Consider the following 57671-nt stretch of genomic DNA (forward strand, 5'->3'; position numbering starts at 1 on the left):
GCGAGCCGTTCCGCCGCCCGGGCGGGCCGCTCCGGCCCTGGGGCCGCCCCAGCCCGGCCCTCCCACCCCCCCCCCCCCCCCCCACGCGCGCGCCTCGGCTCGGCGCGCGTACGCCGTACGCCGGGCGAGCCGAGCCCGGCGCTTCCATCCCCCTTCCCCCACCCCCACGCGCGCGCCTCGGCTCGGCGCGCGTACGCTCGGCGCGCGTACCCGGGCCTTGTCTCACTGCCCGCGAACCAGGCGGAAACCAAACGCTGAAGAACGTGTGTTGGGGCTGGCAACGTGCCGGTTCGCTGAACGGCACTCCTTGGCCGTGTTGGAGTAACAACCGCTCCGCGTCGCCCGGGACAACCCCGACGACGGCCCCCGGTAGTCCTCCGCCCACTCGACAGGGTAAACCGCAAGCCAGTCCCAGCACCACTCGTAGACGTTGCCATGCAAATCTTTAATATTCCATGCGTTAGGCTCCTTCAGCCCCACCGGGGACGTCGTGCCCTGGGTGTTCCCGCACCACCACGCGACCGTGCTCAGGGACGTCAGCGAGGGGTTGGGTGATAAGTTGTCGCAATTCCCGACGATGTAATTCGGTTCGTCCACGCAGAAAGGCCCCGTCGTCCCCGCCCGGCAGAAGTACTCCCACTCTCCTTCCGTCGGCAGGCGGTAGCCGTTCGCTTCCCAATGACAGAACACCGCGTCCGTCTCGTAGTTGAGCGAGGTGATCGGGGAGGTAAAAGCGGCATCGGCATAATAGCACCGGGTCAGACCGCGCTCCACCGACAGCAGGTTGGCGAACAGCACCGCGGCATACCAGGTGACGGTCTGTACCGGGTTCGACATCCCGGGGCTTCGCTGCACGTCGGACGGGTCGTCCGGCAGCGACGGCTGGACCGACTTCAGGTCCGCCCACATCTTCCGCGTCACCTCCGTTTCCATCACGGCCAGGCTCCGCGTCAGGGTGTGGGTGAATTGGGTTTCCATGTAGGAGTTCCTGCAGGGTTCTCCCACCGGGGAACCCTGCACGGCGTACTTCTTCGCCGGGACGAAGCGCAGGTTCCCCACCAGGGCGTCGGTCTCCAGGAGATCCCCGGCGGCGTACCGGGCCACCGGGATCCCCCTGTAGCTGCCCAGGCGGGTCAGGTCCGTCGACACCATGAAGAGGTCGCCGGCCAGTTCACCCGTCCCTTCCACCGAGAGCCAGGCGACTTCGTAGAACGGCGAGGGCAGCATCGCCTCCGGCGTGCTGTCCAGCCGGGCGCCGGGCGTCAGGGACACGGTGTACAGGCCCGCCGACTCGCCGGTCGGGTCGTAACCCCTCACTTTGACGGTAACAGGCTCCGCGGTGACGTTGAGCACCCGCAGGTTCGAGGTCCACGCCGATCCGCGTTTCACGAGAGGGAATAGCAGGTTCCGGGACCCCTTCGACGAGGCGCCGATCCCGTCGAAACGGAAGATGTTCCCGCCGGAACGACTCAGGTACAGCTCGAACCCCGCCAGCGGGGCGGCCGCCGTCGCATGCAAAGAAACAGCGTCGGGACGAGGCACCCCGTCGAAGACGTCCCAGATCTCCCGCGTCACCTGGGCGTTGGGCGGCAGGTAGATTTCCCCCTGGGCGACGGGGTCACCGGACGCGTTCAGCAGTTTCACCGAGGCGGGGACGCCGTCGGCACCCAGGTTGGAGAAGGTCACGCCGGTATAGAAGAGGGCATTGTCGGGAATTTCGTTGAAAAAGAGCTCGTGATCCGCCGCGGGGATTGTTCCCGGCAACGATTCGCCGGACCCCGTTCCGGGGCTGTCTGCTTGGGATGCTGCGGCCGGCCTGCCGTCGAAGGCCGTGAGCCCAGCCAGGCCGGGGTTTACCATGTTGCCGAAAAGCTCGAAGGCGACCAGGGGCTGCGTGGACGTCACCTTCACAAAACGGATCTGGGTCGGGTCGGACACTGCCGGGAAAACCTGGTTCACCAGGCGAACGTACTTGGCCCCGGAAGCGAGAACCCCATCGACGGTGCCGATGTGGCCGCCGTCTTCCCGGTAGGCATCCAGACGAAGCTGGGCCGGGGCGTCCCCGATGTTGACCAGGGTGATGCCGGTGTACCATTCACCCATGACCACGACGTACGGAAAGATCAGATCGATGAAACCCGCCGTTTCCATGGGCATGGCCACGTAGGCCAGGGAGTCCCGCGTCCCGAACTCCAGGACCCCCTGCAGCGGCGACAGGCTGTCCGCCGTCAGCCACATGTCCGGGGAAAGCGCTGCCGGGGAAAAGAGGGACGCCAGGTCCGCCGCGAAAAGCGACCCGGCCGGAAGGGACGCGAGGATCCTGGTTTCGAGCAAGGCCCCTTCGGCGTCGTAAAGTTTCAGGTTCACCGGGTGATTGGCGGCCCCGGCGTTGAGCAGGTTCACCCGGGTCCACCAGAGGTCGGAATGCGCCGCGTGCGCCGCGTAAAGGCCGTAGCGGACCGTCACCGTCGCCGGGGGGCTGTCCGTCACGCCGCAGGCACTGGATACCCGCACCCAGTAGGAGGCATCGGCGGTGAGGACCGGCGTGGTGTAAACCGGTGCGTCCATCGCCCCGGGAGCGGGTACCCGGGTATCCAGGCTGATACCCTGGTACCACTGGTAGTGGAGCGGTTCTGCGCCGCTCACCGTCACCGTCAACGAGGCGGTCTGCCCCTGCAGGATGGTTTTCCCGGCCGGTGGCGAGGTGATGACCGGGGCATCGGGCTCGGGGCAGGATCGCCAGAGGGCGAGGTGCCCGGAGTCCGCCGACCCGGCCCGGATGAACCACCCGCCGACGAAAAGGTCGTACCCCTTTGCGGCGAGGGCCTCCACATCGTGGTTTACCCCTTCTCGCAGAAGGGTCCACGAGTTGCCGTCCCAGTTGGCGATCCGGTTCACCGCGATCCCCCCCGCTTTCTGGACAGTGCCGCCCACATAGAGTCCCTTCGCGCTCCAGGCCAGGGCCCGCACGCGGCCGACGATTCCGGTTCCCAGGGCAGACCAGGCGCTGCCGTTCCATTTCGCGACCGCTGTCGTGATCTTTCCGCCCGCGGCGACGAAGAACCCTCCCGCGTAGACGTCGCTCCCGTTCACGGCGAGGGCCTCGACCCCGTTGTCCACCCCGCCGCCCAAGGCCGACCAGGCAGTCCCGTCCCACTTGGCGATTCGGCTCGCGGGCACCCCCCCGGCCTGGCTGAAATATCCCCCGACATAGACGGCGCCCCCGCCGGCGACGACGGTTTTCACGGAGTTGTTGGTCCCGCTGCCCAGGGCCGACCAGGCGGCGCCGTCCCACCGGGCGACGTGGTTCGCGCCGGCGCCGCCGGCCTCGGTGAACCACCCGCCCACGAAGAGGTCGCCCCCGCTCACGGCGAGGGCCAGCACGGTGTCGTTCACCCCACTGCCCAGGGGTGACCAGGCCGAACCATCCCATTTTGCGACGCGGTTCGCCTCGATACCGCCGGCCCGGGTGAAATCTCCACCGACGTAAACGGTGGTGCCGACCACGGCGATGGCGTAGACGGTACCATCCACCCCCTCCCCCAGGGCCGACCAGGCACTGCCGTCCCACCGGGCGACGCCCCCGGCGATCACCCCGCCGGCCCTCGTGAATCGGCCCCCGGCATAGACGTCGGTCCCGTCCGTAACCACCGCGTAGACGGTGGAGTTCACCCCCTGACCGGTGTTTTCCGGGCCCATGGGATGAAAGGTGGTCCCGTCGTACCGGGTGAGACTCTCCACCCCGACCCCCCCGGCCAGGGAGAACAACCCTCCGGCGTACAGGCTGCCCCCGCCGGCGGTCAGGGTCCACACCGGGGCGTTCATCCCGGTCCCCAGCGGTGACCAGGCGCCGCCGTCCCACTTCGCGATATAGCGGGCGTCAGCGCCCCCGGCGGTGTGAAACGTTCCCCCCGCAAAGACGTCGCTCCCGATGACCGCGATGGCGGTCACGTCCCCGTCCAGACCGGCCCCCAGGGGTGACCAGGCGCTCCCGTCCCACTTCGCGACCCGCGAGGCGCCACTCCCCCCGGCCGTCGTGAACAACCCGCCGGCATAGAGGTCGCCCCCGCTCACGGCGAGGGCTCTCACGCTCTTGTTCGCCCCTTTCCCCAAGGCCGACCACGAGCTCCCGTCCCACTTCGCGATGTGATTCACGCTTGTCCAGCTGGAGGAGGTGAAATCCCCCCCGGCGTACAGGTCGCCCCCGCTCACGGCGAGGGCGTACACGTCGGAACCCAACCCGCTCTTCAGGGTCGACCAGGCGGTTCCGTTCCACTTCGCGACATGATGCGCCGCCACGTAGCCGGCCTGGATGAATTCCCCACCGACATAGAGGTCGTTCCCACTCACGGCGAGAGCGTTCACCCGCCCGGTCACGCCGTTCGCCAGGGCTGACCAGCTCGTGCCGTCCCATTTCGCGACGCGGTTCACCGTGATGTCGCCGGCCGTCGTGAAATCCCCCCCGGCGTAGACGGTTCCCCCGCTCACCGCAATCGCCCGAACACTCCCGTTGAACCCGCTTCCCAATGCCGTCCACGTGCTGCCGTCCCATTTCGCGATCCCGTTCACCGTCAACCCGCCCAGGGCCGAGAAGTCCCCCCCGACGAAAATTTCGGTCCCGCTCACCACGACCACACTCACGTTGCAGAACGCGTTCCAGGCGAAGCCCCCGTCCCAGGATCCCGCGTCCGACGGGGCGAAGGCAACGGTTGCCGGGGCCCTCTCCGGGAAAGGACCGGGGTGTACCCCCCTGTGCGTGTGCGGGGCGACGACGGGGGGAAGCTCCGGAGCGGGAGATTCCCGCCCGGGGCTCGCTGGAGAGGGGCAGCTCCCCACGACGACAACGCCGAGGACGACCCACGCGAAGAAACTGCTTTTTCCCATGATTCAACCGCCCCTGTAGAGAATCTCCCGGAGACGTTCTTCCGACGGCTGCCCGTTTTCAACCGGGAAGGGATGAGACATCCATGCATTCCCCATGCCGGGCCCGCACGAAGACTCATAAATTCACTATATCACATTTTTTCGGTGTATCCGCCAAACGAGGCGCCGGGGCCCCGCGCACCCTGCGTCAGGCCGGGGCTTTCTCGTCCGGGAGCTGCTCCTCGGGGATGTGCACGGTCTCGGTGGTGACGTGGGTGTCGGTCCCGAGCCCGAAGTAGAGGTGGGCCGGGACCGAGTTGCGGAGCATGAAGCGGAAGAACCACAGCCGCAGGTTCCGGAGCCGGTCGATGGAGCTGACGATGAGGTTCTCCTGGCCGATCAGGACCAGCCACCGCCTCGGGTCCCCCGGCACCTTCACCTGGTGCAGCGCCTTGGCGGCGATGAGGGTTTGCCGCACGTCGAGGTTTTCCATGTACCCGTAACTGGCCTGAATGGCCGTCACCGACCCGCAAACCGGGTCGAAGAGGAAATTCCGGGCCTCGAAATGCTCCCGGTTCTTGACCCGCAGGAAGGGCACGTTTTCCTGGACCACGGTGAGGAAGATCACGTGCTTGGGGATGGCCCCGAGGCGGACCCAGAAAAGGTGGAGCACCGGCGGGATGCTGTCCTCCGGTGAGCTGATGGGCCGGGACGACATGACCACGATGGAACGGGGGATCTGCTGGATGGCGGGGTTTTTCTTCAGCTCGATCAACCGGGCCACGGACTCGCAGGCGGGGGCGATGGAAGCGTAGCGGCGGGCGATGTACTTCCGCCCCCAGTACCAGGTGGACATGATCAGGTAGATGATGGCGCCGACCTTGAGAGGGACCCAACCGCCATGGAGGACCTTCAGGCTCGCCGAGCTGAAGAAGAGCAGTTCGAGGAGGGCGAAGGCCCCGAAGACCGCGAGGGCCCTCCAGAGCCGCCACCCCCAGAGAAGGTGGGCGATGGCCGTCATGGAAACGGAGGTGACGAGCATGACCCCCGAGACGGCGAAACCGTAGGCCGCGGCCAGGTTGGAACTCGTCTGGAAGATCACCACCAGGAGCGACGAGGCCACCATCAGGGCCCAGTTGATGCCGCCGATGTAGATCTGCCCCTCGTGGGTGGCGCTGGTGTGGACAATGCGCAGGCGGGGGAAGAGGCCCATGGCGATGGCCTGCTGGGTCAGGGAGAAGGCGCCGGAGATCAGGGCCTGGGAGGCGATGATGGTGGCGAAGGTCGCCAGGGCCACCATGGGGACGAGCCCCCAGGACGGCACCAGGGCGTAGAAGATGTGCCCCGCCGGCGCCTCCCGCCCGCTCAGGACGTAGGCGCCCTGCCCCAGGTAGTTGAGCATGAGGGCGGGGTAGACGAGGGTGGTCCAGGTGATGCGGATGGGTCGCCGTCCGAAGTGGCCCATGTCCGCGAAGAGGGCCTCGCAGCCCGTCACCGCCAGCAGGACCGAGCCGAGGACCAGCATGGCGTGATGGAACCCGCCGTTCACGAGGAAATCCACGGCGTACAGGGGGTTGAAGGCCGCCAGGATGCCGGGGTGCTGGAGGACCTGGTTGATCCCCAGGAGGGACAGCGCGGCGAACCACACCAGCAGGACCGGGCCGAAGATCCGGCCCACCTGGGCGGTGCCTCGCCGCTGGATGGCGAACAGGCCCACCAGGATGCCCACCGTGATGGGCACGATGTAGGGCTGGAAGGCGCCGGTCACGATCTTCAGCCCCTCCACCGCCGACAGCACCGAGATGGCGGGGGTGATGATCCCCTCGCCGTACAGGAGCCCGGCGGCCAGGATCAGGGCGGGCGAGAGGTACTTCAGCAGGCGGCTCCCCCCCTGGCGCAACAGGCCTAGCAGGGCGAAGGTGCCGCCCTCCCCCTGGTTGTCGGCGCGCAGGACCAGGAGGATGTACTTCACCCCCACGGACAGGGTCAGGATCCAGAGGATGAGGCTGGTGGCCCCCAGCGCACTGGCGGCGTCGACGGCGGACGCCTTCTGACCGTGGAACACCTCGGAGACCGTGTAGAGCGGGCTCGTGCCGATGTCGCCGTAGACCACCCCCAGGGCGGAGAGGCAGAGGGCGAACAAGCCGGCCTTCCGGGCCTCCGAGAGCGTGGCCGGCGCACCCGGCGGCGGGGGCCCGGGGGGGGGCGCCGGTCCCGCGGTTGATCGTTCTTGCGAGTGGGGTGAAGTTGCTGCCAAAGCGGTTTCCTCACTCATGATCGGCGCGCGTGCCCGGAGAGGGTGTTTTCATGCCGGCACCGCCGGTTCCACGGTCTTCTCGTCGAGATACACCCCGTGCGCGCGCCGGTAGCGGTAGATGTCACAGACGGAACAGGGGACGTCATCCCGGGGGTTCGCCTTTCCGAGGACCATCTGTTTCGCGTACACATAGTCTTCGTTCGCCAGCGCCTTTTCCAGTCCCGATTCGAAGACGTTTACCGCGAAGAAGTCGCAATTGCAAGGACAACCCAGGAGCCTTCCGTCCCAGTTGATCTGAGGTTCGTTCCACAGGTTCTCGCACACCGCGAGGTGCCGCTTCCCGTAGTCGCGTTGGGCCTCCTCCCATTCCGCCACCGAGGAATAACCCATCTCCCGGATGCCCCACCCCACACAGACCGGGCAGCGCAGCTGGCAGATCGAGGAAGCACAGAGCCTCACCTTGGAAACGGACACCTGATGTCTCCTTTTTCCCCTTCCTCCGTCCGCCCCTCCCACGGACAAACGCTTTCTACCCCATTTCGAGGGAAACATCAACCCAAACAAAGGGAGGTGGATTCCCGAGCGCTCTTGTGGAATAATCCGGTCGCGGCGGCGGGGCGCGTCGGGCCCCCGGGCGGGCCCCCGGCGGCCCGGGCGGAGGGCGGCGCGGAAATCCCGGCCGCGGAGGTGTCTTGAGATGTCCAAGCCTTACATCATCCTGCAGGACCTCAGCGTGCGGCGCCTCGAGGACAAGGTCTGCGAGGCCGTCGGGAAAGGGTACCGCCCCCTGGGCGGGGTCGCCGCCATCGAGGCGAAGCTGCGCGACTCCACGGGCATCGAGGAACCCAAGGCCGTCGTCTTCCTCCAGGCCATGGTCTTCGCGCCCGCGCGGGAGTGACCCGCCGACGGGCGAGCCTCGCCATCGCCTCCGCGGCGGGCGTGGAGGGGGCCGGCGCAGCGCCATTGCCTGCGCGGCTGCACCCCACGGATGCGCGACGGGGCGTCAGCCCTCCGCCTGAGCGTCGCAGAGGGCCAGGCCACCGGCGGAGGTCTCCCGGTAGAGGCTGGGGATGTCCCGGCCGGTGCGCCGGAGGGTCTCCACCACCTCGTCGAAACTGATGCGGTGCCGGCCGTCGGAGAGGATGGCGTAGACGTTGTGGTCCAGGGCCCGGGCGGCGGCGAAGGCGTTGCGCTCGATGCAGGGGATCTGCACCAGCCCGGCCACCGGGTCGCAGGTGAGCCCCAGGTGGTGCTCCAGGCCCATCTCGGCGGAATACTCGATCTGGAAGACCGTGCCGCCGAAGAGTTGGGTGGTGGCGGCGGACGCCATGGCGCACGCGGTGCCCACCTCCCCCTGGCACCCCACCTCGGCCCCGGAGATGGAGGCGTTCCGCTTGACCACGTTCCCGATGAGCCCCGCCGTGGCCAGGGCCCGCAGGATCTTTTCGTCCCCGAAGCCGTGCTCGGTGCTCAGGTAGTGCAGGACCGCCGGCAGCACGCCGCACGACCCGCAGGTGGGGGCCGTGACGATCCGCCCGCCCCCGGCGTTCTCCTCGCTCACGGCCAGGGCGTAGGAGAACAGGAGGGCCCGGTTGCGCAGGGTCCCCGAGAACCCTGAGGCGCGTACGTGGTAGCTGGACGCTTTCCGCGGCAGGTTCAGGACCCCGGGCAGGACGCCCTCGTTGTCGATGCCCCGCTGCACCGATTCCCGCATGGCCTGCCAGACCGCCGCCAGGTGGTCCCACAGGTCCGGCGCCTCGAACTCCCGCACGCACTCCCAGAAGGAGCGCCCGTGGGCGTTGCACCAGTGCAGGACCTCCCCCAGGTCGGCGAAGGGGTACACCCGGTCGCTCTCGGCGGGGCCGCGGTCGTCCGTCACGGCGCCGCCCCCCACGCTGTAGGCGGTCCACTCGCCCAAGGGGGCGCCGTCCGTCCCGAAGGCGGAGAACGTCAGGGCGTTGGGGTGGCGGGGGAGGACGGTGTCCGGCTTCCACTCGATCCCGAAGTCCTTCCCGCGGAAGACGTCGTTGAGGACCCGGTCCGTGAGGTGTCCCTTCCCGGTGGCGGCCAGGCTGCCGTAGAGGACCACCCGGTAGCGCTCCGCCGCGGGGACGCGCGCCAGGAACTGCTCCGCCGCGGCGCGGGGGCCCATGGTGTGGCTGCTGGACGGCCCGTATCCGATGCGGTACAGCTCGCGGAGGCTCTCCATCCCGGGAGGGGGTTGTGCGGGGTTCGGGGTTTGACTCATGGGCCAACCATAACCGCATTCCGGCGCGATGTAAAGGGTTTTCCCCTCCGGATCCCGTCCGCGGTTCGGCGACGGACGCCCGGGGTGAACCGGCGACCCCTCCGGGGTCGTGCCCCCGGCACGGTTCGTCGATCGTACCGATGCCCGATATCGAACCCGCTGATATTCAAGGAGCCCAGAGGATGTTCAACGGAACCGCCCAGAGCCGGTCTCCGAAAGGGCCAGGTATCGGGTCAGAGAAGTGTGAGGGAGGCCCGTGTCGCGACCCACATCGGCCATATTCAGCAGGCCGGAGGTCCGGGCGGCCAGGATACCCAGGAGGTTGGGCAGGCTGCGAAGAGCGTCCACGCGGGCCAGGTCCCGAACATCCCGTTGCAGGATGGTGGAGAGACAGGATGCAAACCAGGCAGCGCGCCGGTTCTCATCCCGGCGTCGGACGGCTTCCGGGTAACCGCCGCGGGTCAGACGAGCCGTCAGGTTCTCCTCAACGCGAAGGGGTTCCACAGGATCGAGAGTGCCGCGGAAAAGTCGGGGAATGAAACCTTCGACCACGCCGTCGAGTTCGCCGGCCGAAAAGGGGTAAAGGGGCAGTATCTCCATCCTGCCGACCAGGAATTCGGCGAGCCGGGGGAGTGTCATGACGTTGGCGGAACCGGTGAGCAGGAAGCGGCCCGGCCGGCGGTCCTGATCCACGGCGAGCTTGATGGCGGTGAAGAGGTCGGGGGCCTTCTGGACTTCATCCAGGACCCCAGATCATGGTGATATTTCAACCAGTCGATGGTGATTTTACAAGGCCAAAGCGCAGGCGAATCCACCCCCCTGCCGACGGCCAAGGATTTCCTCACCGTCAAGCCGCCCTGCCGATGGCCGAAACGGATCATCCGTTATTTCTTTTCACGCCTCGACGCCTGTTCATCTGTCAGCGTTTTCTTCCGTTTTTATTGGGATCAGCCGAAACCTGGCCCCCGTGTTCTACGGTCCGCTGCGGATCGGCCATACACCGTACTCGTAATCTTTGAGCGCAGTCCAGGCCTCACCGTTTGACAGGTTGATGAGCCACGATTCGCTGATCGAGGACGACGAATACGACCAATAGTACAATCCCACACCCGTGAAGGCCCGCGGGGTTTCCATTCTGACCGCTTCCGTACCGCTGGTCAGCGCCTGCATTTCCAGGAGCGTCGGAACCCGCCAATCGCCTGCGACGGAACCATCCGTCAACTCCGCCAGGGGATCTGCCGCGCTCAAGAGGCTGGTCAGGCTGTTGGCGTCACACCATGATTGCAGCGCGAGAAAACCAGCCTCTTTCAGCCAGACCAGACACTTTCCTTTGCCGCTCATCACGTCGGAACCCAGCAGGTCGGTCACGGTGCCGTCGCCGTTGTCGCACCAGCGGGTTCCCACGAGCGTCCCGCTGCAGGTGCAACCGCCGCCGCTGTACGTCCCCGCCACGCCGAAGATCGTCACCCCGTTCCGGATGTTCCCACCCGTCAGGTCCGCGTCGCCGGCCACCGTCCCGAGCCCGTCGTGGTACCCGGCCGGGATGGTCTGGGCGGCCACCCCCGGCGTGATCGCCACGGCCCCGTTGTCCGGCATGGTCCCGGACCATATGCCCCAGCCGGCCGGGCTGGTGCTGAAGTACTTCCGGCCGGACAGGACCTCCGTCTCCGCCACCGTGACCTGGTCCAGCAGCGCCCGCATGTCCGAGTAGATCTGCAGCAGCGTTTTCATTGTGCCGCCCGGCCCGGCGGCCGGTTCCTGGAAAGGGGCGGGCGGTGCCGGCAGCGTCCCGGACATCAGGTAGTCATACAGTTCCTGCAGCGTCGGCATGTGGCCGGCGGTCGTGTTCGGCGGACCGGGGGAATCCGGGTCCCCCGCCTGAACCGTGAAACACGCCAGGGTGAGGATGCAACACCAGATCGCGGTCCGTCTCATTTTCGCCTCCTGAACGAAGCAACTGCGCACCGTGCCTGCAATAATGATCCGATGATAGACCAGAAAAAGAAGCAGGACAAGACAAAAGGGGAAACGCCCGTTGCGGATCGGGGCACGCCGCCGAAAAAAGCCGTCGCTTCCGACGCATTCAACGGCGACCGATCGGAGGCCTCCCGCGGGCGGCATTCGTGGTCGACCAAAGACAAAAAGGCTTCCGATGTCTCGGAAGCCTTGATTTTTGGTACGCCCGGCAGGATTTGAACCTGCGACCTACGGATTCGTAGTCCGGCGCTCTATCCAGCTGAGCTACGGGCGCACGAATGTGTCTATATACACCTTTCTGCGTCGGAGGTCAAGTGAAAAAGACATGGCCGGGACGGAGCGGCAGGAAAAGGGAGAGCCCGAGCACCGCCAACGGTGCTTTGAGGGTTCGGCGGCCGAGCGAAAACCGGGGAACGAGCGGAAAAACGTTCCCGTCCTTGGGTTTAGCCATCGCACGGGGAGCGATGGTCCTTCTCGGTTTCGGCGGCTGCGCGAAAGCCGCGCATCACACGGCAAGGTGTTTACGGCCTTGGGTCGAGCCCTCACCCGGGGGGGATGGGACTGTTTCCACCCGGTGCTTTCCGCGCGGCCCTCAGACCGGGGACGCGGCGGGGGGGGCGCCGTTCCCCGGGACCGACGCGAAGGTCAGGGCGTCGCCGTCGAGACCCACTTCCACCCGGGTGTTCGGGGGGACGTCCCCCGCCACCAGGCGGCGGGCTAACTCCGACTCCAGTTGCTTCTGCAGGAAGCGCTTGAGAGGCCGGGCGCCGTAGACCGGGTCGTAGGCCTTGCGGGCGATCCAGGCCCGCGCCTCGGCGGACAGCGACAGGGTCACGAAGCGGTCGACGAGCCGGCGACGCAGCGCCTCCACCTGCAGGTCCACGATCTTCTCGATGTCGTCCGGCGTGAGCGGCCGGAACAGGACGGTCTCGTCCACCCGGTTGAGGAACTCGGGGCGGAAGGTCCGGCGCAGCTCCGCCATCACCGCTTCCCGCACGGGCTCCGGGAGGCTCCCGTCGCGGCCCAGGCTCTTCGTGATCCGATCGCTCCCGGTGTTGGAGGTCATGATGACCACCGTGTTCTTGAAGTCCACGGTCCGGCCCCGGGCGTCGGTGAGCCGACCGTCGTCGAGGATCTGGAGCAGGGCGTTGAAGACGTCGGGGTGGGCCTTCTCGATCTCGTCGAACAGCACCACGGCGTAGGGCTTGCGACGGACGGCCTCCGTGAGCTGCCCGCCCTCGTCGTAGCCGACGTAGCCCGGGGGGGCGCCGATGAGCTTCGCCACGCTGTGCTTCTCCATGTACTCGGACATGTCGATGCGCACCATGTTTTCCTCGGCGTCGAAGAGGGCCTCGGAGAGCGCCTTGGCCAGCTCCGTCTTCCCGACGCCCGTGGGGCCGAGGAAGATGAAGGAACCGATGGGGCGCCGCGGGTCCTTCAGGCCCGAGCGGGCCCGCAGGACGGACTCGCACACGGCGTCCACCGCCTCGTCCTGGCCGATCACCCTGCGGTGGAGGATCTCCGCCAGCCGGAGGAGTTTCTCCCGCTCGCCCTCCACCAGCCGGGTCACGGGGATCCCCGTCCACCGGGCCACGATCTCGGCGATCTCCTCGTCGGTGACCTCCTCCTTGAGCAACCGGGCCCCCTGCTGCTTCCCGGCGAGGTGCGACTCCGCGTCGGCCAGCGCCCGCTCCAGCTCCCGCAAGCGGCCGTACTTGAGCTCGGCGGCGCGGTTGAGCTCGTACTGACGCTCCGCCCGGGCGATGTCCTGGCGGGTGGTCTCGATGTCCTCGCGGAGCTTCCGCAGGTGCCGGATCTCCTCCTTCTCGGCGTCGAGCTGGGCCTTGAGGGCCGCAAACCGTTCCTTCAACTCCGCCAGCTCGGCCCGCAGGGCGTCCAGGCGCTGCTTCGACGCCGCGTCCTTCTCCTTCTTCAGGGCTTCGTTCTCGATCTCCAGCTGCATGATGCGCCGGGAGATCTCGTCCAGCTCGGCGGGCATGGAGTCGATCTCCGTCCGAATGGTGGCGGCCGCCTCGTCCACCAGGTCGATGGCCTTGTCGGGCAGGAAGCGGTCGGCGATGTAGCGGTTGCTCAGGACCGCCGCCGACACGATGGCGCCGTCGGTAATGCGGACCCCGTGGTGCACCTCGAACTTCTCCTTGAGGCCGCGGAGGATGGAGACGGTGTCCTCCACCGTGGGCGGCTCCACCAGCACCGGCTGGAAGCGGCGCTCCAGGGCCGGGTCCTTCTCCATGTGTTTGCGGTACTCGTCGAGGGTTGTGGCGCCGACGCAGTGGAGTTCCCCGCGGGCCAGCATGGGCTTGAGCAGGTTGCCGGCGTCCATGGCTCCCTCCACCTTCCCGGCCCCCACGATGGTGTGGATCTCGTCGATGAAAAGGAGGATGCGCCCCTCAGACTCCTGGATCTCCTTGAGGACGGCCTTGAGGCGCTCCTCGAACTCGCCCCGGTACTTGGCCCCGGCGATGAGGGCCCCCATGTCCAGGGCGAAGATGGTCTTGTCCCGGAGGCCCTCGGGGACGTCCTGGCGGCAGATCCGCTGGGCCAGGCCCTCCACGATGGCGGTCTTGCCGACGCCGGGCTCGCCGATGAGCACCGGGTTGTTCTTGGTCCGCCGGCTCAGGATGCGCACCACGCGACGGATCTCGTCGTCACGGCCGATGACGGGGTCCAGCTTGCCCCGGGCCGCGTCCCGGACCAGGTCCCGGCCGTAGCGCTCGAGGGCGTCGTAGGTGGCCTCGGGGTTCTCGGAGGTCACGCGCTGGGAGCCCCGGATGTCCTGCAGGTTGGCCATGAGGCGTTCGCGGTTGAAGCCGAACTCCCGGAAGAGGGTGTTGGCGGGAGAGGGCGTCCGGTCGTCCAGGAGGGCGAGGAGGACGTGCTCCACCGAGGCGAAGTCGTCCTTCATCTTCGCGGCCGTGGCCAGGGACTCCTGCAGGATGCGCGCCAGACGGGCGGAGACATAGACCTGGTCGGGCCCGCCGGTCCCCGAGACCCGGGGCATGCGGTCGATCTCCCCCTCCAGGCGCTCGGTGAACTCGGGGACCGGGACGCCCATCTTCGCCAGCAGGCGGGGGAAGAGGCCTTCCTCCTGCCGGAGGAAGGCGAGGAGGAGGTGCTCGGCCACGATGGCGGGGTGGCCCTTTCGAAGAGCGGTCGCGTGGGCCGTTTCCAGGGCCTCCCTGACTTTAACGGTGAACTTGTTCAGATCCATCGCTCACTCCTTTCGGTGCGCACCCCCTGAAAAAAAGCCCGAATCGGCGGGGATTCGGGCTCGGGGGATTCCGTTGCCGCCCCCGCCGGAGCGAAGGCGGGCGGTTGGGTGTTTCAGCCGATCTTGATCTCCACCTGCTTGGGCTTGCTCTCGTCCTTCTTGGCCAGGGTCAGCGTGAGGACGCCGTCCCGGTACTTGGCCACAATCTTGTCCAGGTTCACGGACTGGGGGACCTGGAAGCTGCGGGAGAAGGCCCCGTAGGCGCACTCCACGCGGTGGTAGTTGTCGACGCTCTCGGACTGCTCGAACTTGCGCTCCCCGTGGACGGTCATGACGCCGTTCTCCACCGTGACGTGGATGTCCTCCTGCTTCATGCCGGGGATGTCCAGGCGGACGACGATCTCGTCCTTGCGCTCGTTCACGTCCATGCGGGGGTACCAGGCGCAGGCCACGCTCCCCTCGTCGTCGTAAGCGCGCCCGGTCTCGACGGGCCGGCCGAAGTAGCGCTCGAACTCCCGGAACATCTTCTGAAAAGGATCGTACTTGCGGATTTCCATGGTTTTTACCTCCTTCTCAAAAATCCGACAATTTCTTAGCATGCCGCGTGCCAAAACGCCAACAGCCGCTATCCAACTGAATATTAAAGCTTTGTGTCAAAGCGGCTCGCCGGGGGTGTGGGGCGTTTTTCCCCACCCCGAAGGGCGATGGCACTCTGCGCTTTTGCGGCTGCGTTCCTGCCAGTAGAGTGTCGATCCCGGTTGCCTTCCGAAGCCACTTTTACCGGGCGGAGTCAAGGGAGGAGCGTAGTTTCTTCACCGGAACATCGTTGCCGGATCGCGCAAGATCGTGCGGACGATCGCTCGAAACGTCCGCCGGTAGCATGATTTGTGGCCCATGCCGTTTTCCCTTGCGAGCTTGGCGCCTTGGCGAGAGCCGCTCCGGATCCGGGTCTCGCAAAGGCGCCAGGCTCGCCAGGAAGAACGATTTGCTCCCGCCGCCTTCGGGGCGGGTTTGCCCCTGCGATGCGACGTCTTGTCCCCGGGGCGGCGATCGTCAAACTTGACGCCCCCGCAAAAAGTCTTTTATGCCCGCGAATCACGCGAATGAACGCGAATCAGAAATCAACAATCAACAGATATTATTCGTGTTATAAATTCGCGTATATTCGTGTTATTCGCGGGAAATCTCCCTTTCGCGACTTTTTGCGGGGTCATCAGGTATGGAAGGCGGGGCGAAGACGGCCGCTTGCTTGCGTGCGCGACGCTGACGGGGGAGCCCGGAAACGGCGTCGGCGCCCGGGGACGGGCGCCGACGGGGTCCGAAGCGGGAGAGAGGCTGTTCCGTCGCGCTCACTCCGTGGGCGTGGGCTGGATCACGGTGTAGGTGAAGGTGAAGACCCAGGGCATCCGGACGGGGACCGGCTTTCCGTGCAGGAGGGCGGGCTTGAACATCCAGCGCTCCTTGATCTGGGCCGTGACGGTCTCGGTGAGGGCCGGCGTGATCTCGTTGCGGGCCATGACGTCGGTGGCCCGGCCGTCCTTCCCGATGGTGATGAGGACGTTCATCTTCCCGCTGATTCCGGTGCCGATGACTTCCGGGGGAATCTCGAACTGGGGGGTCCGGACGGGCTTGGGGGGCGTCATCCCCGCCTCGTTCACGTCGTAGACTTTCTCCGCGACCACCGCGGGCTCCTGGGGGGCGCGGATATCCACCATCTCGAGGCCCCGGTACTGGGTGACCTCGGGGGTGATGCACGGGCAGTTGAGGAACACCACTTCCGCCGGGTTGAAGCCGTGGGCGTCGATGTGGTTCAGGGTGCGCAGGACGACGTCCATCTTGTTGATCTGAGAGCCCACCATGGAGCGGTGCAGGGGCGACACGGCCTTGTACTGCAGGGCGGCCTCGGCCCGCAGGTTCCCCAGGCGCGCGATCTCGGAGCGGACGAAATCGGGGTTCCTGAGTTGATCCGCGGTGTAGAGCGGCATCTGGAAGGAGGCCGCGCCGACGGCCGCCGTGGCCGTCAGGGCCAGGATGAGTATCATCAACAAATGGCGAAACGGTTGTTTCATAACCAGGCTCCTTGTTGAAATTCCTCCTTCATTATACCTGCCATTCAAGCGAATGCAAGAAGTTGAACGAAAAAAGCACAATTTTTGTTGGGGACCCCTTTCGCTTGATTCCCTCCCCGGGCCAATATACAATGCCCCGCTCCGGGCGGCCGCGCCCGGAAATCCCCTTGGCCGCGCCTTCCCGGGCTCCCGGTGGGCCGCCCCGCGACAGAATGCTGCTGCAACTGGAAAACATCGCCCGACACTTTCCCGAGATCGACCTCTTCGAAGGGGTCTGCCTTCAGGTCAACGACGGGGACCGCCTCGGTCTCGTCGGGCCCAACGGCTCGGGCAAGAGCCAGCTCCTCGGCATCATGGCGGGGACCGTGGCGCCGGACGCCGGGCGGGTGAACCTCCGGTCCCGCCTCCGGGTCGGCAAACTGGACCAGGAAGTCCGCGTCGATGCCGGCCGGGCGCTCTTCGACGAGACCCTGGAGGTCTTCCGCCCCCTGATGGACCTGGAGGTGGAGATCGCCCGGCTGGAGCACGAGATCTCGGATCACCACGAGAGCGACCGCCTGGACGGCAGCCTCCGCCGGTACAGCGACGCCAAGGAGCGCTACGAGCGGGAAGGCGGGTACAGTTACCGGAGCCGCACCGAGGCCGTGCTGCTGGGCATCGGGTTTGCCCGGGCCGAGCTGGACCAGCCCTGCGCCTTCCTGAGCGGCGGCCAGCTCAACCGGCTCGGCCTGGCCCGCCTCCTCCTGGAGGGCGCCGACCTCCTCCTCCTGGACGAGCCCACCAACCACCTGGACCTCAAGGCCGTCCGCTGGCTCGAGGAGTACCTCCAGGCGTGGGACCGGGCCTACGTGGTGGTCTCCCACGACCGCTACTTCCTCGACCGGGTCTGCCGGGGCATCTGGGAGATCGCCAACCGGCGGGTCAACACCTACGTCGGCAACTACACCCGTTTCCAGGCCGACCGCGTCAAGCGGCTCGAACAACAGCGGAAGGAGTACGAGTCCCAGGCGGAGTTCATCCAGAAGACCCAGGACTTCATCCGCCGGAACATCTACGGACAGAAGACGAAGCAGGCCCAAAGCCGGCGGCGGATGCTGGAGAAGCTCGAGCGGGTGGAGCGGCCCACCGAGGACGCCCGGCGGATCCGGCTGAACCTGTCGGACGTCAGCCGCAGCTCCGACACGGTCCTGGTCCTGGAGAACCTGGTGCTCGGCTACGACGCCCCCCTGGTCGAGGTCCCCCTCGAACTCACCGTCACCCGGGGCGACCGGATCGGGATCCTCGGCGAGAACGGCACCGGCAAGACCACCCTCTTCCGGGCCCTGCTGGGCCAGATCCCCCCCCTGGGCGGGTCGTACCGGTGGGGGCGCAACGTGTCCATCGGGTACTTCGACCAGAAGATGGAGACCCTGTCAGCCTCCCCCATCCAGGAGATCCGCACCCTCGACCCCCTCGCCCAGGAGGGAGACATCCGAAACTTCCTCGCCCGCTTCGGGTTCTGGGACGACGACGTCTTCAAGCCGCTCTCCGCGCTCAGCGGCGGCGAGAAGAACCGCCTGCTGCTGGCGCGGCTCATCTACGCCCGCCACAACGTGCTCATCCTGGACGAGCCCACCAACCACCTCGACATCGCCTCGCGCGAGGAACTCGAGGCCGCCCTCGACGCCTTCCCCGGCACCCTACTGGTCATCTCCCACGACCGCTACTTCCTGGACCGGATCGTCAACCGGATCCTCAGCGTCCACGACGGGACCGCCGACTTCCACTTCGGGAACTACTCCGAGTGGGAGGCGTGGGAGAGCCGGCGGTCCGCGGCGCGGGAGGCCGCGGCGGAGGCGGCGCGGGCCGTCCCCGAACGCACCCCGGAGCGGCCGCGGGACGGGGCGGGCGGGGACGGCCGCCCCGAGGGCCTCTCCAAGAACGAGCGCTTCCGTCTCGAGGCGCAAATGGCAGAGGTCGAAACGGAAATCGCCCAGATGGAAGCCCGCCTGTCGGAGATCGAGCGGACGTTGCAGGACCCCTCCCCGGGCATGGCCTCCGACGCCTTCGCCCGCCTCGGCCAGGAGCACGCCGACACCGCCGCCCGCCTCGCGGGGCTCTACGGCCGGTGGGAAGAACTCGGCAGCCGGCTCGAGCCCTGAGCCACGGGACGCGCAGAGACGGAAGGGACCGGGAACCGCGGACTACGCGGGAAAAAGCACAGGGATCACGAAGAACACGGATGGACACGGATCATCCGGATTCTCCAGAAAAAAAAGGCGGTCTCTACCTCTCGCCAAGACACAGAGCCGCCAGGCCTCGCAAGGCTGGAACCGGAAAAGGGAATCCCTTTGCGAGGCTTTGCATCCTGGCGTCTTTGCGAGAGACCTTTCTCGCTACGCTTTCGGTGTCCCCTGGGGTGTGTCGGGGTGCAGCGGCAGGGTGAAGCGGATCTCGGCGCCGCCGCCTTCGCGGGGGAGGGCTTCGATGCGCCCGCCGGCGGCTTCCACCACCCGCCGGCAGAGGGTCAGGCCCAGCCCCACGCCCGATCGGCCCGGGGTGCGGCTCCGGTCGCCCCGGAAGAAGGGCTCGAAAACCCTTTCGCGGTCCGCTTCCGGGATCCCTTCGCCCCGGTCCCGGACGGCGACGGCCACCCCCGCCGGCCCCGGCTCGACGGCGATCTCGACGGGGGACCCCTCGGGGGAATAACGCGCGGCGTTGTCCAGGAGGTTGTCCAGGACGCGCCGCAGAAAGCGGGCGTCCCCGAAAGGCTTCGGCAGCGGGCCGGGGGTGTCCACCGCCAGGGGGTGGCCGGGCCAGGTTTCCTTGAACCGCGCGGCGGCGGCCTCGACCAGGGACGCCAGGTCCACCGCTTCGTGCGCCAGGGCCTGCGCGGCGGCGCCTCCACCGGCGGCGAGGTCGAGACGGGTCAGGGCCAGGATGTGCTCCACCAACCCCTCCAGCTCGGCCAGGTCCGTCTCGATGCCCGGCAGGCGGGCCCGCACGGCCTCGCCGTCCGCCTCGTCCTCCCCGCACAACTCCAGGGCCACCCGGATCCTCGCCAGCGGGGTACGGACCTCGTGGGAGAGGTTGGCGAGGAGTTCCTTCTCGGACCGCACCAGGCCCGCCACCCGGTCCGCCATCTCGTCGAAGGCCCCGGCCAGGCGGCCGATCTCGTCGCAGCGCTTCAGGGCCGCCCGCACCCGGAGGTCGCCGTCGCCGAAGGCCTTCGCCGTCCGCGTGAGCCGTTCCAGCGGGCGGATGAAGGTCCGGGCGAAGAGCCAGGGCATGACCGCCAGGAGAACAAAGACGACGGCGACGGTCCAGAAGTGCCGCTTGATCCCGCCGTGCTCCTCCCAGCGCAGCACCGTCCAGACCCGGCGGCCGTCCGCGAGAAGCAGGGGCAGGACACTCTGCCGGAAGGGGAAATCCCGGGAGGGAAGCGTTTCGATCCGCCGCGGGTCGAGGCGCCCGGGCGCCCGGGGCCCCGACGCCGCCAGGAGCGCCCCCTGGGCGTCGTACACCGCGATGTCCACGTTGAGGACGGCCCCGATCTCCTCCACGTGCGCCTTCAGACCGGCCGCTTCGCCGGGCCCCCGCTGCAGGGCCCGGCTGAGGACGCCGGCCAACCGGTCGGGGGCGCCGATCCAGGGCGGGGTCTTCCCCACCAGGTGCGCGACGACGCCGCCCGCCACGGCCACGGCCAGGAGGAGCCCCAGCCCGTAGAAGTAGAACTTCCAGAAGAGCGTGTGGCGGGGAAGGCGGAAACGGCGGCTCACTCCCCTTCCCCCTCGGCCAGAAACAGGTAGCCCGCCCCGCGGACGGTCCGGATGAGGCGGGGCTGGTGGGGGTCGTCGCCCAGTTTCCTCCGCAGGCGGGAGACGTGGACGTCGACCGAGCGGTCGAAGGCCTCCTCCCCGCCGCCGGCGAGGTCCAGGAGGCGCTCCCGGGTGAGGACCCGCCCGGCGTTCTCCGCCAGGGCGTACAGGAGGTGGAACTCGTGGGCGGTGAGGTCGAGGCGTTCCCCGCCCCGGTTCGCCGACAGCGCCGCGGGGTCCAGGGTCAGGGCCCCGCGGGTGAGGACCGTCCGGCGGGGACCCGCCTGACCGCGGGCCCTTCGGACCACCGACCGGACCCGGGCCAGGAGTTCGCGGGGGGAAAAGGGTTTGGGGACGTAGTCGTCGGCCCCCGTCTCCAGGCCAAGGACCCGGTCGGCCTCCTCGCCCCGGGCCGTGATCATGATAATGGGGACGTCCTTGTGCTCCCGAATGGCCCGGCACACGCCGAGGCCGTCCCGGCGCGGCAGCATGACGTCCAGCAGGACCACGTCGAAGGGGAAGCGGAGCGCCTCGTCGAGGCCCCGCTCGCCGTCGAAGGCGAGCGAGACCGCGACATGGTGGCGCTCCAGGTATTCCCGGGTGAGGTCGGCCAGCCGCCGGTCGTCCTCCACCAGGAGGAGCCGGATGATCGGGTCGGTGGTCATGCCCCGATCCTAGCACCCGCTCAGTGGGCGGTCAAGTGCTCTTCCGCGAGGGCAACCAACTGGTTTCGCTGGGCCGGGGTGAGGATGTCGTGGAGCTTGAGGACGGCGTCCGCAATCTCGTGGGCGAAGGCGACCTTCTTCGCCGCCGCCTGGTCGATCATCGCGTGGACATTGGTCATATCCGGCCGCTCCCTCTTGAACTCCGCCAGGAATCGAGCATGGTTCGCCTGGCATTCCTGGTGCAGGGCGCCGGCCCTGGTCAGCATCTCGTCCTTGAGGGCGTGGACCCGCTCGCGCTGCTGCGGGGTGGCCTCGATCTTGTCGAGAACGTCGTCCACGATCCAGGTCGCGACCTGGCGGATCCGCTCGGGGTTGTGCATCAGCCCCTTGCCGTGCCCCATGCAGCCCGAGAGCATCGGGCGGGCGGCCACGGCCGCCACCAGGGCCAGGGCGGCGAGGGCCACGCCGACGGTGATGAACGTTTTGACTCCGGTTTTCATGACAGCCTCCAGGGTTTGAATTTCGGCCGGATTCATCTCCAGCCATGCTCAGGATACGACCCCGGGGTTGCGCTTCAATGTCGGCGGTGTGAAGAAGTGTTAAGCGGATGACTGTAGTGTATAGGCTGTTAGGCTGAAGGCTGTTAGGCTGAAGGCTGTTAGGCTGAAGGTTCGGAGGCATTCCCATCGGTATCGGTATCGGTATCGGTATCGGAATCGGTATCGCAATCGCAATCGCAGTCGCAATCGCAGTCGCAGCAGCGCAGCGGTCGCAGTCGCAGTCGCAGCCGAAACCGCGGCCGAAGCCGGGAACGGCGGCCCCCTTGGCGACGGCGGCCCGCAACCCTCGATCTTCTCCCTTCCCAGTGGGCGGTGGCACTTTTTTCGGGGATGTCGCCTTTCGGAGCAAGCCTGGAGGTGACCCCGGCTCCCGCCGCCTTCGGGGCGGGAGCAAAGCGTTCTTCTCTACGGTTGACGTCCCCCGCAAAAAGTGTTTCGTGGCTCTTTCCTCTTGCGAGGCTTGGCGGCTTGGCCACATCGCGTGAGGCAATGAGCGCGTCTTTTGTTTCTGTGGGGGATGTGAGGTGCGATTGCGATTGCGACTGCGATTACGACTGCGACTGCGACTGCGACTGCGATTCCGATACCGATACCGATACCGATACCGATACCGATTGGAATACCTCCGAACCTTCAGCCTAACAGCCTTCAGCCTAACAGCCTAACAACCTTCCCCCTACCCCGTGACGGCGAAGACTTCCTCGTAGGTGGTGGCGCCCTCCAGCATCTTGAGGACGGCGATCTCCCGAAGGGAGACCAGGCCATCCGCGCGCGCGGCCTCCTGGAGCGCCCGGAGGGTGACGGGCCCTCCCAGGACCTGCTTGACCCGGTCCGACATGTCCATGACCTCGAAGATGCCCGTCCGACCCCGGTAGCCGGTCCCGCGGCACTCGTTGCACCCGTCGCCCGACCAGACCCGGTAGTGCTTGCCGGGGAGCTGGAGGTAGGCGATCTCCTGGTCGGACAGCGCGCTCTCCCGCTTGCAGTTGGGGCAGATCCTCCGCACGAGGCGCTGGGCCACGACGCCCACCATGGTGGCGGCGAGCAGGAAGGGGGGGACGTTCAGGTCAAGGAGGCGGATCAGCGACGACGGCGCGTCGTTGGTGTGCAGGGTGGAGAGCACGAGGTGGCCGGTCATGGCCGCCTGGATGGCGTGGTCCGCCGTCTCCTTGTCCCGGATCTCGCCCACCATGACGATGTCCGGGTCCTGGCGGAGGATGGTGGGAAGGATGTTGGCGAAGAGGATTCCCACCCCCTGCTGCACCTGGACCTGGTTGAACTCCTCCATCACCATCTCGATGGGCTCCTCCACCGTGACGATGTTGACCTCCGGGGAGGCCAGGAGTTTCAGCGAGGAGTAAAGGGTGGTGGTCTTGCCCGACCCGGTGGGCCCGGTGACGAGGATGATGCCGTTGGGCCGCTGGACGAAGCCGCTGTAGAGCTGGTACTCGCGGGGGTAGAACCCGAGCTGGTCCAGGTCCTGCATGAGGATGTCGGGGTCGAAGATGCGGATCACCGCCTTCTCCCCGAAGGCCACGGGCATGGTGGAGACGCGGAGTTCGATGTCCTTCCCCTGGTAGGTGGTCTTGAAGCGCCCGTCCTGGGGGCGGCGCTTCTCGCCGATGTCCATGCGGGAGACGATCTTGACCCGGGAGATGATGGGGGCGTGGAGGGCCTTGGGCACCGAGTGGATCTCGTGGAGCACGCCGTCGATGCGCAGCCGGACCACCGTCCGCTCCCGCTTGGGCTCGATGTGGATGTCGCTGGCGCGCTGGTCGAAGGCATAGTGGAGCAGGTACTCGCAGGCGGCGGCGATGTGCTGGTCGGTGGCCTCGATCTCGGCCGACCCCTTCATCTTGAGGTACTGCTCCAGGTTCCCCAGGTCGGTGGCCAGGGTCCGTTCCACCTCGGCGGCCTTGACGGAGGCCCGGAACCCGTAGAACTCCCGGACGATCTTGACGATGTCCGATTTCGACCCCAGCACCAGGCGGGTCCGGATCCCCCTCGCGTGCTCCAGGGTCCGCAGGGCCTCGTCGATGAACGGGTCCACCGCGGCCAGGGTCACGATGGTGCCGTGCTCCTCCACCGGGACCACCAGGTGCTTCAGGGCGAAGGGGCGCGGGATGTTCTTGGTGACCAGGTCGAGGTCCAGCTTGAGGGGGTCGAGCTTCATGTAGGGGATCCCGAGGTGGCAGGCCAGGGCCTCGGTGATCATGTCCTCGGTGAGGATGCGCCCGTTGCTGTCGGGGATCTCCAGGTTGAAGGAGGAGATCACCTCCGCCGGGGAGACGAAGGCGGCCGGCTGGTGCGTCTTCCGCGAGGCGGCGCTCTCCTGGAGCTTCATGAGCCGGGCCCACTGGGTCTGACCCTCGGCGAGGACGTCCCGGAGCTGGTCCTCGGAGATCAGGTTCAGTTTCCGGATGATGCGCGCCACGCTCTCGATGGTGATGGGTTCCTTGCTCTTCATGCCTCGCTCCACAGGCCCACTTTTCCGGGTTCCACCGGCCGGGGGGCTCCCCCGGTCCTTCCCTCACCGTCCCCTTCGGCCCTCGGGGTGCCGGCCCGACCCCGGGCCTTCCGCCGCGGCGCCGGCCACGTCGCGGTAGATTCGATCCAGCGCGGCCATCATCCCCTCGACGGTGAAGTGGGTCTCGACGCGCCGACGGGCGTTGGCGCCCATCTGCCGCATCCGGTCGGGAGTCCCGAGGAGGGCCGTCACGGCGTCGGCCAACTCGCCGGGCTCGTTGGGCGGCACGACGACCCCCGTCTCCCCGTGGAGGTTGACCCAGGAGGTCCCGGTGCCCACCTCGGTGGTGACGCAGGGGAGGCCGCACGCCATGGCCTCCAGCAGCACGAGCCCGAAGGCTTCGGCCCGGGAGCCGGAGGGAAGCACGAAGAGGTCGGCGGCCCGGTACCAGTCCGCCAGCGCCTCGTCGGGGGCCCGCCCGGCGAAGCGGATACGGCCGGCGGCGGGCGACCGCGCCGCCAGGACTTCCCACGCGCCCCGCATGGGGCCCTCGCCCACGGCGACGAAGGCGGCCCGGGTCGGGATGCGGGGCATGGCCTCGATGAGGGTCTCCAGGCTCTTGTAGTAGCGCAGGACCCCCACGAACAGCAGCAGGGGCCCCTCCTCCGGCAGGCCCAGGCGCCGGCGGGCCGCACGTTTCTCACCGGCGTCCGGGACGGCGAAGGGGCCGAGGTCCACGGCGAAGGGCACCACCGCGCACCGGTCCCGGCAGCCGTCCAGGGCCGGGTTGTCCATCATGGGAGGGCTGCTCACCAGGATGCGGTCCATGCCGCGCAGGACCCGCTTCATCAGCGGGCGGTACAGGCGCAGGATGCCCTTCTGGCGGACGATGTCGCAGTGGAAGGTCATGACGGCCCGGGGGGAGGGCCGGTGCCAGAGCCAGGCCACCTCGCCCGGCGGGTGCGGGAAGTGGAGGTGGGCGAGGTCGGCCTTCAACCGGCCCGCCTGGCGGAAGAAGGCGGGGCTGATGGGGGTGGAGGCGAGGGTGCCCCACCGCTTCGCCCGGATCACGCGGACGCCGTCCTCCATGGTGTCGGAGGTCTTCATTCCCTTCCGCTGGGCCACCAGGACCGTGACGTCGTGCCCCGCGGCGGCCTGGGCCCGGGCCAGCAGGCCCACGTAGTTCTCGATCCCGCCCCGGACGGGGTGGTAATCCTTGTAAAGGTGCAGGATACGCAGCTTATCTTCCATAGCCAGATCGAGCCGGCGCCTGAACAGGGTAAAAAGCGCGCCGGGCGCAGGGAATCACCGGATTCACGGTGAAACGCCCGCGGCGCCCGGCGCGATTTTTACGTTGGCGAAAACCAGGACCACCGGCAACCCCCGGATGCCGAAACGCCGGGCCAGGGCCTGGTTCTCCGGCGTGCCGGAGTCGGTCATGTCCACCTTGACGGTGATGTAGCCCTCCAGTTCCTTCCGGACCCTGTCGTCGCTGAAGGTGTACTTCTCCAGCTCCTTGCAGGCGGCGCACCAGGAGGCGCCGAAGTCCACGAGGACGGGCTTGCCGGTCTTCGCGCCCTCCGCCAGGGCGGCGTCCAGGTCGTGCCGCCAGGGGAGCGTCCCGTCGATGCGGGAAAAACCGACGACCAGGGCGTGGACGCCCGCCGTCAAGACCAGGATGGCGGCGAACTTCCGGACGACCCCGCCGAAAGTGGTCGCGTGGAGGTCGATCTTGAGCCACCGCGTGAGGAAACCGGCGAGGAGAAGCGCCGCACCGCCGGCGAAGAGGGCGGGTTTCGGGACGCCCCACACCTGCAGGCCGGGCAGGACGTCCTTCAGGTAGAACAGCGCCACCGCGAACATGGCGACGGCGAAAATCCCCTTGACCACCTCCATCCAGTCGCCGGACTTGGGCAGCTTGTGGATGAGGGAGGAGAAAGTGCCCAGCACCAGGAAGAGCATCCCGATCCCCATGGCGTAGGTGTAGAGCAGGAAGAAGCCCATCAGGGCCTGCCCGGTGCCGGCCACCCAGGCGAGCACCCCCGCCAGGGCGGGGCCGGTGCAGGGGGCCGCGATGACGCCGGAGACCATGCCCATGGTGAAGGCGCCCACGTAGCCTTTCCCACCCACCCCGGACGCCTTCGTTTGCCAGGACGAGGGGAGGTTGAACTGGAAGACCCCGGCCATGTAGAGTCCCATGAGGACGAAGAAGGCGGCGAGGCCGCCCACGACGCCCGGGTGGCTCATGTACTGCCCGAAGACGGCCCCCGACGAGGCGGCCGCCACGCCCAGCACCGAGTAGACCAGGCAGATCCCCTGGACGTAGATCAGGGAGAGGAGGAAGGCCTGGAGCTTGCTGGCGGCCTTCTTGGCGCCGAAAATGGTGATGGTGATGGGGATGACGGGGTAGACGCAGGGGGTGAAGCTGGTCACCACCCCGGCGAAGAAGAGCAGCACGAAGGCCACCACGCTGCCGTAGTCCTCTGCCGGCTTCGCCGCGGGCGCCCCGGAGCCCGCCATGGCGGCGCGCAGGCGCTTGAGGAACTCCTCCGCCGGGACGTACTCCTCGAGGCGGAAGACCTGGGGGAGCGGCGCCGCCGAGACCCCGGCCGAGACCGGTGCAGGCGCGGCGGCCTCCGCCGGGGCCGGTTCGGGCGTGGCCGCGGCGGTCGTCGCTTCGGGGGCCGCGGCGGGTTCCGCCGCCCCCTTCACCGTGAAGGGGACCTTCAGGGTGAGGGTGCCGGGCATGAAACAGGTGGAGGACGAGCACCCCTGGTAGCCGATCTCGAGGGCCAGGGTCCCGGAGGCCGGCGCGTCGGCGGCCGCCTCCAGCGGGATGCGGACGGTTCCCTTCCCCTCGTGGATCATCCGCTCGGTCTCGCTGGCGAGGTCGAACTTGAGGTGACCCTTGGGCAGGACCGCCGCTTTCGCCCGGACCCCCTTCGGGGCCGTCACCTTGAAGGAGAGCATGTCCTCGTAGAGGTAGTAGCCGGCGTCGGCCGCCATGACGACGGCCAGGCTCCCCGGCTTGCCCGCCTCGAGGGCCACCGTCGCGGGGGACGGCGTGAAGTGGAAGGCATCGGGGCCCGCGGCGCCCAGCGGGGAGAGCGCCAGCAGGAGCAGGGCCGCCGCGGGCAGCCACCGCGCGGTCGGCGCCTTCGTGGCCTCCGTTGCACACCAGGGGTGTTCAGTCCCAATCATCGGGTCCTCCTCGATGGGTTCCGGGCGATGCGCCCCGTCCTCGCCCGGCCCGGCCGGGGTCGGGGGCAGGGTTCACCAGAGGGTGGGGGGCGGTTTCACCGGCTCCCGGGGTTTGGTCTGCGCGTCCGCCGGCATTTTCGCCCTCTCGACGGAAGCCTGGTCCGCCGCCCCCTGGAAATACTTCCGGTCGTCGGCGTTCGCGGCGTCCTTGAGGTAGGCCCGGGCGGCGTCCTCGGCGGCGGCCCAGTCCCCGGCGCGGGAGAGGGCCTCCACGTGGCGGCGTCGCGCCTCCGGCCAGTCGGGCTTGTTGCGGACGGCTTCCTTGAAGCGGGACGCCGCGGCGTCCCAGTTGCCGCGCCGGGAGTAGAACTGGCCGATCCGGAAGTGGTCTTTCGCCTTCTTCGGGTCGGGGGGGGCCTCGGCCGCCACCGGCGTCTCCTGCTCGGTCTGGTCGTCGACGATCAGGGCGGGGCGGCCGCCGCGCCGGGGCGGCTCCTTGGGTTTGGATGCCGGTTTGCCCTTTCCCGATGCGGGAGGCGTCGCGGCGCCCGGATCGGTCCCGGACGGGCTGGCGGGGGAGGAGACGGCGGCCGGGTCCGAACCCCGCCCGGGGTCGCTCCCCGGTTTCGGGTCGTCCGCCCGGAGAAAGGAAACCGCGGCCGCCAGGGCCAGGACCATCACTGCAGGGAGAACGACCCCGCGAACCCATCGTTTCACTGTGTTTCCGCCAGCCATCGGCTCACCTCGCAACGGGGCATTGTACGCAAGGGGACGCCTTCGCGCAAGGCATTCCGCTTGGTCAACGCACAAACGCGCCCCCTTCGTCATCAGTACGCGCGAATCCCATCCCGGTTGACGCGCGTGGTATCCTCGATGCACGACAAACCCGGTTTGCCGCTTATCCTGGAGGAACCATGAAAACCAAGACGCTTCTCACGATCCATTCCGCCATCATCCTCGTCCTCGCCGCCGTGGGCCCCGCGACCTTCGCCACCCCCCCCGGAGACCGGAAAACCCTTCTCCTGGACTGCATGAAGGAGATGACCGAGTTCTGCAAGTCCAAAGGGGCGACGGAATTCCTCGTGGACGGCAAGTACAGCGAAGACCTTTACCTGGCGCGAATGGACGAGATCGTCCGAAAATACTTCAAGGACTTGGACGCATGGGACATGGCCGCCCGGGAATTCGAAAGCGACCCGGCGTACCAGGCGGCCGAGAAGGATCACATCAAGGCCTTGAGGGAGACAATCACGCTCCCGGACGAGACCATGGGCCCCGGAGACGGGAAGGAGGCCCCGAAGGGAGTGTCGGCGGAAGAGAGAGCAAAGATGATCGCCTGCATCCGGGACATGGTCGAGATCCTGCGGTCCGAGAGCGCCCGGGACTACTTCGTGGGCGGGAAACTGGACAGTAAAAAACTCAAGGGCAAACTGGAGGAGATCGCCTTGAAGCGTTTCAAGGACATGGCCGAGTTCGAGGGGATCGCCGGGCAACGGGACCCGGAAATCGAGAAAGCCGGCAAGGACCTGCTCGACGCCATGGAGGCCTGTCGAAAGAAATACGGGGCGCCTTCCCCGGCTCCCGGGGATTGATCGGAACGGTCACCCCGACCCGGCCGGGAGCCTCTCCGGAGCCCCGAAACCCGTCCACCGCACCGGGGCGCGGGGAAACCGCCGGAGAAGGCTCAACGCCGACTGGTTTTCAGCGTCGAGCCCGCGCCCCCCCGGCGCCCCTTGCGCCCCCGCGAGCCTTCCCGGGCGCCTTCCCGGCGGTCACTTTCCCTGCAAGGCCTTCTCGATGTGCTCCCGGAGCGGCTCGGCGGGGTCGGCCGCCAACTGGCGGAGGAACGCCTTCTCCGCTGCACCCCTCTTTGCCAGTTCCTGGATGGCCAGGAGGCGGAGGAATTTCTGCCGGCCTTTCCGGCAGAGGGGCTCGAGACTCGCTCCGCTTTCGGTGCAGATGCGGACGACGGCCGCCGCCAGGTCCATTTGCGTCGACTCGCTCGTCACCCCGCAGGCCAGGGTCCACTCCAGGGAGTCCCGGACCTTCGCGCCGTAATCCACTGTGAGCGCGGTGATCGCCTTCAGCCGGACGCGTTCGTCCGGTTCCCGGAGCACCGCGTCGAGCAATTTCAGGGCCGGGGCCGGGATCGGCGGCGCCGGCGGCCAGGCGGCGACGAACTTGTTCAGCTGGGTGGCCTGGCCCGGCCGTTTCACCGCCGCCTGGGACACGGCGGACCGGTTGTCGTCCCCGCCGAGCCGGCCCAGCAACTGGGCGGCCTCCAGGCAAAGGTAAGGGCTCTCACTCGCGAGGAACTGCCGGAGTGCAGCGGCGTCGAAGGCCGAATACCGGGCCAGCAGGATGCCGCTCATCGCACGGTGGGGAACCGGCAGCGAAGGATCGCCGGCGAGCCGGGCCATGGCCGGCCGGGCGACGATTCCGAGCCCGCCCAGCTTCCGCACCGCGGCCACGACGGGGTCCGGCGGCGCCGCCGGCAAGGCCGTCGCGTTCCCGAAGGCCGCCTTCACCGCGGGAGGCCAGGACGGGTCGGCCGGCGGGCCGGCTCGCAGGGCGGCGGCACCCGCGGCCAGGGCCCCGGCGAGGGCTGCCAGCCGGATCGCGGCCCACCACGCGGCCGATGGTCTCGGAACTCCCTTTTGAACCTTGCACGACGCCGAAGCAGACCGATCGGTTCTCATCGCCCCTCCTTTGCACGGGTATTCATCCCGACCCTATCACATTTGCGCCTCCCCGTCTACGCCCTCTGCCGTTTCACAGCGAGAACGCAGCTGTTTCACCTCCCAACCCCATGGACCGGAACGCCTCCCGTGCTATAATCCGTCCGCACCGATCCCGCACGCCATGAGGGAGGCGAAGCGCGGGATGCACCGCAAGGGAGGGACGTGATGGCGGCACTCGACGGGAGCGTCCGGGAGGAGGAGCGGGGGGCCCGGTGAGCCGCGGTGGAGCTTGCAACCAGGGTGTCGAGGACTGTAACACGGCGTGCCTGGATTACCATCACCCGTACGATCGCTACTCCTTCCTCGGCTTTCGATTGGCCCGGGACCCGGTGCCCTGAAGCCGGGGGTCGGGCGGCGGGGGGGAGAGCGAGGGCGATGCCGATTGCGGTGCCGATTGCGAGGGCGATTGCGATGCCGATTGCGATTGCGATACCGATACCGATACCGATACGTTGTTCATGCCGAGGAGAGAGGGAGGCAAACTTTGAGCCGGTTCAAGTTTTTGCATGGGGCCGACATACACCTTGACAGCCCGCTGCGGGGGCTGGAGCGCTACGAGGGCGCCCCGGCCGACCGCATCCGGGGCGCCACCCGCCGGGCCCTGGAAAACCTTGTGGACCTGGCCCTGGAGGAGGGCGTCGCTTTCGTCCTGGTGGCCGGGGACGTCTTCGACGGCGACTGGCGCGACTACAACACCGGGCTGTTCTACGCCGCGCAGGTGGGCCGGCTGGCCGCGCGGTCGATCCCCGTCCTCCAGGTGAAGGGCAACCATGACGCCGAGAGCCGGGTCTCGCACCGGCTCCGGACCCCCTCCGTCCACACCTTCCCGGCCGGGAAGCCCGACACCGTCCGCTTCGAGGACCTCCAGGCGGCGGTGCACGGGCGCAGCTTCGCCGAGCGGGTGGAGACCGCCAACCTCGCCGCCTCCTACCCGCCCCCCGTCGCCGGCTGGTTCAACATCGGCGTGCTCCACACCAGCGCCGAGGGGGTCGCCGGGCACGACACGGCCGCCCCGTGCAGCGTGCGGGGCCTCGCCGGGCACGGCTACGACTACTGGGCCCTGGGCCACATCCACCAGCGCACGGTGCTCTCCCGGGACCCCTGGATCGTGTTCCCGGGCAACCTTCAGGGACGCCACGCCCGGGAAACCCAGGACGGGGGGAAAGGGTGCACGCTGGTGAGCGTGGAAGACGGCCGGGTGACGGGCGTGGAGCACCGGGCGCTGGACACGGTCCGCTGGGCCCGTTGCACGGTGGACGCGACCGCCGCCGCCTCGGCCACCGAGGCCGTCGACGCCGCCCTCGCGTCCCTCAAGGCCCTCCTCCGCGGGATGCTCCCTGCCGCGCCGGGCACCGAGGCGCCCCTGGTCGCGGCGCGAGTGGTGCTGCAGGGCCCGACGGATGCGCACCGGGCCCTGCTGTCCGACCCCGCCCGGTGGGCGGCGGAACTCCGCTCCCGGGTCCTCTCGGAAGGCCTCGAGGAGATCTGGGTGGAAAAGGTCCTGTTCGAGACCACCTCCCCGAGCGGGGGCGGCGGGCCCGAGGCCTCCCCGCTCCCCCTTGCCGACCTGGAGTCCTTCCTGGACCGGGCGGGGGGAGACGCGGCCTTCCTCGAGGAACTCCTGTCCGTCAACGACCTCGTGAAGCTGCGGGAGGTCCTGCCCCACGAGCTGAAGACCGGCGAGGACCCCCTCGACCTGTCCGGCCCCGACCTCGTCACCGGCCGGATGGAGGCGATCCGGCAGACCCTCCTGTCCAGGCTGTCAACGGAAGGAGGCCGGGAATGAGAATCCTCGAACTTCACCTCCGCCCCTTCGGCCTGTTCCTCGACCGGACCCTGGACCTCCGCGCCCAGGCCCCGGCCCTCCAGGTTGTCTACGGCCCCAACGAGGCCGGGAAAAGCACGGCCCTGCGCGCGGTCCTGGGGCTGCTGTTCGGCATCCCCGAGCGAACCCTCGACCACTTCCGGGCGCCCGCCGACCAACTGCGCGTCGCGGGTCTTCTGGAGGGCGCCGACGGGCGGGTCCGCTACCTCGCCCGCCGGAAGGGGCGCAAGAACACCCTCCTGGACGCCGACGGGAACCCCCTCGCCGACGGCGACCTACCGGGCCTGCTGGGGAGGATCGACCGCGAGGCCTTCGAGACCCTCTACGGCCTCAACCACGAACGCCTTCAGAAGGGAGGAACCGACCTCTGCGAGGGGAAGGGGGACCTCGCGGCGAGCCTCTTCCAGGGCGCCACCGGCATCGTGGGGATCCACGCGAAGCTGCGGAAGCTCCAGGAGGACGCGGAGCGGTTCTTCACCGCCGGCTCGCGGAAAAAGGAACTCGACAACGCCATCGCCGCCTACAAGGACGCCGTGGGGCGGATGCACGCCGCCGAGACCTCCGCCGGCCAGTGGAAGAAGCTTTCCGACACCGTGGCCGGGATCGAGAAGGAGCTCGAGCGGCGCAGCGGGGAGATCCGGGGCGAGCGTGTCGCCCTGGAGCGCCTCAAGCGCTACGGGGAGTGCCTCGCCCCCGCAAAGGAATATGCCCGCCTCGCCGCGGACCTGGCCGCCCTCGGGGAGGTGAAGGTCTTGCCCGACGACACCGCCCGGCGCCGCCTGGACGCGCTGCAGCGGGCCCGGGGCGCGGAGACGGAGGCGGCCGCGGACCGGGCCCTGATCCAGGACCGGCAGCGGGAACTCGACGGCCTGCCCCCCGCGGACCAGCTGCTGGCACGGGAGAAGGAGATCCGCGACCTGGTGCAGGACCGCCTGGGGGTTCACCTCAAGGCCGCAAAGGACCGCGGGGGCCTGGACACCCGGGCCGCGGACGCCGAGCGGGGCGCAGCGCGGATTCTGCGGGAACTGAGCCCGGGGCTCGCCCTCGAGAGCGCCCGAGACCTGCAGCTCTCCCTGCCGCAGCGGGAGCGGGTCCGCAAGCTCGCCCTCCGGCACGGGACCCTCGCCGCGAAACACGCGGGCCTTCTCGACGACTGCCGTCAGGCGGGGGAGGAGATCGACGGGAAAGAGCTGGAACTGGCCCAGGCCAGCGGGGGCCGCGACACCCGGGCCATCCAGGCCGTCCTCCGGGACGTCGAGGAGGCGGGCGCGCCGGAGCGGGCCCGGCTGGAGGCGGAAAAGAAGCGGCGGAAGCTGGAGTCCGACAGCGGGGCGGCCGTCCGGGCCCTGCCCTTTTTCCCGGCGGACCCGGAGGCCCTGGACGGCCTTCCCGTCCCGCCCGAGGCGACCGTGGACCGTTTCGAAAAAGTTTTCGCGGAACTGGAACGGCGCCGGGGCGAAGAGCAGCACCGGCTGGACGACGCCCAGCAGCGGCTCCGGGACCTGGAAGCCCGGCGGCAGGAGGTGCTGGCCGGCGGGGCGATCCCCGACGAGGCCACCCTCCGGGACGCCCGGGAAACCCGCGAGGCGGGGTGGCGGCTCGTGCGCCGGGCCTGGCTCGACGGGGCCCGGGACCCGGAGGCCGAAGCCGCCTACGGCCAGGGGCGGGAACTCCCGGAGGCCTACGAACGGAGCGTCGCGGACGCGGACGGGGTGGCGGACACCCTGCGGCGCGAGGCGGACCGGGTGGCCGGCCTGGCCCGTCTCTCCCTGGAGGCCGGGGCCGGGCAGGAGCGCGTGGCCGCCCTGGAGGAGGCCCTGGCGGAGACGGGTCGGCGGGAAGCGGAGACGGCGCAGGCCTGGGAGGCCGCCTGGCGCCCCGCCGGGATCGTCCCCCGCAGCCCCGCCGAGATGCGGGGGTGGCTGGCGCGCCACCGGGAGGCCGTCCTCGCCACCCGGCAACTGGCGGAACAGCAGGAGGAGGTCGCCCGCCTCGACCGGGTCGTCGATCACCTCCGGTCGCGCCTGGCCCGGGCGCTTACGGAGCTGGGTCTCCCGCCCGACCCCGGCGAGTCGCTCGCCTCCCTCACCCGCCACGCACGGGAACTCGTTGACCGGGAGCGGGACGCCGCGCAGGAGCGGGCCCTGCTCGAGCAGGCCGTCGCCCGGGAGCGGCTCCGGCTGGCCGAGCTGCGGCGGCGGCTCGACGAGACGGCGTCCGCCCTGGCGGCGTGGGAAGGGGAGTGGGCGGACGCCCTCCGCCCCCTGAAGCTGGACCCGCCCCCCGGGCCCGAGGCGGCCCAGACCATCCTCGACCGCATCGAGGACATGGTGAAACTGCTGGACGAGGCCGCGGACCTCCGGCGCCGGATCGCCGGGATCGACCGGGACGCCGAGGCCTTCCGCGCGGAGGCGTCGGCCCTGGCCGCCGCCCTGGCCCCCGACCTGGCGGGACTCGCCGCCGAGGAGGCCGCCAAGGCCCTCAGGGACCGCCTCCTGGAGGCCCAGAAGGCCCGGACGCGGCGCGAAGGACTTGAAAAGGAGCTGGACGGCGCCCGGAAGCGGCTGGCCGAGCACGACGCCCAGGCGGCCTCCGCCCGGGCCCGGATCGCGGAACTCCTCGGGCAGGCCGGCTGCGGGACCCCGGAGGAACTGGAGGGGATGGAGCGGCGGTCCGAGGACTACCTCCGGAACCGGCGGCGGCTGGATGAACTGGGCGCCCTCCTGGCCGTCCACGCCGAGGGCCTCGACCTGCCGGCCTTCGTGGTCAGGCTCCGCGACATGGACGGGGACGCCCTGAAGGCGGACCTCGAGACCGCCCGGCTGCGAATCGAGGGGATGGAGCTGGACTTCCGCCGGGTGACCGAGGACCTGGGGCGGGCCCGGATGGAACTGGAGCGGGTGAACGGGGGGCCCGCCGCCGCCGATGCCGCGGTGGAGGCCCAGGAATCCCTGGCCGCCCTGCGGGACAAAGTCGATCGCTACCTGACCCTGCGCCTCTCCGCCGAGGTCCTCCGGAGGGCGGTCGCCCACTTCCGGGAGTCCCGGCGGGCCCCGTTGCTCCAGCGGGCGGGGGAGCACTTCGCGACCGTCACCGCCGGGGCCTTCGCGTCCCTGGAGGTGGACTTCGACGAGAACGACAACCCGGTCCTGGTGGGGGTCCGGCCGCCGGAGGCAGAGGTGCGGCGGGTGCGGGTCCCGGGCATGAGCGACGGGACGCGGGACCAGCTCTACCTCGCGCTGCGCGTCGCCGGCCTGGAGGACGCCCTGGACGCGGCTGAACCGTTGCCGGTCATCCTGGACGACATCCTGGTGAACTTCGACGACGAGCGCTCCCGGGCGGCCCTGGTGGCCCTCGGGCGCCTGGCCCGGAAAACCCAGGTCCTTTTCTTCACCCACCACCGACGGATGCTGGACCTGCTGGAGGACGTCAGATCGGAGACCCCGTTCGTGGTGCACACGCTGTGAGCCGGCGGCGGGCCGCCTCGGCAGCGAGGGTTCGGCAGCGGGAGAAGACGGCCTGGTAGACTTCGCAGTAGGGGTCCTTCGCCAGGATCGTGCCCGTCGCGGCGAAGGTGCGCACGGGGCAGCCGCCGTGGCACAGGCCCAGATGGTCGCAGCGGTCGCAGCCCGCGTGCTCCAGCAGCTGGGCGGGGCGCCCCAGGAAGGCGCGCCGGGCGGGGCTCGACGCGAGCAGGGCGGTCAGGTCCGGGGTCTCGAAGAGGTTGCCGAAGCGGTGTGACGAATAGCTGGTCACCCAGCAGTCGCACAGGGCCACGTCGCCCCGCGCGTCCACGGAGATGAACTCGTCGGCGCAGTTGGGCTGCCAGATGCAGGGCAGGCGTCCCCCCCGGCCGGCAAAGGTCTCCAGGAGCGCATCGTAGGGGCCCAGGCGCACCCCGCGATCGAAGCCGTCGGCCATCCACGCGTCCAGGAGCCCCACTAAAAATGCCGTCAGCGGGCCGGTTTCCAGCGTGTCCCCCCCGCGGGCGGGCCCGCCCGGGAAGGGCAGGTTGACCTGGAGGCCCGACAGGCCGGCCGTCCGGGTGAAGAAATCGAGAAATTCCCCCGGGGGGACCCGCAGGCTGTCGGCGCTCAGCACGGCGATGACGCCCACGTCGAACCCTGCGGCGAGCACCTCGCCGACAGCGCGCAGCCAGAGCGCGGTGAAAGCCTCCGGCATGCCGCCCGGCAGCCGCCGGTGACGGTTCGGGTAGTCCATGGACGTGCCGACCGACCCGTTGAAAACCGTCCGCACCACCGGTTCCCACTGCCGGCCCCAGCCCACCAGGTTGGTCTGCAGGTAGTGGTTGAAGGCGAGCCCCCGCACTGCCGCCGCCTTCCCCATCCGTTCGAAGGCCGCCTCGTACCACGCCGGCCCGAGGAGCAGGGCCTCCCCGCCCTGCCAGTACACCTCGGCCCGCGGCGCGCCCACGGCTTCCATGTGGCCGAGAACGGACGCGGTGAGCCGGTCGAGGTCCCCGAGGGAGAGCGAGACCGCGGCCTTCTCCTCGAAGCAGTAGTCACAGGCGGCGTTGCACGACAGGGTGGGCAGCAGGACGAGGCTGAGGGGGCGGTCGCTCATGTCGTGAGGGCCTCGGCCTCGCCGAGGTCGCGGGCGATGGCCTCGGCACTCTCGCCGACGGCGGCGAGGAAGCGCTTCACGGCATCGCAGGCGTAGGCCTGGTCGGGCCACTTGAAGATCCCGGCGCACCACCGGAGGTAGGGGCACCCGGCACACTCGGCGCCGGAGGCGACGAGCCCGGTGACCCAGTGCTCGACGAAGCCGGGGTCGGGGGGGATGTCCGCCGGGGACGCCGGCTCCCCCGGGGCCGGGAAGCGGCACACGTAGAAGGGGTCGAGGTCGAGGGCCGTCCAGGCCGTCACCGGTTCACCGTGGAGCAGGAAGGCCAGGACCGCGTCGAAAGGCTGGACGGAGGCATCGGCCCGGGGGTCGTGCAGGTAGGATTCGAACACCGTGCGCAACTCGCCGAGGGCGTCCGGGGACGGCTGCCCGGGGAGCAGCCGCAGGGGCAACTGGAGGGACATGGCCACGCGGGCGGCCCGGGCGAGGCCGGTGGTCACCGGCAGGGTGACCCGGAGGGGGCGTTCGCCCCGGAGCCGCGAGAGGGGGTGGAGCCCCGGCGCCTCCCGTGTGGGGTCGGAGATCCCCACGTCGAGGCGCACACCCGCCGGCCAGGCCTCGCCGGCCAGGTCGAGCGGGGCCTCGATCCAGGCGATGCGATCCGGGTCGACGCGGTGAACCGCCCCGACGTCCGCCGGGCAACAGGCCCGCAAAACAAGACCGCCGGCGGGGTGGGACTCGGCACACCCCGCCGGCACGTTCCGGATCGGTTCGGGCGGGGGCCCGTCCGCATCCGTCAGCGGTGGTTGGCCCATTTGCCCCCGCCGCCGGACCGGTTGTTCCAGGCCCCGCCGCCGCCGTAGCGGTTGGCCCAGCCGCCGCCGCCCCCGTCGCGATTGGACCAGGTGCCGCCGCCGCCGCCCTTGTTCACCCAACCGCCGGAGCCGTTGGCCCAGCCGCCGCCGTTGTGCCAGGCGCCGCCGTTGGCCCAGGCGCCCCCGCCGTTGTGCCAGGAACCACCTCCGCTGTTGACCCAGGACCCGCCACGGTTGGCCCACGCCACCCCAGCGTTGGCCCACGCGATGCCCAGGTTGGCCCACGCCACCCCGCCGTTGGCCCAGACGACTCCGCCGTTGGCCCACACAACGCCGCCGTTGCCCCAGACACCGCCGCCGTTGGCCCACACGCCACCGCCGCCCCCGCGGTTGGTCCAGGCGCCGCCGCCGTTGGCCCAGGCGCCGCCGCCGCCGTAGCGATTCACCCAACCGGCGCCGCCGCCCGACTTGTTCGCCCAGCCGGCACTGCCGCCACCGCCGCGATTGGCCCATCCACCGCCGCCGTTCACCCACGCCGCGGCTCTCATCAGGCTCGAGGCCCCGCCCCCGGCCAGCGCGACGCAGGCCACGGCGCCGGACCACCCCTTGATGGCGCGCAGGAACTCGCGCCGGGTCTCGATCTTGGCATTCTCCATGGCTCCCCCTCAGGACGTGGCCGTTTGGGGCCCGGCCGTCAGGTTCGAGAAGTGCATGGAGCGGATCAGCCACTTCCCCCCGGCCTTCTCGAAGACGACGGAGGAGTTCAGGCCGAACTCGGTAACGTCGGCGCCCTTGGTGAACTTCACCCGGGACATGGAGGCGATCCAGGCCATGGTGCCTTGGACGTTCCCGTCGCGGAAGAGCACCTCGGATTCATGCTTGCCCGGGTCGAAGGCCTCGAAGAAGTGCTTGTGGGCCTCGGCGATCTCCTCGGCCCCGCCCCAGATCTCCCCGGGGCCCGTGCCGATGACGATGGCGTTGGGGGTGAACAGCGCAACGACCCCGGCGGCGTCGTGGGCCGAGAACGCCTTGAAGTAGGCGTCGTGCAGCTCCTTCAGCGCGCCGAGCGCCGGGCGGCCGGCCGGGCCGGGCGCCGCGGCGCCCGTCTTCTTCGCCTGGGCGAGGACGGGCACGGACGCCAGCAGCGCCCCGATCGCCCCTCCGAACATCAACTGACGTCTGGAATGGTTGGCGGGTTGGTCGGACATGGAATGATCTCCTTGTCGGGATGAAATTTCCGAATCCAGCTCCTGCGCAGTCCCGCAGGACGGTAACCCCTCGATAAACCGACGAACGGGGTGATTTTATCCGATCATCCACCCGCGCCACAAGTGAAATCGTGGGGGCGATCCACCAAACGGGCTGCCGGTGATGACGGGCCCGCAAGAAGTCGCCAAACCGTCATTGCCCGTGAATCCCGCCAATTTGGGCGAATTCGGGGAGCGAACGGGATAGTGCTTGTAAATCCTCTGGTTGAGCCGTCGCCCGGAGGGTGGTGGCGCTTTGCACCAGACCATGGGGCTTGACTTCGGCAACGGTCTCGACTACTTTCACCCCACCCTCGACACCGGGGAAAGGCGGTTTGCGACCCTGCATTCTTCCGACGGAGGCCTCTTTTATGAACCCCCTACGGTTAGCGGCGTGCTCTCTGACCCTGTTCCTCTGCGCAGGACTCTGCCGGGGGGCCGACCCCCGGACGGACGCCGAAGTCCGGCAGATCCGCCGGGAAATGGAACAAATGCGCCAGGATTACGAAGGACGGCTCAAAGCGCTGGAAACCCGCCTGAAGCAACTGGAAACGTCGGCGTCCACAGAGGTGCCGGCCCCGCCGCCGTCATCGGCGGCCGCCCCCGCCGCGGAAGGGCCGTCCGCAACGGGACCGGGCCCAGCCGAGACCGGCGAAAACGACCGCAAGGACCACGCCGACGCACTCTTCCGCAACAGTACGGAAACCCGCCATTCGGCGATCGCGGTGCCGAAGGATCCGGCGCTCCGCAAGCGGGTGGAGGAGGTGCTCCGGAACTACGTGGACATCGGCGGTTACATCCGCGCCGGGTACGGAAGGGACAACGAGGGCGGCCCCCAGGTGGGCTTCATGGCCCCCGGCGCCATGGCCAAGGGCCGCCTGGGCAACGAGGGCGAAAACTACGGTGAGTTGGTCTTCGGCAAGAACTTCTACCTGACGGGCGCTTTCTCCCTGGACGGCGCGGCGCGGGCGGACGGCACGCCGTCGGACCCCATCGCCCGCTGCCAGATCCGCCTCTCCATGTACAACCCCTACCAGAGCTACATGGCGTCCGGCGCCACCAGCTTCGGCCTGGCGGAGGCCTGGGCCGCCGTGGGCAACCTCAGCGCCCGCCAGCCCGGGATGAAGTTCTGGGCGGGGAACCGCTTCTACCGGCGCCACGACATCCACATCGACGACTTCTACTTCTATAACATGAGCGGGGGCGGCGGCGGGGTGGAGGACATCCGGACCCGCCTGGGAAAGCTGGCGGTGGCCTGGATCGGGCTGGGCAGCCAGAGCGGCTTCTCGGACCTGCCCCGGCCCGACCCCCTGAACCAGGCGGGGTTCAACAAGGGCAACCTGGTCCTGAGCCTGTACGACACGCCCCTGCCGGGCGGGAAGGGCGAGTTCGGCCTCACCCTGACCTGGGCCAGCCACGGCCGGGACCACGCCGGCCAGACCACACCCGGCGAGCCGGGGCTGGCCTTCACCTTCATCCACAGCAGCGACGGCTGGATGGGGGAGAACGGCTCCAACAAGTTCTCCGTCCAGTACGGGCGCAACGCCGCCAAGACTTTCACCTCGGGCTTCGAGACCTACACCACGCCGGAGGGGACCTTCATCCGGCCCGACGCCCCCGGCTCCTACCGCTTCCGGATCACGGAGTGCCTGGTCATGCAGCCCTCCCCCCACTTCTCCTTCAGCCCGGTGGTGGTCTACCAATTGACGGACTACAAGCAGTACGGCGGTCTCCAGCAGTGGTTCTCGGCCGGCGTGCGGACCGTCTGGCACTTCAACCGGTACGTCAGCCTGGCCGCCGAGCCGTTCCTCGACTGGACGGAACTCCGGAGCACCGGCCAGAGCGGCTGGCTGTTCAAGGTCTCCCTGGCGCCCCAGGTCTCCCTGGGCAACCTGTTCTTCAGCCGCCCGGCCATCCGCGCCTTCGTCACCTGGGCCCGATGGTCGGACGCCTACGTCGGGCAGATCGGCGGCCTCGACTACGCCAACCGCAACCAGGGCCTCGTCGCGGGCGTGCAGATGGAAACCTGGTGGTGAGGGTGCCAGGTGCTATCCAACTCTCTTGTTATCTTGTCAACATAACGAGGAAAACCATAGATCCTTTAATATCATTTACTCATAGCTGACATGGTTTTCAGACCAGATCCGGCAACCTCGCCTTCCTCCTCCGGCGCCGTCGGGGAGGGAACAAACGGGTTTCCTGATTCTCCGGTTTGCATCCCGGAAGGGCAGCCAGCGCCCGACGTTCGATGCCGGAGTCCCATCGCCCAACGGAGTCGCCTTCCCTTTCAGGGGCGGTTTTTGCTGTGTCATTCGGTAATTTGGCCCCGAATCGTGAAGTTTTGCACCCCAACCATCGACGATCGACCCGCAGCTTTGTGGCGTGGGGAATGGCCGCTTCCCAACCCGGCCCCTTTTGCACCTCGAGAACGGTCTTCAGGTAGGTTGGGGAATCCGGCCGCTCCTCGAGAGGGATTCCGGAAAGCAGCATCATCATGGCCTCTCCCAGCAAAGACGGCACCGGCCCGTCTTTAGCTCGAAAAAACCAGTACGCCGAGCACCAAGGCCACTTCGATGCTTCGATCGGACGGTCCCGCCGACGGGAGGCATTCCCTTCCACGTACCAGATCAACTTCAGAAGCCGCAGCGCGGAGAAGGGGACCCACTTCGGCCGGTAGCGTGTGCTCCACAGGGTGCCGCTCCGACCGTGGAATTTGTTGAATCGGTGACCGAATCGGTTGTTGAGCCGGTGCATGAAAGCGGCCAGCGTGTGGTTCCGGATGACCGGCGGAGTCCGCAAAAGCAGATGGATATGGTTGTCCATGACACAGTAGCTGACGACGCCGTAATTCATTTGCACCGCCGTTTCCCGCAGGGCTTTCAGGTAAGCAAGCTTGTCCCCGGGCCCAATGAGCAGGGAGGCGCGATTGTGGCACCGCTGGACGACATGAACCAGGGCGTTCGGAATATGTCGCCTAATGCTTCGGCCCATATTCACCTCCAGATTTCAGAAAATCTCCTACCTATATCAACGTTTTCGCAGGAAAAAATCCGAGTCTGGAGGAAAATATTTGTTAAAATTTTGCTTGACTTGTTATGTCTCACTGATAAAAAACAAGTTGCCATGGTCAACATTATGTCCCTCTGATAATATGGTGTTTAGATAGTATCTGGCACCTTCTTCCTCTTCCAACATGCCGATCGCGCGCGAACTGGACGCCGGATAGGGGCGTGAACGGTCACGGGGACGATCTTGCGAAGATCTCCTCGAAAAATTGACGCAGGTCGGCCCAGGAGCGGCGGTCGCGTTATAAGCGGCGCCCCGGGAGGGGTCCGACCCCGCCTCCGGGTTGGTGAAGCTGTGGACGGCCCACCGTAGACGACCATCCGCCAGTCTACGCCCGCCTTGCGCATCTCCTACTGGACCGCCGCCAAGGTCAGGATCATCGTTCTCATGGTGTTCCTTCTCCTCGGGCGGAAACCTCTCGTCATTCCAACGGCAATGTGACCCGGAAGGCCGCACCCGGCAGGGAGCCGTTTTTCACCGAGATCTCGCCCGACATGGCCCGGATAATCCTCCGGGCGATGTGAAGGCCGATCCCGGTCCCGCCCCTGGATGCCTTGGTGGTGAAGAAAAGATCGAATACCCGCTCCCGGTTCTCCGGGAGAATCCCGCGTCCCGAGTCCTCGACGTCAACGAAGACGTTCTTGCCCTCGACCCCGGTCCGCACCAGCAGGGTTCCGTTTTCCTCCACGGCGTCCAGCGCGTTGGACAGGATGACGAGGAGTGCCTGGCGCAGGTCTCCCGTGCGGGCCCGTGCCGGGGGCAAGTCGGCCGCGAACTCCCGCTTCAGATCGACGTTGCGGAAACGACCCTGCAGACGGATCAACTCGATGGCACGCTCCGCGGCGTCACCGACGTCGATGGGCCGCATTTCGTAACTGGTCTGCCGCACGAAGGAGAGCATCTCTTCGGTGATGGCCTTGCACCGGTAAACCTCGTCCCGGATGATCTGCAGGTAGTTCTGTTGGATCCCTGGATCGGGCTGTCCCTTCATGGCCCGGGACAGAAGACCTTCCGCGCAGCAGGAGATGGTGGCCAGGGGGGTGTTTATCTCGTGGGCGCCCCCGGCCGCAACCTGGCCGATGGCGGCCAGTCTTTCGCTCAGGATGAGCCGGATTTCGTTTTCCCGCTTCTCCGTGACGTCCCGGGCGACAAGAATGTGCCCGGTAGACCCTTCGAGGTCAGACGTAAGGTCGTAGGCAGCCACGTCGAAAATTCTGGACCGGGCGGCGTCGGTCAATTCCACGAACGTGGGAACTTGTCCCCCGAGGCCTCGCTTCCGCAGGTGATCGTGAACGGGGAAATCCTTCTCGTCAAAGAATTCGCAGCAGTTTTTTCCGATCACTTCCGGGAGGGCGAGACGAAAATAATCCAGAAAAGCCCGATTGACCTTCAGGATGTGGTCTTCCCCATCGATCAGGATCACCAGGTCCGTTATGGAGTCGAAGGTGTCCTGCCAGAGCTGGTGGGATCGGCTAACCACCTTAAGTTTCTCCACTTCCAGCAGTTCGTCCTGCATTCGCCTGCGCTCGGTAATGTCATAGTTGACCCCGGTCATGCGCTGGGGGTTCCCTTCGGCGTCCCGGAGCACCTCGGCAATGGCACGGAGGTGGCGCACGGATCCGTCGGGCCACACGACACGATACTCGGTGTCGTACTCCTTCTCTCCGCGCAGTGCCCGCCGTGACTCCTCGTCGCTGCGAGCCGCGTCCTCGGGGTGAACGCCCCTGAGCCAGGCATCGTAGGCACCCGTGAAATCCCCCTTCCGGATTCCGTAGAGTTCGTACATCCGGTCGTCCCAGGACAGCCGGTTGTTTGGAATGTCCCAGTCCCAGATCCCAAGATGGGCTGCGCGGGTAGCAAGGTCGAACCGTTCGTTTACCCGGCGGATTTCGGCTTCGGCCTGCTTGCGGCCGGTCACGTCCGTGAAAAAGACCGTCATCCCGTCGGACGAGGGGTAAAAACGAGCTTCCAGCCAGGCGTTAAGGGGTTCAGGGTAAAACTCCTCGACCGACACGGGGAGGCCCTCCTCCATCGTCTTGCGGAAAGCGGCCCCGAAACGGGTCTCGGCGGCTCTCGGCCAGACCTCCCAGACCGTCCTGCCCAGCAATCGTTCCGGCGTGGTGCGCAGGATTCTCGCCGCCGAGGCGTTCACGTAGGTGTATCGAAACTCCCGGTCAAAGGAGTTGAACCCGTCGGCGATGCTCTCCAGGATTACGGTGGTCCTGCGATGGGCTTCGTTCAGGGCGTCCTGAGTTCTCACCAGCTCGTCGATGTCGGTGGCGGTGCCGATCCACTGTGCCGGCTGGCCCCCTTCGCCGCGAATGAGTTTCGCCCGCGTGATGAACCACCGATAATCACCGTCGGCGCCCCGGATCCGCTCCTTGACTTCATAGGGTTGTCCCGTGCGGATGCTCTCCTCCATTTGCGTTATCGCGGGCCCCACATCCTCGGGATGGACGACGTTCACCCATCCCGCTCCCATCATCGTCTGGAAGGCCAGCCCTGTGTAGTCCACCCCCCGGCGGTTGACGTAGTCGAGCGAACCCTCCGGCGTCGCGGTGTAGACGATGTTCGGGAGGGTTTCGGCCAGGGTCCGGAACCGGGCCTCGCTATCCCGGAGAGCCGATTCCCCCCGGTTGAGGGCGGCGGCAGTCATCAACACCAGGCCCAGGAAAAAGCCCATCTGCAGTACGGCGTGCACGGCGGGTTCCTTGACTTCGCCGTAGAACCCGGCGCGTTCGCCCGCTGTGAGCAGCACGTCCAGAAGGACGGGGACGACGAAAACCGGAAGCAGGAAACGCCGGGCCAGGATACTGCCGCTACCGGATCCGCCCAGGATGGTTAACAGCCCGGGGCCAGGCCGCACGAGCCCCAGGCCAAAGAAAAGAATGCATACCCCCAGGATTCCCGGCAGGGAAACCGGATCGAACACCGAGGCCAGGGAGAAAAAGATCGAGGCGCCATAGACGTAGCCCAAAAAGGTCGCCAGCGCAACAAACCCCTGCAGGCCGATCAGGACCGGGGCAGGTCGACGCCCTCGGGGTGTCCGCACGTCCAACAGGAGCAGAGAGAGGCCGATCAGGAGCAGATTCAGTGCGATGCCCGGGGGAATTCGCCCCGGGAAGGTCACCGGGATTAACTTGACTTGGGCGGGAAACAGGAGGCGGTCGAACCCCGAATCCCAAGCCAGGGTATGTTCCAAGAGCGTTACCAGACCGATGGCGGCAACGAGCAGAGCACAACCAAGGGCAACCCGGCGACCCGGGCGCAGCCCCCCGTCTTTCGTACGGGAAAGCCACAGCGCGATTCCGCCCAGAAGGATTCCGACCGAGGCGTTCGGCCTCGCGGGAGCCAGGGAAGGGAAAAAACTCTTCAGTACGGCGACGTCGAAAATCCAACCCGTCAGGGTTATTCCCCCGATCCCGATGCCGGCGAGGGCAGCCCACCCGACCGCGGTCTCAAGACGCCCCAAGAAGCGTGAGCGATCCTGGTGGAGCAACACGTTTCCTCCTCCTTTCAGGTTGTGGCCGCCGTTTTTCTGCGGGACTCTCCTGGCCGGGAAGAGTTCGGGGCGTTGCCCGGGGTCAGGGACCCGGGACCTCGCCCCAGGACTGCAGTTTCCGGTAAAGCGTCTTCGGGTCGATACCCAGCACCTCCGCGGCCCGGCCCCGGTGACCGTTGAACTCCCGGAGGACCGACAGGACGTGCACTCGCTCCACGTCCTCCAGGCGACGTCCCGCTTCCGATACCCGGGGCTCCCGGATTCCCGGGAAGTCGTCCGCGTCGAGGACGTCGGCGCGCCTCAGCAGGAGGGCCCGGTTGAGCACGTTCAACAACTCACGGACGTTTCCGGGCCAATCGTAATCTCTGAGCAACTTCAGGGCGGAATCACTGACCCGGATGTCGCGGACGGCGGATTTCGTTTTCAGAAAATGGCTGATGATCAGGGGAATATCCCCCCTTCGCTCCCGGAGTGGCGAGACCGGGAAACTGATGGCGGCGACACGAAAATAGAGGTCCTTCCGGAAGGTCCCCTCCTGGGCCATGGTTTGGAGGTCCCGGTTCGAGGCCGACACGATCCGCACGTCCACGCGGACTTCGCGAATCCCCCCCACCCGATAGAAACTCATGGTCTCGATGGCCCGGAGAAATTTCACTTGAACCGCGGGCGGCATCTCGCCGATCTCGTCGATGAAGAGGGTCCCGCCCCCCGCCAGTTCCAGGAACCCTGGCTTGCGCGCCTGGGCCCCGGTGAAGGCCCCCTTCTCGTATCCGAAGAACTCGCTCTCGAAGAGAGGTTCCGGGACCGCACCGCAGTTGACGGCCACGAAGGGTTTGTCCTTCCGCCCCGAGGCAGCGTGGACACCCCGGGCGATGAGTTCCTTCCCCGCCCCGCTCTCCCCGAAGATGTGGACGGGAACCAGGGAAGGGGCCACCCGTCGGGCATCGGCGAGAAGGGCCAGCATTGCCGGGTCGGCGGTAACCAGGTCCGGGAAGTCTTCTCCGATCCGGATTCTCGAGCGGAGGATCCGGTTTTCGTCTCGAAGGGCCTTCTTCTCCTGCGCCCGCCGAAGAACCAGCAACAGTTCCTCGAACTTCAGGGGTTTGACGAGATAATCGTAAGCACCGAGCTTCATGGCCTCGACGGCGGACACCGCCGTGGCGTCCCCGGTCAGGACCACGACCTCGGTGCCCAGGTCGCGGGCATGAATCTGCTGGAGGACCTCCAGGCCGCTCATCCCTGGCATGGACAGGTCCAGCAGAAGGACATCGATGTCGTGCTGGTTGAGGATCTCCAGGGTCTGGGGGCCGTCATCGGCGGCCAAGGTTTCCACCCCCGCGGCGGTAAGCTCCAGGACGAGGACCCTCCGGAAGTTCAGGTCGTCTTCGGCTACCAAGACCCGCATGAAACACCTCGCCTGAAAGGAAAGTCGGGAAAAATTGCGGGATCGGGCGAATCGCCCGGTTCGGGATCGGTGCGCCTTAATCCCCTCACCGTCAGAATCAAGCTCGATTATAGCAAAAGATCCTGAAAACGACTACTTTCACATTGCCTCGCTCTCACCCGTCGGGAAACCGGGGCCTGCCACCGGACGGGCGGCATGCGTTCGGATTGCGTCGTCATCCGGAGGCTTGCAGCAGTCCGAAAACGATCGGGCATTCTGCCCGACCCTGCGGGCGGAATGCCCGAGGAATCCCGAACGCCGAAAATCACAAATCATTGTTTTTAAAATAGATGATCAATTGGCAACAATCGTGCTTTTTCTCTGCCGGCAGCGAGTCCCGCGATGCACGGATGGCAGGGAAGCATGAAGGTACTACTGGCCGAAGACGACATCAAATTGAGCAATATCCTCAGGAGAGAGGGTTTCACCCCGGAAGACGAAATCCATCTGGCCCCGGACGGGGTCGAAGCCGTGCTCACTTTCCAGGACGGCGATTGGGACCTGGTCGTCCTTGATCTCCTTCTGCCGCGTTTAAGAGGCGTCGACGTGCTGCGGATCATCAAGCGGGCCCGCCCTTCGGTGCCCGTCATGGTTATGTCCGGCGGGGCATCGGCAGCCGATATCGAGGAAGCACTGAGCATCGGGGCTTTCTGCGCATTGGAAAAACCGTTCCCCATCCACCAGTTCAGAAGGAGCGTTCAGGATGCCCGGCTCGAGGCTTACGCCGCCCGGATGCTCGAGGGGAATAGACAGATCACCATTGTCTCGAAAGGAGGAACCCAATGAAGAGGCGCAGCCTGCCTGTTTTCATCCTCAGCCTGATCGCCGTCCTGTGCGCTCTGCCCGGGGCGACAAGCCAGTGCCTGGCCCGGACGGGGCTTTTACCCGCCATCGACAACACCCTTTCGATCCGGGTTGAGAACGAAAGGGGCGAAAGTGTTCCCGGTTTCCGGTGGCAGATCGAACAGGACAACACCAATCGGACCATCCCGGGAGCACTGGTTTGGGACAGCATCTCGGTGGACATCCACCGCTCCCAGACGACAGTGGTCCGCAACGGACGGACGGCGGGGCATACCGTCCTCGTCGAAAACGTCGATCTCTCGCAGGTTTACCTCGTAAGCGTCCTGCCGGACGGAGGGCATTCCATTGGGGCGGCCTCCACCTACCCGGGTCAGGCCGAGGTGGTCGTCCGGGTGCACTCGTACCCGATCCCAACCGCCCAGATCTCCATTCTCGTCCATGAGGACAACAACCCCATCAACAACGTGTTCGACCCCGACGAGCGAGGGCTGGCGAATTTCACCCTGATGATCTCCGACCTTGGCGGACAGCTTTCCCAGGACGCCTTCGGGAACCCCCTGGGAACCACTTACAGGCAAAACCCGGACGGGACCTTCGAGACCGATTCCGAAGGGAGCCCCGTGGTGGAGATGGTCGGCTCCGGCATCATCACGACCGGCTCCGACGGGCGGGTCATCGTCAGGTACCTGGCCCCGGGGAAATACGGAATCCAGGCCATCCCGCCGTCAACCGAGGCGTCCCGGTGGGTCCAGACATCCACCATCGAGGGAACGCCCACCATCGATGCCTGGGTCAAGGCCCGGGAGCCCCGAAGCTTCGTGGAGGGCTTCGGCAACGGCTTCGCCCATGTCTCCTTCGGGTTCGTCGACCCGTCGGTGCTGCCATGGAACGGCAACCCGCGGCCCGGCGCGCGTGCGGCCATCATCGGGCGCGTCCTTTACAACCATTTCGACAAGCCCCCATTTCTCCAGGGTGGGTTCGCGGGGACACCTGTTCCGGACTGCTGGGTTGGGCTCAACGACCTCACCACCGGAATCGAGTCCACGAAGGGTCTGATCGCGGTACCCTGCGAGGAGGACGGGAGCTTCGTGATCCCGTACGTGCCGCCGGGCACCTACCAACTCGTGACGTGGGACCGGCCCCTGGACGCCCTCTTCGGCTTCCACACCGTGACGGTCCCCGCGGAGCCGGGCATTGTCGACGTGGGGGACCTGCTCTCCTTCCGTTGGTTCGGGACCTACCAGGGGAGCGTCTTCTTCGACACGAACGCCAACGGCTTCCCCGACGACGGGGAACCGGGCATGCCCGGGCAGGCGCTGAACATCCGCTTCCGGGACGGCACCCTCTACCAGTCCACCCAGACGGACAACATGGGGATGTTCGAGTTCAAGGAAGTTTTCCCCTTCTTCAAATGGCTGGTGGCGGAAGTGGATTACGCCCGCTACAAACCCACCGGCATGACGGCGGTGGTGGACTTCGGCGGGGAGATCCCTCCGGCGGACGGGTGGAACGTACCTTCTTTCGGCGTTCTGAACCCCCAACCGCAGGCGGAGGTCAACCCGAACACCGGGAACAACCGGTCGCGAACCGAAACCGGCCCGGTCCTTACCGAGGGCCTCATGCTCTTCCTGAACCAGACCAACATCATCCACTGGGGGAAGCAGAACTGGGGACCGGGTGAGAACGGCGGGATCTCCGGCATCGTCTACTACGACACCACCCGGGCGGAGAACGACCCGCGGTACTGCGCCGCGGAGCCTTGGACCCCGGGGATCTCCCGCGTCCAGGTCAACCTCTACGCGGACTTCGACGCCGACGACCGGATCGACGACTTCGACGGCGACGGCCTCCCCACCCCGGCCGACGTGGACAACTTCCCCTTCGGCTGGGCCGAGGGCGGCGCAATCGGCCCGGAGGACCTGGACCGGAACGGTGACGGGATTTTCAGCTTCGGCGATGCCATCAACATGGCCACCACCGACAGCTGGGACGACAACCAACCCTCCGGATGCGTCCAGAATATCCCGATCCTCCACGGGTACCCGAGCCGGGACTGCTATGACAACTTCGGCACCTGGAACCAGGTCCGCCCCGCGACCTTCGACGGTGGGTACATGTTCGCGTCCTGGTACCCCGGCGGCCTGGTCTCCGGCAACTCGGAATCGGAAGGGCTTCCCGGGGGCTTCTACATCGTCGAGAGTGTCCCGCCCCCGTATTATCAGGTGGTCAAGGAAGAAGACAAGAACGTCGACTGGGGCGACACCTACACACCCTGGGCCAACAAGGCGCTGGCGTTGCCGCCGCGCCCGGTGGGCGACCCCCACCTGGTGCCCGACGAACTGGCGCTCTTCCCGGGAATCCCTTGCTATTACGCCGGCGAGACCCGGCCGCTCTGTGACCGGAAATCGGTCCAGGTCACCGCCGGCCGGAACACCGCGGCCGATTTCTATCTCTTCACGGAGGTTCCCAAGGCAGCCCGTTGCGTGGGTTTCGTGAACAACGACCTCTCGGCGGAATTCGATTCCACCAGCCCGGTCTACGGAGAAAAGTCCGCCCCCTCCTGGATCCCCATCTCCTTTCAGGACTTCACCGGCCGTGAGATCGTCCGGGCCTACACCGACGAGTGGGGGGGATACAACGCCCTTCTGCCATCGACGTACACCGTCAACGTCGCCTCCCCCAGCGGGGTCTCGCCCAGCATGGTCACCGTGGTGCTCAATCACCCCGGCCCCGTCCCGGACCCGAACCACCCCGGGCAGATGATGTTGGACCCCTTCTATGACCCCAATTATTCCGTGACGCCCTGGACTTTTCAGTTCTACCCGGGAATGACCACCTATCTCGACACGCCCGTGGTCCCCGTGGCCGGTTTTGCCGGTTACCCCAAGGGCGGGGTGGACGTGGAGCCGCCGTCGGGAACGCCGATGATCTACTCGGTATCCGGACCTGAAGGCGGTGCGTATGTTGCCGCTCCCGGTGAGAGCCTCACGATCCTGTCCGTCGGGACCCGCAAGGTCCCCAACCCCTGGTACGACCCGAAGACACCCGGCAGTGCCGCTCTGGAGGAACGGGATTTCAGCTTCGGGTCCGTCCGCGGATTCGTGACCGTCAACGGCATGGCCGCTTCCGTCCGCTCCTGGTCGCACGACCGGATCGAGATCTCGGTCCCGGGCACCGGGGACGGAGGGGAAGTCCGGGTGATCCGGGGAGACAACTATCAGGCGACTCCCTTCGGGTCCACCGTGCTCATCGGCCCCTACCCGCGGGGCATCCATCGCGTGCAAGCGGGGGAGTCGATCCAGGCGGCCATTGACGCCGCCCTCTTCGGCGACCTCATCCTGGTGGGACCCGGAGTCTACGACGAAAACGTCGTACTTTATAAGAACGTACAACTCCTCGGATCGGGGGCCGAATCCACCGTCATCAACGGGAACCCCCGCCCGCAGGAGAAACTGGACGCCTGGCACGACAAAATCGACACCGTCTACCGCGGGTCCCCGAATTACGACCCTAACGTCTTCCAAGCCCGGGAGGCCCCGACCGTGATCCTGCTCGGGGATGTGGAACACCCCTTCCTGAACTCGCCCTCCGTACTGCTGGACGGCTTCACCCTTACGGGATCGCTCAGCGGCGGCGGGGTCTACGTGAACAACCAGTGCCATTACGCCGTCATCAGCCACAACAAGATCACGGGCAACCAGGGGTACTACGGCGGCGGCATCACCGTCGGGGTCCCCGGAACGGGCCTGGATTACGCCAACGACAACGTCGTGATCCGCCAGAACCGGATCCTCCGGAACGGCGGCATCTTCGGCGGGGGCGGCATCAGCCTCTACGAGGGGAGCACCGGTTACCGCGTGGAGGATAACGATCTGATCGGCAATTTCTCACAGCACGAAGGCGGAGGGATCCTCCACTACGGGCTGAGCGATGAGGGTCGGATCGCCCACAACCGGATCCTCTTCAACGAGGTGTTTTACGGAACGGTTACGGGTGGCGATGGGGGCGGCCTGTTTCTGGGCGGAGAAAACCTCCCCAACAACGTGATGACCTTCGGGGCCGGCAACGTCACCGTGGACGCCAACCTGATCCAGGGCAACCTCGCCGGGAGCGGCAAGGGAGGCGGCATCCGCGCCGCCCGCTTCAATGGCCAGGATGTCTCCGCCTCGCCCTCCGACCCGACGCGATGGTACGCCCTCAACCTGTTCAACAATCTGATCGTCAACAACGTGGCGGGTTGGGGCGGTGGCGGGATCGCCCTGCAGGATGCCGCACGGGTGAACATCCTCCAGGACACGGTGTCCGGCAACGACAGCGTGTCGGTGGCCCTGAACTCCTTCCTTGCCGGGAGTCCGTACCAATCGGAGCCCTTCGCCGGCGGCATCCTTTCGGAAGCTCACTCGGCCGGCCTGGCGACCGTCTCCGGAGCCACGTTCTCCTCCCCCCGCCTCGAAAACAGCATCATCTACCGCAACCGCTCCTTTTACTATGACATCGAGGCGGGCGGCCTGGTGCCCGGCACGTCCACCGAACCCGTCTACTGGGACCTCCAGGTGAGCGGGACCACGGTTCCGGCCTTCCTCGATCCCCGCTTCTGCAACCTGACCTCCCTCACCGATTTCAAGGCCGATTCCCACTCCTATGACAACGGAACCAACCTCGCGGGCTCACCGGACTTCCTTTCGGCCTACTTCAACCAGTTGGCCACGGCCGCGGTCTTCGATGAAGGCGGGAACGCCGTCAACGTGCGCTTCTCTCCGGTGACACCCACCGGCAACTATCACCTCCGGCTGAAGTCCCCGGCAATCAACAAAGGGGACCCCGCCATCCTCGCGCTCTCGCCGGACCTGTCCCGGGACATCGACGCCGAGGCCCGACCCGCACCCGGCACCCTGTCGATTTGGCCAGACATCGGAGCGGACGAGGTTCTCAACCCCGAAATCCGCATCGTCACACCCAACGGGGGCGAAATCATCCCGCAAGGGTCGATGCTGACCATCCGATGGACCTACACCGGGGCGTCCCTCTATGGCGTGGACCTCTACCTGGTCGGTAATCGGTTCCAACGCCGGCTCACGCCATACAGCCTCCCGGTTGGGGTGCAAGGCGAAGGCTCCTTCAACTGGCTGGTTCCCCTCGACCTGACGCCGGGATCCGACTACTACCTCCGTGCGACGGGGCTGAACACCGACGAACTCTATGTCGTCGACATGAGCGACGCCCCCTTCACCATTCAGTGAACAGGAGTTTCCGATGAAACCGCAAAACAAACTGACCCGGATAACGATGGCAGCCACCCTTTTCACGGTGTGGGCCGCTGCGGAAGTGACCATACAGTGCCCGCCTTCCCCCGGGCCGAACACCGTTTGCCGCCACCTGGCCGCGGGTGACGGCTTCATCCGAATGCCCGACGGGCGCGACCTGTACATCTTCGGTTTCGCCGATGTGACCGGCATGCCACCCGAGACCGTGATGATGGATGCCATGCTCAAGTCGGAGTTCCCCGCGCCCACCCTCGTTTTCAAGGAGGGACAGGATGTCTACCTCACCCTCACCAACGTGGGCATGATGATGCGCCCCGACCTCTTCGACCCCCACACCGTCCACTTTCACGGGTTCGCCAACGCGGCCCCGGTGTTCGACGGGGAGCCCATGGCATCGGTGGCGGTCAACATGGGGGCGTCCTTCACCTATTACTACCACATCGTTGACCCCGGAACTTACATGTACCACTGCCACAACGAGGCAACGGAGCACATGCAGATGGGAATGCTCGGCAACCTCTACGTCCTGCCGGCGCAGAACGAACTGCCCGACGGCACGAACCTCGGGAGTTTCCGGCACCGTACAGGGTACAAGTACGTCTACAACGACGGGGACGGGTCGACGTATTACGACGTGGAATATCCCCTTCAACTGGCGGCCCTCGACCCGGTCTTCCACCAGGCGAGCGAAGACATCCAGCCGCTCCCCTTCGCCGACATGAAGGACCGCTACGCCGTGATCAACGGCCGGGGATACCCCGACACGGCCTTCAAGGGGCCCATCCTCAACAAGAACGGAAACCCCTCCCAGCCTGTCCACTCTCTGATCGAGGCGCGGGTGGGGCAGCGGGTGCTCCTCCGCATCAGCAGCCTGTCCACCGTGGATTTCAACACCGTGCGGGTGTTGGGAATCCCCATGACGGTGGTGGGCCGGGACGCCCGCCTCCTCCGGGGTCCGTCGGGGAAGAACCTTTTCTACAAGACCCAATCCCTCACGCTGGGGGGCGGGGAAGCGTATGACGTGATCCTCGACACCCGGGACGTCCTCCCCGGCACCTATCTGCTTTACTCGACCAACCTGCACAACCTGAGCAACGACCAGGAGGATTTCGGGGGCATGATGACGGAAATCCTCATCCACCCCTGAACACCCACAGGAGATCACCATGAGAAAACAATCGGACAGCAAGAACGCGAAGGCACGACGGACACTCGCCTGCCTGGCAGCGGGAATCGCCGCGATACTCCTTGCGGCGCCGGCCGAAGCGTGCGTCGAAGGCCTGACGGGAACCGTCTTCCATTTAACGGCAAAAGCGGACTTCGTCTACATGCCCGACGGCGAGCAGATCCTCATGTGGGGTTTAGCGCCGGAAGGCGGCCGGATGCAGTATCCGGCCCCCACCCTCCGCCTTCAGCAGGGCGACACCGTGACCATCGACCTGGACAACGAACTCGACACCCCCGTCTCGTTGGTTTTTCCGGGTTTCACCACGACGGCTATGGGGGGTGTCCCCGGTTACCTAACCCGGGAGGCCCCCGCCGGCGGCTCCGTCCGCTACACCTTCCGGGTCGATCGACCCGGGACGTTCACCTATCACAGCGGCACACGGCCGGAACTCCAGATCGAGATGGGAATCGTGGGGGCGCTTGTCGTTTACCCCACGGGTCACTGGAACCAGGCCTACGACCACCCCGACACCCGCTTCGACGATGAGTTCCTTTTCCTCCTGACCGAGATCGACCCCCGGGTTCACAAGGCGGTCGAGGAAAACCGCCTGCACGAGTTCGACTTCTCCGATTACCACCCGGTTTACTGGTGTCTCAACGGCCGGGCCGCCCCGGACACCATGGCCGGGGCCGGCGAGAGCGCCCCCTGGCTGCCCACCCAGCCCTACAACTGCATGCCCGTCATGCACCCCGGCGACATCCTGCTGCTGCGGGAGGTCGGCGGGGGACGCGACTTCCACCCCTTCCACAACCATGGCAACCACTCCCTCCTCATCGCCCGGGACGGATTCCTCCTGCAGAGCGCACCGGGCCAGGGCCCCGACCTGGCGGAACTGGGCTACAGCCACACGGTGGTTCCCGGCGGAACGATGGACGCCCTCTTCACCTGGACCGGGGAAAAGCTGGGCTTCGACATCTACGGCCATCAGCCGGGCGACCCCCTGGAGCCCGGCGAATACGAACCGGACCACGGGAAGCCCCTGCCGGTTTTCCTGCCCGACAACAAGGACCTGTCCTTCGGGATGTGGTGGAGCGGCAGCCCCTACCTGGGCTCCCGCGGCCCCCTACCCCCGAACCAGGGCATGCTGAACACCGGGGGCTTCTATTACATGTGGCACTCCCATTCCGAAAAGGAACTGACCAACAACGACATATTCCCGGGGGGTTGCATGACCATGCTGGCCGTTGAGCACCCGTCCGTGCTTCTGATGTGTGACTAGGGACCAGGGAAGGAGCATTTTATGAACAACGAACGAAACCGTAACAAGGCCGGAACGATCGGCTCGAAGTGGAGCCTCCTGTTTGCCCTCACGGCCCTTACCTGCTCCGTCGGGGCGGCGGCGGCGGCAGACTTCAACCTGCGGGCGGACACGACCCAGGCCACCATGCCGGACGGGCGGGTGGTCCCCCTGTGGGGATTTGCCCTTGACAGCGCCCCCGGCGCGGGGGACGGCACCGTGACGGTGCCCGGCCCCGAACTGCGCATCGACCCCCGGGACCCGTTTCTGCGCATTCGGCTGGAAAACCGCCTGCCGGTGCCCGTGTCGCTGGTCATTCCCGGCCAGGCGATACCCGAAACCTACAAGATCCGGGGCCCCTTCGCCCAGACCCAGGTGAACCCCCTCCGTAACACCGATGGGCGGGTCCGGTCCTTCTCCGCGGAGGTGGAGCCCGGTTCTTTCCTCTACTTCGTCTGGCACGACCCCAAGCCGGGGACCTTCCTCTACCAAAGCGGCTCTCACCCGGCGGTACAAGTCCAGATGGGCCTCTACGGGGCTCTCCGCATCGATGCTGCGCGAACGTCGGCCCCCGAGGCCTACCCCGGCCACGCCTATGACCGGGAGGTGTTCCTGGTGGTGAGTGAACTGGATCCCTTCCTCCATGACTCCGTCTCCCTCGGGGAGTACGGGGCGGGCAAGCAACGGAGCAGCACCGTCGATTACCACCCGATGTACTTCCTGGTCAACGGCAAGCCCTTCGGGCCGGGACGCCGTCCAATCGCCGCGGGGGATCCCGGCGGCCGGCTCCTGTTGCGGCTGGTCAACGCCGGTATCGACGACCACGTGCTGATGTTCCCAGGCCTCTCGCTCTCCTGGCGGGCGGAGGACGGGGAACTCTACCCCTGGCCGAAAGCGGTCTCGGCCGTGATGCTTCCGGCGGGGAAGACGGCAGACGTTTGGACCAGCCTGCCCGATTCCGGGTACTTCCCGGTTTGGGACCGCCGACTGTCCCTCACAAACGGCCCCCGGGCCCAGGGAGGGATGCTTGTCTACCTGCAAGCCGGCCTCGCCCGGGTCCCCCTGGCACTTGAAAAGACGGGGACCGGTTCCGGCACGCTTCGCGTGGCGAGCCTCCCCGGTGGCCCGGCCTGCCGTGACGCCTGCACGGAAGTCTACCTCTACGGAACGACCCTGACCCTGGTCGCGGAGCCCGACAACAATTCGGTTTTCACCGGTTGGAGTGGGATCGAGCCCGATCCGGGAACGGATACGACGATCACCGTGACCCTGAACGCGGCCACGGCGTTGAGCGCCCGGTTCGACCCGAAAGGGGAAGTCGAATGAGCAGCCTGGAAATAACACGAATGATCGGTTTTACTATCCTTCTGGTTCTCGGAGTCGGCGGGGGCTTGGCCCCCGCCGTGCCCTCCGGGCACAAAGCGGTCACCCTGCCCGGGGAGTCTCGCGGGGCTGTCTCCGCGCCTTCCGCAGACAGGTCAACCCACGAGTCGGACCCGTTCGAGCGGGCATTCGGAATTCGTATCGAGGCGATCCGTCTAACCGCCCGTGGGTTGCTCCTGGACATCCGTTACCGCGTGATGGATCCGGAACGGGCCTGGCCCCTCCTGTCCCGCGGCGTGCGCCTGGCCCTCTACGAGGCGTCCTTCAAACGGGCCCTGCGCACACCCGAGACCCCGACCCTGGGGGCCCTTCGCCAGACCACTCTGCAACCCGTTGCCGGAAGAGTGTACTTTATTTTGTTCGACAACACCCGGGCCGGTCTCACGGCGGGTGCAGACGTCCGTCTGGAGCTCGAGGGCACCCTCAGCCGACCCCTTTGCGTCGAGGGGAAATGACTTTCCCTTGCATGAAGTCTGACGTGGGGCTGCGTCCCGTCAACCACCAGATCGAGCGTCGGACGGACGCCGAGATCCGTCAGATCCGCCGGAAACCAGAAGTCGTTGAAGAGCACTTGGCACTCTTCCTCCCGGAACATTTTCATCCGTCCCACGTATAGCAATCGACTGTCTCGTTCCAAACCGGACCCGATCCTTTCTTCGAGCCGGTCCAATTCTCGCAGGAGGTGGGTGATGTCCCGTCATTCCCTTTCCCGGCGGGAGTTTCTGGGGGGGACAATCGGTCTGGGTCTGCTCGGGCCAACCATCGGGAAGGTCCTGGCGGGCACGGACCCGGCCCGCCCGACTTCGTACCCCATCCGGAAGCGCGCACCGAACCCGTTCGTGAAGAGCGGTAAGCCCATCGTCCTGGTGGTCCGGGGAACCGATTTCCCCAGCATGCTGGCCAGGGGGATGGAACTCCTGGGCGGGTTCGCCCGGTTCGGGACGGGGCGCTCGGTCATCGTCAAGCCCAACTTCGTCTTCGACAAGCGAACGACCTACCCCGTGACGACGGACGAGGCGTCGGTGCTGGCGACGGTCAAGTACCTCCAGCGGGAGGGTTTCCGGGACATCACGGTCGCCGACCGCCGGGGGAAGAAAGTCAACGGGCGGGCCGGGGGGAAATTCGAGTGGAGCGGGCTGAACGATCGGGCCGAGGCGGGCGGTTTCCGGACCGATTCGCTCCTGGACGACGAGAA

Annotated in this window: 38 protein-coding genes and 1 tRNA gene (1 of these 39 running past the window's edge); 14 read left to right on the plus strand and 25 right to left on the minus strand. The window is 67.3% G+C overall.

The window, feature by feature from the left end; translation table 11 throughout:
- Positions 1–222: 222 nt before the first annotated feature.
- From KA419_10225 to KA419_10235, 3 genes are all read right to left on the minus strand, one after another.
- Entirely contained in the window at positions 223–4884 is a 4662-nt protein-coding gene (locus tag KA419_10225; protein MBP7866315.1) for an SUMF1/EgtB/PvdO family nonheme iron enzyme, read from the minus strand.
- A 187-nt stretch (positions 4885–5071) separates the two neighbouring features.
- A complete protein-coding gene (locus KA419_10230) occupies positions 5072–7006 on the minus strand; it encodes a KUP/HAK/KT family potassium transporter (protein ID MBP7866316.1) in 1935 nt (644 codons plus the stop codon).
- 162 nt (positions 7007–7168) lie between these two features.
- Positions 7169–7594 (minus strand): hypothetical protein, encoded by a 426-nt coding sequence (locus KA419_10235; protein ID MBP7866317.1) that lies wholly within the window; start codon positions 7592–7594, stop codon positions 7169–7171.
- Between the two features lie 223 nt (positions 7595–7817).
- On the opposite strand from KA419_10235, the gene KA419_10240 reads away from it, so the two are divergent.
- Positions 7818–8018 carry a hypothetical protein gene (locus tag KA419_10240; protein MBP7866318.1) on the plus strand — a complete coding sequence of 67 codons (201 nt, stop codon included), beginning with the start codon at positions 7818–7820 and terminating at the stop codon, positions 8016–8018.
- Positions 8019–8123: 105 nt separating this feature from the next.
- Here KA419_10240 and KA419_10245 read toward each other — a convergent pair whose 3' ends face one another.
- From KA419_10245 to KA419_10255, 3 genes are all read right to left on the minus strand, one after another.
- A complete protein-coding gene (locus KA419_10245; protein MBP7866319.1) occupies positions 8124–9329 on the minus strand; it encodes an L-serine ammonia-lyase in 1206 nt (401 codons plus the stop codon).
- Positions 9330–9554: 225 nt separating this feature from the next.
- Positions 9555–10112 carry an ATP-binding protein gene (locus KA419_10250; GenBank protein ID MBP7866320.1) on the minus strand — a complete coding sequence of 186 codons (558 nt, stop codon included), beginning with the start codon at positions 10110–10112 and terminating at the stop codon, positions 9555–9557.
- 228 nt (positions 10113–10340) lie between these two features.
- Positions 10341–11303, minus strand: a complete 963-nt coding sequence (locus KA419_10255; protein MBP7866321.1) for a hypothetical protein — start codon at positions 11301–11303, stop codon at positions 10341–10343.
- Between the two features lie 51 nt (positions 11304–11354).
- Here KA419_10255 and KA419_10260 point away from each other — a divergent pair, with 51 nt between their 5' ends.
- Positions 11355–11564: a hypothetical protein gene (locus KA419_10260; GenBank protein ID MBP7866322.1), complete on the plus strand. Its 210-nt coding sequence runs from the start codon at positions 11355–11357 to the stop codon at positions 11562–11564.
- Here KA419_10260 and KA419_10265 read toward each other — a convergent pair.
- From KA419_10265 to KA419_10280, 4 genes are all read right to left on the minus strand, one after another.
- Positions 11543–11619: transfer RNA gene (locus KA419_10265), tRNA-Arg, on the minus strand. The genes KA419_10260 and KA419_10265 overlap by 22 nt on opposite strands.
- A 318-nt stretch (positions 11620–11937) precedes the next feature.
- On the minus strand, positions 11938–14577 hold the full coding sequence (gene clpB / locus KA419_10270; GenBank protein MBP7866323.1) for an ATP-dependent chaperone ClpB: 2640 nt from the start codon (positions 14575–14577) through the stop codon (positions 11938–11940).
- Positions 14578–14690: 113 nt separating this feature from the next.
- On the minus strand, positions 14691–15134 hold the full coding sequence (locus tag KA419_10275; protein MBP7866324.1) for an Hsp20 family protein: 444 nt from the start codon (positions 15132–15134) through the stop codon (positions 14691–14693).
- A gap of 792 nt (positions 15135–15926) precedes the next feature.
- Complete coding sequence (locus tag KA419_10280; protein ID MBP7866325.1) at positions 15927–16646, minus strand: energy transducer TonB; 720 nt, start codon at positions 16644–16646, stop codon at positions 15927–15929.
- Positions 16647–16858: 212 nt separating this feature from the next.
- On the opposite strand from KA419_10280, the gene KA419_10285 reads away from it, so the two are divergent.
- Positions 16859–18787: an ABC-F family ATP-binding cassette domain-containing protein gene (locus KA419_10285; GenBank protein ID MBP7866326.1), complete on the plus strand. Its 1929-nt coding sequence runs from the start codon at positions 16859–16861 to the stop codon at positions 18785–18787.
- A gap of 234 nt (positions 18788–19021) precedes the next feature.
- Here KA419_10285 and KA419_10290 read toward each other — a convergent pair whose 3' ends face one another.
- The 7 genes from KA419_10290 to KA419_10320 all read right to left on the minus strand — a co-directional run bounded on the left by KA419_10290 (position 19022) and on the right by KA419_10320 (position 28053).
- Positions 19022–20404: a HAMP domain-containing histidine kinase gene (locus KA419_10290; protein ID MBP7866327.1), complete on the minus strand. Its 1383-nt coding sequence runs from the start codon at positions 20402–20404 to the stop codon at positions 19022–19024.
- Positions 20401–21108, minus strand: a complete 708-nt coding sequence (locus tag KA419_10295) for a response regulator transcription factor (GenBank protein ID MBP7866328.1) — start codon at positions 21106–21108, stop codon at positions 20401–20403. The genes KA419_10290 and KA419_10295 overlap by 4 nt, the downstream gene beginning before the upstream one ends.
- A gap of 20 nt (positions 21109–21128) precedes the next feature.
- Positions 21129–21608: a Spy/CpxP family protein refolding chaperone gene (locus tag KA419_10300; protein MBP7866329.1), complete on the minus strand. Its 480-nt coding sequence runs from the start codon at positions 21606–21608 to the stop codon at positions 21129–21131.
- Between the two features lie 736 nt (positions 21609–22344).
- On the minus strand, positions 22345–24135 hold the full coding sequence (locus KA419_10305; GenBank protein ID MBP7866330.1) for a type II/IV secretion system protein: 1791 nt from the start codon (positions 24133–24135) through the stop codon (positions 22345–22347).
- Positions 24136–24198: 63 nt separating this feature from the next.
- Complete coding sequence (locus KA419_10310) at positions 24199–25386, minus strand: glycosyltransferase (GenBank protein MBP7866331.1); 1188 nt, start codon at positions 25384–25386, stop codon at positions 24199–24201.
- 63 nt (positions 25387–25449) lie between these two features.
- Positions 25450–27336, minus strand: coding sequence for a thioredoxin family protein (locus KA419_10315; GenBank protein ID MBP7866332.1), 1887 nt, complete (start codon positions 27334–27336; stop codon positions 25450–25452).
- 72 nt (positions 27337–27408) lie between these two features.
- Positions 27409–28053 (minus strand): hypothetical protein, encoded by a 645-nt coding sequence (locus KA419_10320; protein ID MBP7866333.1) that lies wholly within the window; start codon positions 28051–28053, stop codon positions 27409–27411.
- A gap of 197 nt (positions 28054–28250) precedes the next feature.
- Here KA419_10320 and KA419_10325 point away from each other — a divergent pair, with 197 nt between their 5' ends.
- On the plus strand, positions 28251–28928 hold the full coding sequence (locus tag KA419_10325; protein ID MBP7866334.1) for a hypothetical protein: 678 nt from the start codon (positions 28251–28253) through the stop codon (positions 28926–28928).
- Between the two features lie 180 nt (positions 28929–29108).
- Here the strand turns inward: KA419_10325 and KA419_10330 are convergent, their stop codons facing one another.
- Positions 29109–30035 carry a hypothetical protein gene (locus tag KA419_10330; protein MBP7866335.1) on the minus strand — a complete coding sequence of 309 codons (927 nt, stop codon included), beginning with the start codon at positions 30033–30035 and terminating at the stop codon, positions 29109–29111.
- A gap of 526 nt (positions 30036–30561) precedes the next feature.
- Here KA419_10330 and KA419_10335 point away from each other — a divergent pair.
- The gene (locus KA419_10335) at positions 30562–31863 is read left to right on the plus strand and encodes a DNA repair exonuclease (protein ID MBP7866336.1); all 1302 of its coding nucleotides are present in this window, start codon (positions 30562–30564) and stop codon (positions 31861–31863) included.
- Positions 31860–35369, plus strand: a complete 3510-nt coding sequence (locus tag KA419_10340) for an AAA family ATPase (GenBank protein ID MBP7866337.1) — start codon at positions 31860–31862, stop codon at positions 35367–35369. Before KA419_10335 ends, KA419_10340 begins: the two co-directional genes overlap by 4 nt.
- Here KA419_10340 and KA419_10345 read toward each other — a convergent pair.
- Genes KA419_10345 through KA419_10360 form a run of 4 tightly spaced genes read right to left on the minus strand, consistent with a single transcriptional unit; the run spans position 35332 to position 38509 of the window.
- Complete coding sequence (locus KA419_10345) at positions 35332–36486, minus strand: radical SAM protein (protein MBP7866338.1); 1155 nt, start codon at positions 36484–36486, stop codon at positions 35332–35334. The two genes, KA419_10340 and KA419_10345, sit on opposite strands and share 38 nt — an antisense overlap.
- Positions 36483–37301 (minus strand): hypothetical protein, encoded by an 819-nt coding sequence (locus KA419_10350; protein ID MBP7866339.1) that lies wholly within the window; start codon positions 37299–37301, stop codon positions 36483–36485. The genes KA419_10345 and KA419_10350 overlap by 4 nt, the downstream gene beginning before the upstream one ends.
- Positions 37283–37957: a hypothetical protein gene (locus tag KA419_10355; GenBank protein MBP7866340.1), complete on the minus strand. Its 675-nt coding sequence runs from the start codon at positions 37955–37957 to the stop codon at positions 37283–37285. The genes KA419_10350 and KA419_10355 overlap by 19 nt, the downstream gene beginning before the upstream one ends.
- Before the next feature lie 9 nt (positions 37958–37966).
- Positions 37967–38509 (minus strand): nuclear transport factor 2 family protein, encoded by a 543-nt coding sequence (locus KA419_10360; protein MBP7866341.1) that lies wholly within the window; start codon positions 38507–38509, stop codon positions 37967–37969.
- 410 nt (positions 38510–38919) lie between these two features.
- Here KA419_10360 and KA419_10365 point away from each other — a divergent pair, with 410 nt between their 5' ends.
- Positions 38920–40584, plus strand: coding sequence for a carbohydrate porin (locus KA419_10365; protein MBP7866342.1), 1665 nt, complete (start codon positions 38920–38922; stop codon positions 40582–40584).
- A 97-nt stretch (positions 40585–40681) separates the two neighbouring features.
- Here the strand turns inward: KA419_10365 and KA419_10370 are convergent, their stop codons facing one another.
- From KA419_10370 to KA419_10380, 3 genes are all read right to left on the minus strand, one after another.
- Entirely contained in the window at positions 40682–41539 is an 858-nt protein-coding gene (locus tag KA419_10370; GenBank protein MBP7866343.1) for a transposase, read from the minus strand.
- A 496-nt stretch (positions 41540–42035) separates the two neighbouring features.
- Positions 42036–44591 (minus strand): PAS domain S-box protein, encoded by a 2556-nt coding sequence (locus KA419_10375; protein ID MBP7866344.1) that lies wholly within the window; start codon positions 44589–44591, stop codon positions 42036–42038.
- 607 nt (positions 44592–45198) lie between these two features.
- Positions 45199–46521: a sigma-54-dependent Fis family transcriptional regulator gene (locus tag KA419_10380; protein MBP7866345.1), complete on the minus strand. Its 1323-nt coding sequence runs from the start codon at positions 46519–46521 to the stop codon at positions 45199–45201.
- Between the two features lie 402 nt (positions 46522–46923).
- Here KA419_10380 and KA419_10385 point away from each other — a divergent pair, with 402 nt between their 5' ends.
- From KA419_10385 to KA419_10415, 7 genes are all read left to right on the plus strand, one after another.
- Positions 46924–47346 (plus strand): response regulator, encoded by a 423-nt coding sequence (locus tag KA419_10385; GenBank protein MBP7866346.1) that lies wholly within the window; start codon positions 46924–46926, stop codon positions 47344–47346.
- Complete coding sequence (locus KA419_10390) at positions 47343–52604, plus strand: right-handed parallel beta-helix repeat-containing protein (protein MBP7866347.1); 5262 nt, start codon at positions 47343–47345, stop codon at positions 52602–52604. The genes KA419_10385 and KA419_10390 overlap by 4 nt, the downstream gene beginning before the upstream one ends.
- A 13-nt stretch (positions 52605–52617) precedes the next feature.
- On the plus strand, positions 52618–53775 hold the full coding sequence (locus KA419_10395; protein ID MBP7866348.1) for a multicopper oxidase domain-containing protein: 1158 nt from the start codon (positions 52618–52620) through the stop codon (positions 53773–53775).
- 19 nt (positions 53776–53794) lie between these two features.
- A complete protein-coding gene (locus KA419_10400; protein ID MBP7866349.1) occupies positions 53795–55075 on the plus strand; it encodes a multicopper oxidase domain-containing protein in 1281 nt (426 codons plus the stop codon).
- Between the two features lie 21 nt (positions 55076–55096).
- Positions 55097–56419, plus strand: coding sequence for a hypothetical protein (locus tag KA419_10405; GenBank protein ID MBP7866350.1), 1323 nt, complete (start codon positions 55097–55099; stop codon positions 56417–56419).
- A 254-nt stretch (positions 56420–56673) separates the two neighbouring features.
- Positions 56674–56931, plus strand: a complete 258-nt coding sequence (locus KA419_10410) for a hypothetical protein (protein ID MBP7866351.1) — start codon at positions 56674–56676, stop codon at positions 56929–56931.
- Positions 56932–57165: 234 nt separating this feature from the next.
- Positions 57166–57671 carry the beginning of a DUF362 domain-containing protein gene (locus KA419_10415; GenBank protein MBP7866352.1) on the plus strand. It continues 565 nt past the right edge of the window, so 506 of the gene's 1071 nt are visible here — the first part of the coding sequence; the start codon lies at positions 57166–57168; its stop codon lies off the right edge, out of view.

The organism is Acidobacteriota bacterium (genome assembly GCA_018001935.1).
Taxonomy (GTDB): Bacteria; Acidobacteriota; JAAYUB01; order JAAYUB01; family JAAYUB01; genus JAGNHB01.

Coding starts and splice junctions, on each gene's coding strand:
- KA419_10405 (MBP7866350.1), top strand. CDS start 55,097: ATGAACAACGAACGAAACCGTAACAAGGCCGGAACGATCGGCTCGAAG.
- KA419_10285 (MBP7866326.1), top strand. CDS start 16,859: ATGCTGCTGCAACTGGAAAACATCGCCCGACACTTTCCCGAGATCGAC.
- KA419_10305 (MBP7866330.1), bottom strand. CDS start 24,135: ATGAAGAGCAAGGAACCCATCACCATCGAGAGCGTGGCGCGCATCATC.
- clpB (MBP7866323.1), bottom strand. CDS start 14,577: ATGGATCTGAACAAGTTCACCGTTAAAGTCAGGGAGGCCCTGGAAACG.
- KA419_10340 (MBP7866337.1), top strand. CDS start 31,860: ATGAGAATCCTCGAACTTCACCTCCGCCCCTTCGGCCTGTTCCTCGAC.
- KA419_10325 (MBP7866334.1), top strand. CDS start 28,251: ATGAAAACCAAGACGCTTCTCACGATCCATTCCGCCATCATCCTCGTC.
- KA419_10370 (MBP7866343.1), bottom strand. CDS start 41,539: ATGGGCCGAAGCATTAGGCGACATATTCCGAACGCCCTGGTTCATGTC.
- KA419_10260 (MBP7866322.1), top strand. CDS start 11,355: ATGATAGACCAGAAAAAGAAGCAGGACAAGACAAAAGGGGAAACGCCC.
- KA419_10245 (MBP7866319.1), bottom strand. CDS start 9,329: ATGGAGAGCCTCCGCGAGCTGTACCGCATCGGATACGGGCCGTCCAGC.
- KA419_10355 (MBP7866340.1), bottom strand. CDS start 37,957: ATGGAGAATGCCAAGATCGAGACCCGGCGCGAGTTCCTGCGCGCCATC.
- KA419_10295 (MBP7866328.1), bottom strand. CDS start 21,108: ATGACCACCGACCCGATCATCCGGCTCCTCCTGGTGGAGGACGACCGG.
- KA419_10365 (MBP7866342.1), top strand. CDS start 38,920: ATGAACCCCCTACGGTTAGCGGCGTGCTCTCTGACCCTGTTCCTCTGC.
- KA419_10360 (MBP7866341.1), bottom strand. CDS start 38,509: ATGTCCGACCAACCCGCCAACCATTCCAGACGTCAGTTGATGTTCGGA.
- KA419_10280 (MBP7866325.1), bottom strand. CDS start 16,646: ATGAAACAACCGTTTCGCCATTTGTTGATGATACTCATCCTGGCCCTG.
- KA419_10275 (MBP7866324.1), bottom strand. CDS start 15,134: ATGGAAATCCGCAAGTACGATCCTTTTCAGAAGATGTTCCGGGAGTTC.
- KA419_10300 (MBP7866329.1), bottom strand. CDS start 21,608: ATGAAAACCGGAGTCAAAACGTTCATCACCGTCGGCGTGGCCCTCGCC.
- KA419_10240 (MBP7866318.1), top strand. CDS start 7,818: ATGTCCAAGCCTTACATCATCCTGCAGGACCTCAGCGTGCGGCGCCTC.
- KA419_10315 (MBP7866332.1), bottom strand. CDS start 27,336: ATGATTGGGACTGAACACCCCTGGTGTGCAACGGAGGCCACGAAGGCG.
- KA419_10345 (MBP7866338.1), bottom strand. CDS start 36,486: ATGAGCGACCGCCCCCTCAGCCTCGTCCTGCTGCCCACCCTGTCGTGC.
- KA419_10225 (MBP7866315.1), bottom strand. CDS start 4,884: ATGGGAAAAAGCAGTTTCTTCGCGTGGGTCGTCCTCGGCGTTGTCGTC.
- KA419_10395 (MBP7866348.1), top strand. CDS start 52,618: ATGAAACCGCAAAACAAACTGACCCGGATAACGATGGCAGCCACCCTT.
- KA419_10330 (MBP7866335.1), bottom strand. CDS start 30,035: ATGAGAACCGATCGGTCTGCTTCGGCGTCGTGCAAGGTTCAAAAGGGA.
- KA419_10390 (MBP7866347.1), top strand. CDS start 47,343: ATGAAGAGGCGCAGCCTGCCTGTTTTCATCCTCAGCCTGATCGCCGTC.
- KA419_10255 (MBP7866321.1), bottom strand. CDS start 11,303: ATGAGACGGACCGCGATCTGGTGTTGCATCCTCACCCTGGCGTGTTTC.
- KA419_10380 (MBP7866345.1), bottom strand. CDS start 46,521: ATGCGGGTCTTGGTAGCCGAAGACGACCTGAACTTCCGGAGGGTCCTC.
- KA419_10400 (MBP7866349.1), top strand. CDS start 53,795: ATGAGAAAACAATCGGACAGCAAGAACGCGAAGGCACGACGGACACTC.
- KA419_10385 (MBP7866346.1), top strand. CDS start 46,924: ATGAAGGTACTACTGGCCGAAGACGACATCAAATTGAGCAATATCCTC.
- KA419_10410 (MBP7866351.1), top strand. CDS start 56,674: ATGGATCCGGAACGGGCCTGGCCCCTCCTGTCCCGCGGCGTGCGCCTG.
- KA419_10310 (MBP7866331.1), bottom strand. CDS start 25,386: ATGGAAGATAAGCTGCGTATCCTGCACCTTTACAAGGATTACCACCCC.
- KA419_10350 (MBP7866339.1), bottom strand. CDS start 37,301: ATGGGCCAACCACCGCTGACGGATGCGGACGGGCCCCCGCCCGAACCG.